This is a genomic window from Corynebacterium sp. UBA4397, from assembly GCF_002390965.1.
In the GTDB taxonomy this organism is placed as follows: Bacteria; Actinomycetota; Actinomycetes; order Mycobacteriales; family Mycobacteriaceae; genus Corynebacterium; species Corynebacterium flavescens.
This window is the reverse complement of record NZ_DGRD01000004.1, coordinates 1-51,755: the sequence shown is the minus strand read 5'-3', so window position 1 is coordinate 51,755 and position 51,755 is coordinate 1. Positions and strand designations below refer to the sequence as shown.

At 60.1% G+C, this 51,755-nt stretch carries 46 protein-coding genes, 1 tRNA gene, 1 other RNA gene and 1 pseudogene; 32 read left to right on the top strand and 17 right to left on the bottom strand.

Annotated elements, in window-relative coordinates; genetic code table 11:
- Window positions 1–280: 280 nt before the first annotated feature.
- Window positions 281–784, bottom strand: a complete 504-nt coding sequence (gene ybaK, locus B2696_RS01545) for a Cys-tRNA(Pro) deacylase (protein ID WP_286953606.1) — start codon at window positions 782–784, stop codon at window positions 281–283.
- A 28-nt stretch (window positions 785–812) separates the two neighbouring features.
- Here ybaK and B2696_RS01540 point away from each other — a divergent pair, with 28 nt between their 5' ends.
- Both B2696_RS01540 and rsrA read left to right on the top strand, forming a co-directional pair.
- A complete protein-coding gene (locus B2696_RS01540) occupies window positions 813–1,424 on the top strand; it encodes a sigma-70 family RNA polymerase sigma factor (protein ID WP_075729346.1) in 612 nt (203 codons plus the stop codon).
- Window positions 1,424–1,690, top strand: a complete 267-nt coding sequence (gene rsrA, locus B2696_RS01535) for a mycothiol system anti-sigma-R factor (RefSeq protein ID WP_075729347.1) — start codon at window positions 1,424–1,426, stop codon at window positions 1,688–1,690. The genes B2696_RS01540 and rsrA overlap by 1 nt, the downstream gene beginning before the upstream one ends.
- Before the next feature lie 82 nt (window positions 1,691–1,772).
- Here the strand turns inward: rsrA and B2696_RS11510 are convergent, their stop codons facing one another.
- Both B2696_RS11510 and B2696_RS01530 read right to left on the bottom strand, forming a co-directional pair.
- The gene (locus tag B2696_RS11510; protein ID WP_100227335.1) at window positions 1,773–1,847 is read right to left on the bottom strand and encodes a 50S ribosomal protein bL37; all 75 of its coding nucleotides are present in this window, start codon (window positions 1,845–1,847) and stop codon (window positions 1,773–1,775) included.
- 81 nt (window positions 1,848–1,928) lie between these two features.
- Window positions 1,929–2,189, bottom strand: a complete 261-nt coding sequence (locus B2696_RS01530; protein ID WP_276623094.1) for a WhiB family transcriptional regulator — start codon at window positions 2,187–2,189, stop codon at window positions 1,929–1,931.
- Between the two features lie 383 nt (window positions 2,190–2,572).
- Here B2696_RS01530 and B2696_RS01525 point away from each other — a divergent pair, with 383 nt between their 5' ends.
- Window positions 2,573–3,136: a hypothetical protein gene (locus B2696_RS01525; RefSeq protein WP_232315968.1), complete on the top strand. Its 564-nt coding sequence runs from the start codon at window positions 2,573–2,575 to the stop codon at window positions 3,134–3,136.
- Between the two features lie 37 nt (window positions 3,137–3,173).
- On the opposite strand, the gene B2696_RS01520 is transcribed toward B2696_RS01525, so the two are convergent.
- Window positions 3,174–4,412: a hypothetical protein gene (locus B2696_RS01520; RefSeq protein ID WP_286953597.1), complete on the bottom strand. Its 1,239-nt coding sequence runs from the start codon at window positions 4,410–4,412 to the stop codon at window positions 3,174–3,176.
- Window positions 4,409–5,728: a DEAD/DEAH box helicase gene (locus B2696_RS01515; protein ID WP_286953594.1), complete on the bottom strand. Its 1,320-nt coding sequence runs from the start codon at window positions 5,726–5,728 to the stop codon at window positions 4,409–4,411. The genes B2696_RS01520 and B2696_RS01515 overlap by 4 nt, the downstream gene beginning before the upstream one ends.
- A 72-nt stretch (window positions 5,729–5,800) precedes the next feature.
- Between B2696_RS01515 and B2696_RS01510 the strand changes: the two genes are divergently transcribed.
- From B2696_RS01510 to B2696_RS01475, 8 genes are all read left to right on the top strand, one after another.
- On the top strand, window positions 5,801–6,025 hold the full coding sequence (locus B2696_RS01510) for a DUF3107 domain-containing protein (RefSeq protein WP_276623089.1): 225 nt from the start codon (window positions 5,801–5,803) through the stop codon (window positions 6,023–6,025).
- A gap of 45 nt (window positions 6,026–6,070) precedes the next feature.
- Window positions 6,071–7,015 (top strand): DUF3152 domain-containing protein, encoded by a 945-nt coding sequence (locus tag B2696_RS01505; RefSeq protein ID WP_286953591.1) that lies wholly within the window; start codon window positions 6,071–6,073, stop codon window positions 7,013–7,015.
- 16 nt (window positions 7,016–7,031) lie between these two features.
- Window positions 7,032–7,805 carry a hypothetical protein gene (locus B2696_RS01500; RefSeq protein WP_286953589.1) on the top strand — a complete coding sequence of 258 codons (774 nt, stop codon included), beginning with the start codon at window positions 7,032–7,034 and terminating at the stop codon, window positions 7,803–7,805.
- Complete coding sequence (locus B2696_RS01495) at window positions 7,802–10,936, top strand: ATP-dependent DNA helicase (RefSeq protein WP_286953586.1); 3,135 nt, start codon at window positions 7,802–7,804, stop codon at window positions 10,934–10,936. The genes B2696_RS01500 and B2696_RS01495 overlap by 4 nt, the downstream gene beginning before the upstream one ends.
- A complete protein-coding gene (locus B2696_RS01490; protein ID WP_286953584.1) occupies window positions 10,923–14,138 on the top strand; it encodes an ATP-dependent helicase in 3,216 nt (1,071 codons plus the stop codon). The genes B2696_RS01495 and B2696_RS01490 overlap by 14 nt, the downstream gene beginning before the upstream one ends.
- Window positions 14,139–14,230: 92 nt before the next feature.
- Complete coding sequence (locus B2696_RS01485; RefSeq protein WP_286953582.1) at window positions 14,231–15,325, top strand: potassium channel family protein; 1,095 nt, start codon at window positions 14,231–14,233, stop codon at window positions 15,323–15,325.
- The gene (locus B2696_RS01480) at window positions 15,326–16,045 is read left to right on the top strand and encodes an NAD(+) diphosphatase (protein ID WP_286953581.1); all 720 of its coding nucleotides are present in this window, start codon (window positions 15,326–15,328) and stop codon (window positions 16,043–16,045) included.
- Entirely contained in the window at window positions 16,038–18,092 is a 2,055-nt protein-coding gene (locus tag B2696_RS01475; protein ID WP_276623078.1) for an ATP-dependent DNA helicase UvrD2, read from the top strand. The genes B2696_RS01480 and B2696_RS01475 overlap by 8 nt, the downstream gene beginning before the upstream one ends.
- Here B2696_RS01475 and B2696_RS01470 read toward each other — a convergent pair.
- Window positions 18,070–18,954 (bottom strand): TOMM precursor leader peptide-binding protein, encoded by an 885-nt coding sequence (locus B2696_RS01470; RefSeq protein WP_286953577.1) that lies wholly within the window; start codon window positions 18,952–18,954, stop codon window positions 18,070–18,072. The two genes, B2696_RS01475 and B2696_RS01470, sit on opposite strands and share 23 nt — an antisense overlap.
- A 111-nt stretch (window positions 18,955–19,065) precedes the next feature.
- On the opposite strand from B2696_RS01470, the gene B2696_RS01465 reads away from it, so the two are divergent.
- Window positions 19,066–19,581 (top strand): M48 family metallopeptidase, encoded by a 516-nt coding sequence (locus B2696_RS01465; RefSeq protein WP_075729359.1) that lies wholly within the window; start codon window positions 19,066–19,068, stop codon window positions 19,579–19,581.
- A gap of 16 nt (window positions 19,582–19,597) precedes the next feature.
- On the opposite strand, the gene B2696_RS01460 is transcribed toward B2696_RS01465, so the two are convergent.
- On the bottom strand, window positions 19,598–21,031 hold the full coding sequence (locus B2696_RS01460) for a zinc-dependent metalloprotease (protein ID WP_286953572.1): 1,434 nt from the start codon (window positions 21,029–21,031) through the stop codon (window positions 19,598–19,600).
- A gap of 102 nt (window positions 21,032–21,133) precedes the next feature.
- Here B2696_RS01460 and B2696_RS01455 point away from each other — a divergent pair, with 102 nt between their 5' ends.
- On the top strand, window positions 21,134–22,204 hold the full coding sequence (locus tag B2696_RS01455; protein WP_286953569.1) for a YlbL family protein: 1,071 nt from the start codon (window positions 21,134–21,136) through the stop codon (window positions 22,202–22,204).
- A 27-nt stretch (window positions 22,205–22,231) separates the two neighbouring features.
- Here B2696_RS01455 and B2696_RS01450 read toward each other — a convergent pair whose 3' ends face one another.
- Together B2696_RS01450 and B2696_RS01445 are read right to left on the bottom strand one after the other, a co-directional pair.
- A complete protein-coding gene (locus B2696_RS01450; RefSeq protein WP_286953565.1) occupies window positions 22,232–22,870 on the bottom strand; it encodes a beta-N-acetylglucosaminidase in 639 nt (212 codons plus the stop codon).
- A 77-nt stretch (window positions 22,871–22,947) separates the two neighbouring features.
- The gene (locus B2696_RS01445) at window positions 22,948–23,484 is read right to left on the bottom strand and encodes a PPA1309 family protein (RefSeq protein WP_075729363.1); all 537 of its coding nucleotides are present in this window, start codon (window positions 23,482–23,484) and stop codon (window positions 22,948–22,950) included.
- Between the two features lie 121 nt (window positions 23,485–23,605).
- Here B2696_RS01445 and B2696_RS01440 point away from each other — a divergent pair, with 121 nt between their 5' ends.
- The 5 genes from B2696_RS01440 (at window position 23,606) to B2696_RS01420 (ending at window position 30,955) form a co-directional block, all read left to right on the top strand.
- Window positions 23,606–26,551, top strand: a complete 2,946-nt coding sequence (locus B2696_RS01440) for a UPF0182 family protein (protein WP_075729364.1) — start codon at window positions 23,606–23,608, stop codon at window positions 26,549–26,551.
- A gap of 155 nt (window positions 26,552–26,706) precedes the next feature.
- Window positions 26,707–26,783, top strand: a tRNA-Met gene (locus B2696_RS01435).
- Between the two features lie 112 nt (window positions 26,784–26,895).
- On the top strand, window positions 26,896–27,516 hold the full coding sequence (locus B2696_RS01430; RefSeq protein ID WP_075729365.1) for a Type 1 glutamine amidotransferase-like domain-containing protein: 621 nt from the start codon (window positions 26,896–26,898) through the stop codon (window positions 27,514–27,516).
- A gap of 115 nt (window positions 27,517–27,631) precedes the next feature.
- A complete protein-coding gene (locus B2696_RS01425; RefSeq protein WP_286953561.1) occupies window positions 27,632–29,197 on the top strand; it encodes a lamin tail domain-containing protein in 1,566 nt (521 codons plus the stop codon).
- Window positions 29,198–29,476: 279 nt separating this feature from the next.
- Window positions 29,477–30,955, top strand: coding sequence for a DASS family sodium-coupled anion symporter (locus B2696_RS01420; RefSeq protein ID WP_075729368.1), 1,479 nt, complete (start codon window positions 29,477–29,479; stop codon window positions 30,953–30,955).
- Between the two features lie 34 nt (window positions 30,956–30,989).
- Here the strand turns inward: B2696_RS01420 and B2696_RS01415 are convergent, their stop codons facing one another.
- A complete protein-coding gene (locus B2696_RS01415; RefSeq protein ID WP_075729369.1) occupies window positions 30,990–31,943 on the bottom strand; it encodes an ornithine cyclodeaminase family protein in 954 nt (317 codons plus the stop codon).
- A 261-nt stretch (window positions 31,944–32,204) separates the two neighbouring features.
- On the opposite strand from B2696_RS01415, the gene B2696_RS01410 reads away from it, so the two are divergent.
- The 3 genes from B2696_RS01410 (at window position 32,205) to B2696_RS01400 (ending at window position 35,463) form a co-directional block, all read left to right on the top strand.
- The gene (locus B2696_RS01410) at window positions 32,205–33,359 is read left to right on the top strand and encodes an alkaline phosphatase D family protein (protein WP_286953556.1); all 1,155 of its coding nucleotides are present in this window, start codon (window positions 32,205–32,207) and stop codon (window positions 33,357–33,359) included.
- 103 nt (window positions 33,360–33,462) lie between these two features.
- Window positions 33,463–34,665, top strand: a complete 1,203-nt coding sequence (locus B2696_RS01405; RefSeq protein ID WP_286953554.1) for an IS1249 family transposase — start codon at window positions 33,463–33,465, stop codon at window positions 34,663–34,665.
- Window positions 34,666–34,755: 90 nt separating this feature from the next.
- The gene (locus B2696_RS01400) at window positions 34,756–35,463 is read left to right on the top strand and encodes an alkaline phosphatase D family protein (RefSeq protein ID WP_349679249.1); all 708 of its coding nucleotides are present in this window, start codon (window positions 34,756–34,758) and stop codon (window positions 35,461–35,463) included.
- Here the strand turns inward: B2696_RS01400 and B2696_RS01395 are convergent.
- The 4 genes from B2696_RS01395 to B2696_RS01380 form a co-directional block, all read right to left on the bottom strand.
- The gene (locus B2696_RS01395; protein WP_286953607.1) at window positions 35,460–36,710 is read right to left on the bottom strand and encodes an acid phosphatase; all 1,251 of its coding nucleotides are present in this window, start codon (window positions 36,708–36,710) and stop codon (window positions 35,460–35,462) included. The two genes, B2696_RS01400 and B2696_RS01395, sit on opposite strands and share 4 nt — an antisense overlap.
- A gap of 134 nt (window positions 36,711–36,844) precedes the next feature.
- On the bottom strand, window positions 36,845–37,303 hold the full coding sequence (locus tag B2696_RS01390) for a hypothetical protein (protein WP_075729371.1): 459 nt from the start codon (window positions 37,301–37,303) through the stop codon (window positions 36,845–36,847).
- Window positions 37,304–37,351: 48 nt separating this feature from the next.
- Window positions 37,352–39,190, bottom strand: a complete 1,839-nt coding sequence (locus B2696_RS01385) for a BCCT family transporter (RefSeq protein WP_084559126.1) — start codon at window positions 39,188–39,190, stop codon at window positions 37,352–37,354.
- Window positions 39,191–39,268: 78 nt separating this feature from the next.
- Window positions 39,269–40,333: a pirin family protein gene (locus tag B2696_RS01380; RefSeq protein WP_075729373.1), complete on the bottom strand. Its 1,065-nt coding sequence runs from the start codon at window positions 40,331–40,333 to the stop codon at window positions 39,269–39,271.
- A gap of 315 nt (window positions 40,334–40,648) precedes the next feature.
- Between B2696_RS01380 and B2696_RS01375 the strand changes: the two genes are divergently transcribed.
- From B2696_RS01375 to B2696_RS01365, 3 genes are read left to right on the top strand one after another with little or no spacing between them, the layout of a single operon-like run.
- Window positions 40,649–40,936, top strand: coding sequence for a FeoA family protein (locus B2696_RS01375; RefSeq protein WP_286953547.1), 288 nt, complete (start codon window positions 40,649–40,651; stop codon window positions 40,934–40,936).
- Entirely contained in the window at window positions 40,936–42,918 is a 1,983-nt protein-coding gene (gene feoB / locus B2696_RS01370) for a ferrous iron transport protein B (RefSeq protein ID WP_286953544.1), read from the top strand. Before B2696_RS01375 ends, feoB begins: the two co-directional genes overlap by 1 nt.
- 11 nt (window positions 42,919–42,929) lie before the next feature.
- On the top strand, window positions 42,930–43,229 hold the full coding sequence (locus tag B2696_RS01365; protein WP_075731026.1) for a hypothetical protein: 300 nt from the start codon (window positions 42,930–42,932) through the stop codon (window positions 43,227–43,229).
- A 33-nt stretch (window positions 43,230–43,262) separates the two neighbouring features.
- Here the strand turns inward: B2696_RS01365 and B2696_RS01360 are convergent, their stop codons facing one another.
- Window positions 43,263–43,661, bottom strand: a complete 399-nt coding sequence (locus B2696_RS01360; RefSeq protein ID WP_276623064.1) for an NUDIX hydrolase — start codon at window positions 43,659–43,661, stop codon at window positions 43,263–43,265.
- 197 nt (window positions 43,662–43,858) lie between these two features.
- On the opposite strand from B2696_RS01360, the gene B2696_RS01355 reads away from it, so the two are divergent.
- Together B2696_RS01355 and B2696_RS01350 are read left to right on the top strand one after the other, a co-directional pair.
- Window positions 43,859–44,926, top strand: coding sequence for a S1 family peptidase (locus B2696_RS01355; RefSeq protein ID WP_075729377.1), 1,068 nt, complete (start codon window positions 43,859–43,861; stop codon window positions 44,924–44,926).
- 78 nt (window positions 44,927–45,004) lie between these two features.
- Entirely contained in the window at window positions 45,005–45,736 is a 732-nt protein-coding gene (locus B2696_RS01350; protein WP_286953535.1) for a glutamine amidotransferase, read from the top strand.
- Window positions 45,737–45,782: 46 nt separating this feature from the next.
- Here B2696_RS01350 and hisN read toward each other — a convergent pair whose 3' ends face one another.
- Both hisN and B2696_RS01340 read right to left on the bottom strand, forming a co-directional pair.
- Window positions 45,783–46,577, bottom strand: coding sequence for a histidinol-phosphatase (gene hisN / locus B2696_RS01345; protein WP_286953532.1), 795 nt, complete (start codon window positions 46,575–46,577; stop codon window positions 45,783–45,785).
- Window positions 46,570–47,406 (bottom strand): inositol monophosphatase family protein, encoded by an 837-nt coding sequence (locus B2696_RS01340; protein ID WP_286953529.1) that lies wholly within the window; start codon window positions 47,404–47,406, stop codon window positions 46,570–46,572. The genes hisN and B2696_RS01340 overlap by 8 nt, the downstream gene beginning before the upstream one ends.
- 61 nt (window positions 47,407–47,467) lie before the next feature.
- Here B2696_RS01340 and prfB point away from each other — a divergent pair, with 61 nt between their 5' ends.
- From prfB to B2696_RS01310, 6 genes and pseudogenes are all read left to right on the top strand, one after another.
- Window positions 47,468–48,577: a peptide chain release factor 2 gene (gene prfB, locus B2696_RS01335; RefSeq protein ID WP_075729381.1), complete on the top strand. Its 1,110-nt coding sequence runs from the start codon at window positions 47,468–47,470 to the stop codon at window positions 48,575–48,577.
- A 54-nt stretch (window positions 48,578–48,631) separates the two neighbouring features.
- Entirely contained in the window at window positions 48,632–49,321 is a 690-nt protein-coding gene (gene ftsE, locus B2696_RS01330; protein ID WP_075729382.1) for a cell division ATP-binding protein FtsE, read from the top strand.
- Complete coding sequence (gene ftsX, locus B2696_RS01325; RefSeq protein WP_075729383.1) at window positions 49,321–50,223, top strand: permease-like cell division protein FtsX; 903 nt, start codon at window positions 49,321–49,323, stop codon at window positions 50,221–50,223. Before ftsE ends, ftsX begins: the two co-directional genes overlap by 1 nt.
- Window positions 50,224–50,283: 60 nt before the next feature.
- On the top strand, window positions 50,284–50,787 hold the full coding sequence (gene smpB, locus B2696_RS01320) for an SsrA-binding protein SmpB (RefSeq protein ID WP_075729384.1): 504 nt from the start codon (window positions 50,284–50,286) through the stop codon (window positions 50,785–50,787).
- Between the two features lie 83 nt (window positions 50,788–50,870).
- Window positions 50,871–51,252, top strand: a transfer-messenger RNA (tmRNA) gene (gene ssrA, locus B2696_RS01315).
- A gap of 169 nt (window positions 51,253–51,421) precedes the next feature.
- Window positions 51,422–51,755: pseudogene (locus B2696_RS01310) on the top strand (hypothetical protein); the annotation flags it as partial.

Below are 51,755 nucleotides of genomic sequence, written 5' to 3'. Positions count from 1 at the left end.
CCCGTAAGGGCGGGAAGATTATCTGGCAGCCACCGCACACGCACTAGCCGTTAGGGCCACACAGGAGCCCAACGGCGACTTCCCGCACCCCAAAACAAACCCCAGCGGGCAAGCGGGCAGGACTGTGACTGTGCGGTGGAGATGATCCCGGAAAATACCGGCAAGGGACTCGCTTTTTGCCTGCCACTCCCACCGTGGACTCTAGAAACCAAGAAGAGCTGCTTATCGGCTGGCGCCAGGCAGATACCAGGGGAGGAACGGAGGCCGGGGAGGAAAGAGTTTAATCCGCCACGATGTCGGCGAAGGTGGCGTCGATAAGCTTTGCCAGGTCTTCGGCATTCATAGCGATGTCCAGACCACGCCTGCCACCGGAAAAGTAGATGGTATCGAAGAGGATGGCGGTCTCATCAACGACAGTGGGCAGGGGGTGCTTTTGGCCTAGGGGAGAGATTCCCCCGGGGATATAGCCTGAGGATTTGGCGGCGTCGGCGGGATCGGCCATGGTGGCCTTGTGGGCGTTATGAGCTGCTGCAGCCTTCTTCAGGCTCAGCCGATGAGAGACAGGCAGGACGCATACCGCGAGCTGGCGACGTGGACCTTTCCCGGCGCTGAGATCCACCATGAGGGTCTTAAAGATGCGATCTGGGTCGACGTCGAGAGCAGAGGCCGCGTGCTCGCCAAAGTGATCTGTGCCGCCCTCAAAAGTGGACACCTCGTGGGCTACGCCTGCCTCCTCGAGAACCTTGAGCGCGGGAGTTGCTGCGTGCGGGGTTTTCTTAGCCATGGTGGGGATTGTAGTAGCGCACGATAGTATGGAAAACGTGGCTACTGAAACTTTAAGCGCAAAAGAGCTGCAGCGCCGCTTCGAGGAGCAGGCTCTGCCGCTTTTGGATCAGCTCTACGGGGGAGCTATGCGGATGACGCGAAACCCTCAGGATGCCGAGGATCTAGTCCAAGAAACGTATCTCAAGGCTTATAACTCCTTCGGCTCCTTCAAACAGGGGACTAACCTCAAGGCGTGGTTGTACCGCATCATGACCAATTCCTATATCAACTCCTACCGCAAGGCGAAGCGGCGCCCCACGGAATCTTCCGCGGATGAGTTGAGTGATTTCCAGCTCTATACCACCTCAGGGCATGACTCGACGGGGCTGGAGTCCGCCGAGGTAGAGGCGTTGAAAAGGATGCCGGATTCCGCAATTTCCCAGGCCATGAATGATCTCCCGGAGGACTATCGCATGGTGGTTTACTATGCGGATGTGGTTGGTCTGGCCTATAAGGAGATCGCCGAAGTGATGGGCACCCCACTGGGGACCGTAATGAGCAGGCTGCATCGTGGAAGAAAACTACTGCGCTCCGCGTTGAAGAATGTAGCGAAAGAACACGGCATCGGAAACGGCCACCCAGATACGGAAGAGAAATAATGAAACGCACGAAGGAAAACAACTGTGGTGCGTGCACTTCTCCCGAGGTGCAGGCTTTGTTTTGTGAGTTATTAGATAGCACCACGAGCTATGCCCGTGCGCTGGAAATCCGCGAGCACATCGCGCAGTGTGACACCTGCCAAGAGCGTCTAGAGAGCGAGGAGGTGGTACGCGCGCTAGTGCGCAAGTGCTGCCTAGAGGCAAAAGCCCCGCAGAATCTCCGGCAGCGCATCAGCGTGGAAATCACGCAGATTACTGTGCGCTAAAGACGGCAAAAGGCTCGTTCTCTGTATTTTCCTGCCTTGGGGCGGCGGGAAAGTACCTGAAAACGAGCCTTTTTTGCTGTGTTTATGCGTTAGGACGCTTGCCGCGGTTAGCGGACTTCTTACGGCGATCCTTGCGCTTACGACCACGCTTGCTCATCGTGTACTCCTTCGTTGAGGGTAAATGAACTTAGTCAACTCTAGCGGCAAGGAATGCCAGACAAGAAATTGGGGGTACTTCCTAGACGGTGACGCGTGCGCGGCCACGTCCGCGGTTGGCGCGACGCTTGAGTGCGCGACGCTCTTCCTCAGACATGCCGCCCCATACGCCGGCATCTTGGCCGGACTCGAGGGCCCACTTGAGACAGGCGGAGGCAACCGGGCAACGGTTGCAAACGAGCTTAGCTTTAGCGATCTGGGTGAGTGCAGGGCCGGAATTGCCGACGGGGAAGAAGAGCTCTGGGTCCTCATCGCGGCAAATAGCTTCGTGGCGCCAATCCATGATTGAAATCTCCTAACAAATTTTAGACAGCAGGGAACATCAGTGCCCCTTACTTCTGGCGAAGAAAGTTGCAACAAATGTCGTGGGGTGTGAGGCAAACTGGTCTGCTTGCAGTGGGGCCCAGGCTCGAAGCTGAGCCGCGTCGCCGCCGCCATGGTTTACTCTGCATTAACCCGAAAGGGCTTTCAGGTTAAGAACCGGTTAAACAGTTCGTTGTTTTTGCTACTTGAAAATAATGACATGTTTAAGTAATTCCCGCTAGGGGTAGACGTCAAAATGTGTCAAAGCTCACGGAGCCGATGGCTACTTAGGGCTGCCTAATAAGCGCTGCAGACCTGAACGCGAGCTGGGAGAAACGTTCTGAGCTGCGCAATGTTGCGCGGATGAGTGAGTTTAATGAGCGCAATCCCGTCAAATCTGTCGATCGACACGGTGCCCCCACCGCAGGTGTACCGCGGATCGCCCTCATGGGCACCAGTAGACTGTCCCGCGTGAATAGTCCCGCGAATGATCCCGTGAACAGTCCCGAGAAGAATGCTGAGCGTGCGCCGCAGCCCATCGTCATCGCCACGGCAATCTCCGTTGTCCAATCCTTGGCCGTCATCGCCTTTGGAATCTTCCTTATTGTTCGAGAGCTGATGGGGAAAGAAAACCCGTCGATGATCTCTGAATCATCAGCAGGAGGCTTCGTCGGAGTCGGAACCGCGCTGTTTATCTTCGTCGTATTCGGCTTTGTCATTGCCGGTTCTTGGGCTCTGCTCAAAGGCAAGCGCTGGGGCCGCGGCGCAATCGTCCTCGTGGAGTTCATTCTTGCCGCTAGCTCCTTCCAGATGCTCAGCGGCGGTGCGGTGGTCCTAGGCGCAGTAGTTCTCGTCAGCGCCGTGGCAGTGCTCGGGCTGCTGCTTTTCGTCCCCGCCTCGGCGCAGTGGTCGGCGCGCAACTTTTAGAGCTGGGGGAGAGGCCCACCTTAAACCGGGAGGTGCTCTAACGCGCAGAGAGGGCTACCGCCACGTCTCCGCGCTGCTCGATGATGCTCTCTCCGGCCAAAGAGAGATAGACAGCGCCGCGGTAGTCCCCGCGGTCCACGGGGATGGTATAGCGGGTACTGCCGTTGGATGCATCCACCACGGCGATGCCTTCTGGAACCGGGACGAGGAGCTCTGGACCCGCTGCCACTGGAGTGCCGATGGCCTCGCCGAGGACGCGGTCTACGTGCAGGTCGGAGGGGGTAAACAGATACAGACGTTCCCCATCGAACCAAGACATGTTGTGCGGGAGATCTGCGGTAGCCGGGGCGAAGGGGATAGAGGCGCCATCGTCAAGCGGGGCGGGCTGCGCTGCAGAGCGCGAGATTTCGTTGCCAGAGCGATCGTAGGCCACAATCTCTGGGCTCGGGCCGGGGATGAACACCGCCGCCGCCTTTTGGCCCACCGCCACAAGCTTTGCGCCGGGGTTATCTACTTCTATATTCGCCTCTACCTCGGGCTTGCGGGAGTCCTCGGGCGTGGTCTCTTGCAGGCGTAGCCAGGTAGAGTCTGGATCCGCAGGGCATGTTTCAGTCACGGCGAGTAATTCAGTACGCGTGAGCGCAGAAGTGATCGTGCAATCTGCATGTTCTTGCATATCGGATTCCTGTGGCGCCTCGACATCGCCATACTCCACGGAGCGAACAAGATCAGAGCGCCACAGCTCGGCGCGTTCGCTAGAAACCGTGCCGACTCGGTCATTCGAGGATAAGGACACCACGTCCGGAGAGTTGATGGCGCTGCGAGTGTCTGCATACTCGCCCGTGGCCGCAGAAATTGCTACCACGTCGCCACAACCCGCGCTCGTGCGATAGGTGGCTACGACCTTGTCCCAGGCGGTGGAAAGGGAACACAGTGTAACGTCGGTGCGCTCATAGGACCACGCGGTACGCCCACCCGCCGTGGTGGCGGTGATGGTAGAGCCTTCATGAGTAATGAGCAGGCCAGCCGCAGTCACAGCGCGGAAGTTTCCCGGGGTGAGTTGGTTGCTCAGGCGGAAGTCCTCACCGAGGCCGGCTGGCGCTGGGGAGAGCTCGCTTTCGGCAGGGGTACCAGGCGCGGCCTGCTGCGTGAGGTGGCTGTGGCGGATACTAGCGGTAGAAAAGGCTCCAACGACTGCTACGGCGCACACAATCACGATAATGAAGGCGGCCTTCCAGTCCCGGGGTGAGTCGCGGAGAATGGGGGCCGGGCTCATCGGCGCCGACTGTGGGAGCGGCGCTCCCGGGTGCTATTGCGGTGAGGAGAATTCTTCTGTGACAGGAAGCTGGCACCAATGACCTTGGTGGCCGGGCCGACGGTCTCTTCCACGTCTTCTGGAATATCCAGAGCCTCGGCGAGCTCGGGCGAAGTGCTAAACCACTTCGGGGGCTCCGGTTGCTCGAGTCCTAATTCATCATTGATGATCTGCCACTTCGGTAGCTCGTCATATCCAACCAATGTGATGGCGGTGCCGGTGTGGCCCGCGCGGCCGGTGCGCCCGATGCGGTGGACAAAGGTCATGGGGTCATCCGGAACTTGGTAGTTGATGACGTGGGTGACATCGTCCACATCGATGCCGCGGGCGGCGACATCGGTGGCAACGAGAATGTCCACCGTCCCATTGCGGAAGCTGTCGAGAGACTTTTCGCGCGCGGCCTGTCCCAGATCGCCATGAACCGCCGCCACCTTGAAGCCACGCTGGGCGAGCTCTTCAGCCACGGTGGCTGCGGAGCGCTTCGTGCGGGTGAAAATGATGGTGCGTCCGCGTCCGCGCGCCTGGAGGGCGTGGGCGAGGACGGATAGCTTGTCCATACGGTGGGCAAGGAAAGTGACCTTGCGCGTGGAGGCATGAGTCTGCGATTCCTCGCCGGCCTCAGCGCGAATGCGAAGGGGCTTATTCATGAACGTGCGCGACAGTGTGAGAATGGGTCCAGGCATGGTGGCGGAGAAGAGCATGGTCTGGTGCTTGTTCCCGTGCAGTGCCTTGAGGATCTTCTGGATGTCTGGCAAGAAGCCGAGATCGAGCATCTCATCTGCCTCATCGAGGACGAGGATTGCCACGTGATCGAGGACGAGGTGGCCTTGTTGCGAGAGGTCGAGGAGGCGACCGGGCGTGCCGATGATGACATCTACGCCCGTCTCGAGCTGCTTGATTTGCCCCTCATAGGGATGGCCGCCGCACAATGTGGCTAGGCGAAGCGGGAGCTGGGAGGCGGCAACCTTGAGGTCTTCACCGACCTGGACGGCCAGCTCACGGGTCGGCGCAATAATGAGGGCCCGCGGGGTGCCGTCGAGCTCCTCGATGGCGGCATCATCAAAGACGCGGTCTAAGACGGGAACGCCAAAGCCGTAGGTCTTGCCCATGCCCGTGCGTGCTTGCCCAATGAGATCATGGCCGGCGAGCGCAATCGGCAGAGTGAGCTCTTGGATGGCAAAGGTATGAGTAATGCCCCGCGCGGCAAGTGCATCGCAGATTTCGGCGGCGACACCGAGGGCCGCAAAGGTCGGGGACTGGGAATTTGAGGCGGACACACCTCGATAGTAGCGGGGATCGTTATAGTAGAGCCATTAGGAAGCAATCACACAAGGAGATTTAACACCCCCATGGATATTAAGTTCGGATTCGCCGATACCGCCCGCGAACTAGTCATCAGCGTCGATGGCCAGCAGGATGAGATTTCGCAGCAGATTAATTCCGCGCTGGCAGATAACTCGGCACTGGAGCTCGTGGACGAAAAAGGACGTAAGTACATCATCCGCACCGACCGCGTGGTTTATGTAGAGATCGGCGCCACTAAGCCGCACGCCGTGGGCTTTATGGGGGCATAAAAGCAATTCCACCTCTGGCCACCTCATTGGGTAACCTAATGCCCCATGGAGACTTCGGGCAGCAACCATAGGCGCCAGCACCGCAAACCAGCTCCACCGAACGTGGTGGAGCGTTTCGCACAGGAATATGGTTGGTGGCGTGTCGTGGCGATCCCGATCATGGTCATCATCACTGTGTGGGTGATCGTTGACATTGCCCGCGGTGGCTCGGTCACGGAATCTCCCTCGACTGCAACGTCGGTCGCCTCATCGGTTGCGCCGTCGGGTGCGGAGCACGTAGGTCCTGATCCCGCGGCTGTCGACGCCGCTCGCTTATCCATCGATGAACTACCGCCAGGCGGCCCCTTTACTGAGGCGGGAGACGGTACTTTCCGCGAGGTCGGCAGCCCAGGGGCCCACTTCGGGCAGGGCGGAAAGAAGCTGGTGCGTTATGCGCTGGAGGTGGAAAACGGCATTGATACCTCGACACTCGGTGGCGATGCTGCATTCGCCTCACTGGTTGACGCCACCTTGGGAGACCCTCGAGGCTGGACCGCCACGGGGGACTATGAGTTCATTCATGTCGCTGCCGCGGACAACCCAGATACCACCATCCGGCTGACCTCCGTTGCCACCACAGCCGAGCTCTGCGGCGCGCAGCTGCAGACCGAGACCTCTTGCCACACCACCATCACCGGAGACTCCACGGTTAACCTCAACGAGTCACGGTGGGTGCGCGGCTCAGCCACCTTTGAGGGCGATGTGGGAAACTACCGCCAGTACCTCATCAACCACGAGTTCGGGCACGCCATCGGCTATGCCTCACACCAGGCCTGCGGCGGACAGGGCAAATTGGCCCCCATCATGATGCAACAGACCCTGAGTCTTAATAACGCGGAGCTCTACGAGAAAGACTCCAAAGAGATCTACCCTAATGAGGACACCACCTGCGAACCTAACCCGTGGCCTTATCCCACCGCCGCCAGCCAGGATCCGCACAACCCCGAATAGGAGCTAAGTAGCCGCCATGCCCATTCCTCCAGAACATGTTCTCAGTGCTTTTCCCTCCGGTAGTTCCGCACGGACGTCGGCAGGCACCCAGCTCCGTTCGGCTTGGGATAACGGCATTCGCGTCGGTGATACGGTTTATGCCCAAGCCAGCGAATGGGCATCGTGGTCAGCCAAGGTGCGCGAGAAACTGGAGGTCGCCGGGGCCCGTATAGCCAGGCCAGTGCTTTCCAGCGACGGTCGTTATACCGCCGCAGGGTGGAAGGCCACGTCTTTCATCGAAGGCAGCCTGCAGGGACGCATCGATGAGACGGCTCAACTAGCGCTGCGTTTGGAAGATGCACTATCCACCGCACCGCTGCCCGGATTTGGCAAGCGAGATGACGTATTCGCCCGCGCCGAGCGTGCGGCCTGGGATGAGCAGGGGGAGGCCCTGCGCGTGTTGGATCATCCGCACGTGGTCATTGGGCACGCCGACCTGTTGGGAACCACCGTGTACTCCGGCAGCAACCCTCCGGCCGTCCTCGACATCGTTCCCACGGATTCGCCTCGCCCAGCCGGTTGGAGCGCGGCTATCGTGATCGTCGACGGACTCATTGCTGGCGCCGTTGATGAGGGGATCTGTCGGCGTTTTAGCCACGTGCCAGACATGGACCAGCTCCTGCTGCGGGCGGCGTCCTATCGCCGCCACGTCAACGATATTCACCCCCACTCTCAAGCGATCACTCGTTCGCACATAGAGGCGGTAGAGGAGATGCTCGTGTCCGCAGCGACGGGGACACTATCGCGGTGAGTTATAACCCCCATGCCGCCACCCGCGCCGGCGTGATCCTTCCGCCCTCGCCACAGGTGCGTCTCGTGGCTCGGCCCGCCACGCACCACGCACGGCAGTGGGACTTCGATCTCCCCGCGCAAGGTACGTGGCGGGTGCGTGGCGGAGCTGGCACCGGCGTATCGAGCCTGCTCATCGACACCGTCATCGCGCAGATCGAGGCGGGGGCGGATCCTTCCGGCATCCTCGTCGTAGCCGCATCCAAAGAATCGGGATCACTGCTGCGCCGCGAGTTGAGTGAGCGCCTGCACGATTACAGCGCGCAAGCCTCCATGGTGCGCTCCGTTCACTCTCTGGCCTTCGCGCTGCTGCGCCAAGCCAGCCCGGAGACTATCCGGCTTATCACCGGCGCGGAGCAAGATGCGGTCATTCGCGAGCTTCTGCAAGGCCACGTCGTGGATGGGCGCGGTTTATGGCCCTCCGAGATTCGCCCCGCCCTAGGCTACGTCGGCTTTGCCAGGCAGTTGCGGGATTTTCTCCTGCGGGCCATCGAACGCGGGCTGGCACCAGCTGATCTGGAGGGGCTGGGGTATGAGTATGCGCAGCCCATGTGGACCGCGGCGGGCGATTTCCTGCGGGAGTATGAGCGCACGCAGGCTCTGGCTGGTGCCAACTCCTATTCTGCGGCCGAGCTGCTCAACCAGGTGCTCCTGCGCCCGCAGCTGACCCGGAGCCATCCCTGGCACACCATCATCGTCGATGATGCGCAGCTGCTGGATCCTACCGCAGGTAGGCTCATCGAAGCTCTCGTTCCGGACGCGCGCCTCGTCGTTGTCGCGGGCGATCCGGATCAGGCGGTCTTTGCTTTTCGCGGCGCTAGTTCGCAGTTCCTGCAGGATTTCCGCGCCGAACACGAGCTGAATCTCACCCGCGCCTGGCGCACCCCGAGCCCGGCATGCGTGAGCATCGTGGATTCACGCGGCACCTTGCGCGATGTCGTGGCTGACACGGTGCGGCGCCGGCACCTGGAGGATGGCATCGCCTGGCACGAGATTGCTGTCATCGTGCGTTCCACCGGCGAACTTGCCGCAGTCAGGCGCAGCCTGTTGGCCAGTGGAGTGCCTGTTCACATCAGCCCCACCGACGTCGTGCTCTCCCAACAACGCCTGGTCAAGGCCATCCTCCTGGCCCTGCGCAGCCTGGAGGAGGAACTGAGCAATACCGAGCTGGAGGAGCTCATCACCGGTCCAGTCGGCGGCGCGGATCCCGTGACCCTGCGCCGACTCATTCGCGGTTTGCGGCGCTGGCGGCCCCAGGAGCGCGGAATCACCACCCTGCGCGAGGTTTTGCGCGGGCCTTTGCCGGACTTCAAAAACCTGCTTACCGAGCGTGAGCTGGCGATCCTCGGCCGCGTCCGGGGGGTTCTCGGCGCCGGGTTGGAGGCCATCGAGGCCGGCGCCAGCGTCGAGGAGATCCTGTGGGCGGTGTGGCAGGCCACGGGGCTGGATACGCGCCTGCAGGCCTCAGCCCTGCGGGGTGGGGCTACCGGCTCCCAGGCGGACCGTGACTTGGACGCCATCATGGCGCTTTTCGACGGCGCCGGAGACTTCGCCGAGCGCCGCCCGGGCGCCGAAATAGCATCCTTTGTCAGGCATATCAACGAGCAAGAACTTCCCACCGGCGTGCGCGATCGGCGCAGCGCCATACCGGAAGCGGTGGAAATACTCACCGCGCACGGCGCGGTCGGGCGCGAATGGGACACCGTGGTGGTCGCTGCCCCCCAAGAAGGCGCCTGGCCCTCGCTGGGGGAGACCGGATCGATCTTCGGCCAAGAGGATCTGATCGATCTGCTCGATTCCGGCATCATCCCCGGAACCCCTGTCAGCCACGGCGCCGTCCGCTTGGCCGAGGAGCGTCGCCTCTTTCACGTAGCCACCACGCGCCACCGCCGGCGGCTGCTTATCGCCGCGGTCGATTCCCCGGAGGGCGATGAGGTGGAAGAGCCCTCGCGCTTTATTGCGGAGTTTGCAGGAGCCGGCGTGGACGTTCCTGGCCAACAGGCGCGCCGGGCAGCCGCGCGTAAGCTGCGCCGCACGAGGCTATCGCGGGAGTTGGGACTGGACGTTGCTGAACCGGCCCCCATCGTCGCGCGCGAGGGCCTTGAGGTTGATCCTTTGTCGGTATCGGTGCTTTCCGTTCCCGCCTTTGTAGCGCAGTTGCGGCGCGTGGTGTGCAATCCACAGGCAGGGGAGAGTGAGAAGGCCCAGGCCGCGCGACAGTTGGCGCGCATGGCGCAGGCAGGAATACCGGGTGCGCACCCCCAGCAATGGGCCAATGCGCGTGCGGTGGCCTCGAACGTGGCGCTCAAGGACAAGGATTCGCTTTCGCCTTCGCGTGTAGAGGCGTTGGTGAACTGCCCTCTCAACGCCATGCTCGCTGGTGTCGCCGAGTCTGCGGATAATCCCATCCATCTAGTGCGCGGAACTTTGGCGCATGCCTTTTTTGAGGCCTTGGGGCGCGGCGTCGACAAGCGCGAGGCCTTCGAGCTCACGTTGGATGCTTACCTGTCTGTCGTGGAGTGCCCGCCATGGCAAAGGGCGTCCGAGGAAGAGGCCTTTGCCACCCTGCTGGACCGCATCGCAGTCTGGGCCAACGAGACTGCCGGTGTCCTAGAAACCCGTGGGGTCGAGGTACCCGTGTCTGTGCGCATCGGGGAGGAAGCGTCGATCCACGGCTACATTGACCGCCTGGTACAAGCCGGGGAAGACTTTGTGGTGGTGGATCTGAAAACGGGAAAGACTCCGCCGAGCCAGGCACAGGCACAGGACAACCTGCAGCTCAAGACCTACCAACTCGCGCTGGCCCATGGAAAATGGGAGGAAGGCGCCATTGTCACAGGGTCCGGCCTGCCACGTGGCGGCGGCATACTGGTCTATCCAGGAGCACACACCGTCAAAGTTCCCACTCGCGAGCAGGCGGCGGTGCCCCCCGAAGAGTTGGAGGAGTTTGCACAACAGCTACCACCGTTGCTCGCCCAGATGCGGGGGCCGCTGCTTCGCGCACGCGAGAATCCCACCTGCGAGCGCTGCCGCCTGCGTACTATCTGCCCGGTCCAAAAGGAAGGAAGGCTTGCCACCGATGCCCACGACTAACTCGGAAGACCTCCAGCAAGAATCGCGCTTCGACGCGGTGACCCTGGCAGGGGCCTTGGGCAAGAAGTTTCCGCCCACCGCCGAGCAAGCCCACGTCATCGAAAGCCCGCTGGGACCCAAGCTCGTCGTCGCCGGCGCGGGTGCGGGCAAGACGGAAACCATGGCCGCGCGAGTGGTCTACCTGGTTGCTAACGGGCTCGTGCGCCCAGAACAGGTCTTGGGATTGACCTTTACCCGCAAGGCGGCCCAGCAGCTGGAAAAACGCATTCGCACCCAATTGATGGCGCTGCGCGGATCGGGCCTCATCGTTCCGGGTTCAGACGTGGCGGAGGCATTGAGCAATATCGCCCCGGTTGTGTCCACCTATGATTCCTACGCTGGGGACTTGGTGCGTGAGTACGGGCTCTTGCTACCGGTGGAACCGAGTGCCCGGATCATCACCGAGGCCGAGCGCTTTGCCATCGCCCACGAGGTAGTGAGCAACTATGGCGGCAGGCTGTCTGCGGGCCAGTCTTTGTCCACGGTGACCCAAACGCTGCTGCGTTTGAGCGAGTCCATGGATAGCGAATTGGTCGATCCCGCAGCTCTGCGCGCGCACGCGGAGGTGTTCCAGTTAACCGCCGAGGATCTGGAGAAAACGAGCAAGAAAGGGCCGGAGTTTAGCAAGCAAGTCCAGAAGTATCTCGATACCCAAAAGCTGCGGCTGGAATATCTCCCGCTCGTTGAGGCTTTGCATGAAGAGCAGGCCGCGCGTGCTGTCATAACTTTTGGTGAGCAGATGTCCATCGCGGCCCGCCTGGCACGGACGCACCCACAGGTGGGGCAGCAGCAGAGCCAGCGCTACCGAGTCATCATGCTTGATGAGTACCAAGACACCTCCTATGCCCAGCGAATCCTGCTGCGCAGCCTTTTTGGCGGCGAGAGGCAGGGGCTGGCCGTTACCGCGGTGGGAGATCCCATGCAAGCCATCTATGGCTGGCGCGGGGCCACAGCGGAGAACCTTGCCGCCTTCGTCGAGGACTTTCCGCAGGCTGGGGGAGCGCCAGCGGGCAAGGATCAGCTCACCACCTCCTGGCGCAATCCGGTCCGGGTGCTGGCGCTGGCTAACGACGTCGCCACCTCAGTATTCGCCGGCGCGCCGCGGCCCGTGGACGAGCTCGAGGCCCGCGCCGGTGCCGCGCCGGGCGAGGTGAGCCTGGGTTATTTCGCCACGGGTGCGCAAGAACGCGAGTTTATTGCCCAGCACCTCCATAAGCTCTGGGAAAAGAGACCTGAGGAATCCGGTTTTAGCGCGGCAGTGTTGGTGCGTACGAACCGTCAGTCCGCATTGATTTCGCAGGCCCTCGATGAGGTTGGCGTGCCCAATGAGATTGTCGGGGTGGGCGGCCTCCTCTGGCAGCCGGAGGTCCAAGATCTCGTGGCCCTAGCAACGATGCTGGTGCGCCCCCAAGACAGCGAGGCGGCGTTGCGAGTGCTCAGCGGGCCTTTGTGTGGCCTGGGCGTGGCTGATATCCAGGCGCTGCATTCCCGCCAGCGCAATCTCATGGGCGCGGGGGATGCCCGCGTGCGCTGGGAGGAAGGCAGCGATGCTTTGGCCCATTTATCGGCGCAGCTAGAGCAGGCGGTGGCGGAGGGCCCGGACCAAGTCCTGGGGCTTGCCGACGCCCTCGCTGACTTAGGCGAGCGCGAGCGCTACACCCCGCAGGGGCTGGCGCGCATGGAAGAAGTAGGAGCTAAGCTGCGGCACCTGCGTACCTATGCCTTGTCTAAGCCACTCAGCGATCTTTTCGCCGACATCGAGGATCTCTTTTGCCTGCGCACCGAGGTCCTTACCCGCGGCGGCGCAGGCGCTACCACCCAGCTTGATAAGTTTGCAGAGGTGGTAGCCAGTTTCCACGGTGATTCTCTCTATGCTTTCCTCGATTTTGTCGAGCTTGCCCGCGAGCGTGAAAATGGCCTGGACTCCGGCGAGGTTCCCACCCGCGGGGACCGCGTGCAGATCATGACCGTGCACAAGGCCAAAGGCTTGGAGTGGGAGCATGTCTGCGTCGTCCACGCGGACTCCAGCAGCTATGGCGCTAAGGCAGAGACCTTCCTCACCAACGTCCATAAGGTCCCCGGGGATGAGGATGTCATTGAGGTCGACCCGGATGCCACGAAGCGCTCCGCCTTTGGCAAGGCCTGCGAGGAGTATAAGGCGCAGGTGCGCGAGCACGAGGCAGAGGAGGCCGCGCGCCTGTTCTATGTGGCGCTCACGCGCTCCGAAGCCACTCTCACCATCACGGGTTCCGGAACTAACCTCAAGACAGGGGCCAGCAAGAAGGGGCCCTACGCGTATTTGGCGCTCCTGCGGGCAAAGCACCCAGATCTCGTTGTCCACTGGGATGTGCCGGAAGACCCCGAAGCCCTCGAGGCAGCGCCGCCGCAGGAGGCAGACTTCCCGGCGCTGCACCCTGCACCGGAGGCGCTTGCCGGGGCCGAAGCAGTCTTGGCCGCCATGGAAGAACTTCCGGATTTAAGCGCGGGGGAAACCTACGAGCTCTGGGAGCAAGAAGCCGGTGCCTTGATCGAGGAGTATTCCTTGCTGCAAGCCCCGGTTGTCGAGGTAGAGATGCCTAGCGAGCTCACGGCCTCTGACATGGTGGCGTTGAGCACGGATCCCGTCCAATTCGCGCGCCGACAACGCCGACCCATTCCCTTCAAGCCCAATTCCTATGCCAAGCGCGGCACGGCTTTCCATGCCTGGTTGGAGGATTACTTCGCCATGCCCGCCTTGCTCGGCGAGGATGAGCTTCCCGGCGCAGAGGAGACGGAGCCTGGCGACGTCGAGAAGCTGCGCCAGGACTTCCTCGAATCGGAATGGGCCGACCGTGTGCCGGCGTTCGTGGAGGCGCCCTTCGAAATCACTATCGGTTCCAGCGTGGTGCGCGGAAGGATGGATGCGGTATTCTCACAGCCTGATGGCTCGTGGTTCATCGTGGATTGGAAGACGGGGCGCCCTCCTGCGGGCTCGGCCTTGCGCTCGGCGGAGGTGCAATTAGCGGTCTACGCCGAGGCGTGGCGGCGCATCCGTCGTGCAGACAATGTTCGTGCCGCGTTCTACTATGTGCGGGAGGGATACCTCTTCGAACCCCGTGATTTGCCGCGGGGCGATAAGCTTGCTGAGCTTTTGGAATCGGCGGTGACTCCGCCACAGGTTTAAGGTATAGGACAGTTCTCAGAAGAGAGTTTAAGTCCACTACAAGGTTTGATAGAGCGGAGAGATCACTGTTTGCCAGGAAACGCGCCAGTCGTATGAGCGCAAGGCTCAAGGAGCGCTTAAATCCGCAAGCGGAGCGCAGCACCGAGCCTGACTATGCCCTCATCGACATCATCAGGGTCCCACGGGATGAAAGCTCCAGTCCGTGGCGTCAGTTGGGCTATCGTGCGCTGTGGGCCTTCGGCCTCGTTGTCTTTGTTAGCTTCGTGGTCTACTTCGACGGCGAGGGATATAGCGAAGATATTTCCTTGCTCGATGCCGCATACTATGCCGCGGTTTCCCTGACCACGGTGGGCTACGGGGACATAGTGCCCGTCACCCCACAGGCTCGTTTCATCAACCTCATTATCATCACCCCGGCCCGCCTCGTCTTCTTGGTTTTGTTGGTCGGTGCCACCTTGTCAGTCCTGACCGATAAAGCGCGTAGGACCTTCGAGATCCAGAATTGGAGAAAGCAATTGCGTAACCATACCGTTGTCATCGGCTACGGCACCAAGGGCGCAGGGGCGGTCTCCGCGCTGCTGGCGGATGGTGTTGCAGCTTCGCAGATCGTGGTCATCGATTCCAACCGCGCTTCTCTCGCACATGCCGAGCACCACGGCCTCGTCACCATCTATGGCTCGGGCACCAAGCAGGACATCTTGAAAATCGCCGGCGTCGAGCATGCGCAGTCTATCGTGGTCACCCCGTCCACGGACGATACCGCCGTGCTGTGCACGCTCTCCGTGCGCGAGCTTAATCCCAAGGCCAAGATCGTCGCCTCCGTCCGTGAGTCCGAGAATCGCCACTTGCTGCGCCAATCGGGAGCGGATTCCGTGGTCACCTCCGCAGAGACTGCTGGGCGCATGCTGGGGCTGGCTACCGTTACGCCCACGGTGGTGGAAATGATGGAGGATCTCCTTTCCCCGAATGAGGGATTCTCCGTGGCCGAGCGCCCCGTCCGCGAGTTTGAGGTGGGCTCTAACCCGCGTCACCTCGCGGATATAGTCTTGGCTGTGTTGCGCAACAATGACCTCCACCGCGTCGATACCGCGGACGCCTCGGCGCTGAAGCCGGGGGACCGCCTGCTCTATATCAAGCACGATATGGAACGCCCCGTGGAGGTCACAGAAAAGGACGAGGAGGACTAGGTGTACTTGCCAGTAACCGCTACTGGGCGCGTGCCCGTTGACGGTACAGGTCTGCCGCTTTTTCTTCCCGCGCCCACGGGCCAGATTCAGGTCGCACTCCAGGGTTTCGTTGCTTTCTTGATCGAGGATTCCGCTGCGGCCCGGCTAGGCCAGCTACACGATGCACCTTATTTCGCAGCGAATCCGCAGATCCTGCGGGCCATTGCGCTCATCCGCAACCGTCGCGAGCAGCGCTTCGATCCACGCACTGGCAAGCCTCTCGAGTTCCCAGAACCGGGTATCGTAGGCCACGATGCTGATGACGCGAACCGGCAGGTCTTTCCACGGCTGGATCCAGCGGTCATTGGACTCATTACTCTGGCCGGCAGCGAGCGCATTCTTCTCGCCCGCAACCGTCAGCGCTCCGGTTTTTACTCCCTCATCGCTGGTTATGTTGAGTCCGGAGAAAGCCTAGAAGAGGCCTTTAGGCGCGAAGCTCTGGAGGAAACGGGGCGCCGAGTCGATGACGTCACCTATTGGGGCTCGCAGCCGTGGCCCCCAAGTAGCTCCATCATGCTCGGGTTTTCTGCGGTGACGGAGGATGTCCACGCCACCTGCGATACTGACGGGGAGTTGGAAGAGATTCGGTGGGTATCTCGCAGGGAGCTTCCCTCCCTGCCCATTGCCCGCCCGGGATCAATCGCACACAAAATGATCATGGAGTGGTATCACGGTGATTAAACCGGACTTGTCCCTATTAGATGAGGATCAACGGCGCGCGGCCGTCGCGCCTCGTGGCCCCGTCTGCATTCTGGCTGGCGCGGGTACGGGAAAGACCCGCACAATTACCTACCGCATCGCCAACTTGGTAGACCAAGGCTTCGTCAACCCGCAGCGCGTCCTCGCAGTGACTTTCACCGCGCGTGCCGCTGGAGAGATGCGGGATCGCCTTGCCGCCATGGGGGTCGGGGGAGTCCAAGCCCAGACTTTTCACGCCGCTGCGCGGCGTCAGCTGCGCTACTTCTGGCCACAGGTAGCCGGTGACCTGCCTTGGCAGCTCATAGACAATAAGTTCTCCTTGGTTGGCCGTGCGGTTCGTTCGCTGGGGGCAGATAACTCCAAGGATTCGATCAAGGACTTCCTTTCAGAAATCGAGTGGGCCAAGTCCTCGCTCATCAGCGCGGATTCCTACCCGGAGGTCATCGCCACCACGGCGCGGGAGGCGCCCACGGATCCGGCCAAGGTCGCTGAGGTCTATCGGCGCTACGAGCAACTCAAGTCCACGCCGGAACGCATGCTGTTGGACTTCGATGATCTCTTGATGCACATCGCCGGAGCGATTGAGAACGTCCCTGGCGTCGCCGAGGTATTCCGGGAGCAATACCGCACCTTCGTCGTGGATGAGTACCAGGACGTGACGCCCCTCCAGCAGCGCGTGCTCAACGCCTGGCTGGGGGATAGGGATGATCTGACCGTGGTGGGGGATGCCAATCAGACCATCTACTCCTTCAACGGGGCCTCGCCGGAGTACCTCTTGAACTTTTCGCGGACCTACCCAGAAGCCACCGTCGTCAAGCTTCAGCGGGACTACCGCTCCACCCCGCAGGTCACGGGACTGGCCAATACTGTCATTGGCAAGGCTACCGGGCGTGCTGCGGGCACCCGGCTGGAACTGCAGGGCATGCGTGAGCCCGGTCCGGAGCCTACTTTCCGTGCCTATGAATCGGAAGAAAATGAGGCCAAGGAGGTCGCGGGTCAGATCCTCACGTTGCTGGCGCAGGGCGTGCGCGCCTCCGAGATCGCTATCTTGTACCGCATTAACGCGCAATCCGAACCTTTCGAGCAGGCCTTGGCGGATGCCGGCATAATATACCAGGTGCGCGGAGGCGAGGGTTTCTTCCGGCGCCCCGAGATCCTCGAGGCCATCCGCGTACTCATCGCGGCCTCGCGCCGTGAAGATTTGCCTGATGATCCGGTAGCCATTGCCCGCGCGGCCTTCGTCGAGCTCGGTCTAAGCGCCACCGAGCCCCAAGGTGCGCAGGCCCGGGAGCGCTGGCAATCGCTCAATGCATTAGTTGATCTCATCGCCCAGATTGTGAGTGATAGCCCTGATTTTGATCTACCTGCGGTCTTGGGGGAGCTGAAGCGCAGGGCTGATGCCAAGCAGAACCCCACCATGGAGGGCGTCACCTTAGCTACTCTGCACGCGGCCAAAGGCCTGGAGTGGGATGCAGTATTCCTCGTTGGTTTGACGGAGAAGCTGCTGCCCATCAACCACGCCATCAAGGCCGGAGATGAGCAGATCGAAGAGGAACGCCGGCTGTTTTACGTGGGAATTACCCGGGCGAGAGTGCACCTGGCGTTGTCGTGGGCCCTGGCCAAGAGCACAGGCTCGCGGGCTTCACGTGAGCGCACCCGCTTTCTCGACGGGATTGTCCCTGAGGTGGCGCAATCACATACGGCAGGGCGCAAGTACCGCCCGCAGCGATGCCGGGTATGCCGCGGCGAGCTGCAAACGCCGGCCGAGAAAGTTCTGGGTCGGCACGAGGACTGTGAGTATCAGGGGGACGAGGAGGTATTCAGCGCCTTGCGTGCCTGGCGTTCGCGTGCGGCGCGGGACGCCAAGGTGCCGGCCTACGTAATCTTTTCGGATGCCACTTTGCGTGCACTCTCTGAGGATCTACCAGGCAGTGATGCGGAGATGCTCGATGTGGCTGGCGTCGGCCCCGCCAAGCTTGAGCGCTACGGCGCCGAGGTCCTCGAGGTTATTCGCGCAACAAGGGGCTAATGGCCTGCAAGGCCCCGCTAAAGCACACGGGGCAGCGGCGGTGCTCGTTGAGGAAGCGCTGCTGGTTGCGCCCGTAGACATCGACCTCGAGTACTTCTCCGTTAAGCATGGTGGCGCCGCTTGCGCCTGGCGGAAGGGGCCGGCCCGCTAGTTTGCGGATCTGGATGAGGGCCTGGGCGGCGACGGCCTGTATCGCTGCCGGGTCCGCAATTCCAGGGGTCTGCGCCAGCTGTTGGGAGACGTGGTGCCAGCGCGGATCTGCATCTACGCGGTGTAGGTGTGCACACAGCGGGCACGGGCCCTGCTCACCGCGGCGCAGCGGGCCGATGAATCCACGGGAGTCGAGCAAGGAGACCGGTAACCAGGTGAGTCCGTGGCCATCAAGCGCGTTGGCTGTGTCCACGGGATCCGCCAGGAAGTCCACGGCGACAACCGGAATATCCGAATCGAGGCTTGACGCATAGGAGCCCAGAGATTCCTCTCCCAACGGCGTGCGCAGCTCAAAGCCATCGGACTGCGCCATGGCGCGCAGTCGCCCTGCTAGGACGGAATCCCCGAGGATGGTGAGGTAGCTCGCCATCGCCGGGGGCCTGAGAATGCCATATCCCACCAGGTCCGCGACGAGGCTGGAAGAAGCCATGACCCCCAGGCCACAGTCCCGCAGGTCCTCGATGATGCGTGCGCGTGGGGCGGGCTCAGCCAGCGCGTTCAGGACGGCGGCAACCTCTGTGGCTCCTGTTACCTCGATGAGACCCATACGAGTTGCGTCTGCGCCAAATTGCACCACGCCCGGCTCGCGCACCACAGCTTGGCAGCCATATGTCAGCTGCAGTAGTTCTCCGCCTTGGTATTCGTCATACATTCGCGTTGAGTCTTTCTCCCCTTGGTGTTCTCGAGTTGGACTCCTCGAGACTGCGTGACACCCCCTGCCCCGCAGATAGGCACCATTGCACCACAGGTAGAATCTGCTGTCATGTCGAGTGCCCAGATTCCCGTGGACGTTATCCGTTCTGCCCGCCGCCGGCGCACGGTGCAAGCGCGCGTGACCGACGGAGTGCTGCAGGTGCGCATTCCGGCATGGATGTCGCGTGAAGAAGAGGCCCAGGCTGTCGCCGACATGCGCGCGCGGCTAGAACGCAAGCATAAAAGCCGGCACTCCTCTGATGAAGACTTGGCTCGCCGGGCACGGGAGCTCAATGAGCGCTACCTCGCTGGCCGCGCCACTTTTAGCTCCATCAGGTGGGTGAGTAATCAGAATTCGCGCTGGGGTAGTTGCACCACGGGAACAGGTGAGATTCGCATCAGCGACCGCCTGCGTGACGTGCCCGATTATGTGGTGGAAGCCGTGATCATTCATGAGCTCACGCATACCTTCATCCCCGGTCACGGAACCGAGTTCTGGGATTGGGCGGATAAAGCCCCGCAAGCCGAAAGGGCAAAAGGATACCTCGAGGCCTATCAGCGTTTTAGCGCCGAGGCCCCGAGGTAGTTAAAGCGGGACTTTCTTAGCCCTCGTTCTTTTCGCCGTTGTCCTTATCGCCCTTGTCGCTGTCGTCATCAGTGTTCTTATTTTCGGTGTCACCATCACTGGCGTTGCCTTCAGCGCCGCTGTCTTGCTCACGCAGCATCTGCTCAAGCTTGGCAAACTCCTGCTCGAAGCCCTCATCCGTGGAATCATCCAGGAGGGAATCGATGAATGCGGCGGGGTTATCGATGTTGTCTGCGGTGGGCAGGAAGTCCGGGTGATCCCACGTCTTATCACGCTGCTCAGGACCGACGGCCACGGTGGCGCGGTGCCACAACTCTGCTGCCTCGGACACCTTTGGTGCACTGAGTTCGATGCCCACGACCTTCGAAAGGGCTTGGTCGGCGGAGCCTCCGCTAACGCGGCGCCGTGCCCAAGCCTCGGTCAAGGCGGCGGTGGAGGGGATGCGCTCGCCCAAAGCCTCGGAGACAACGTGCTCGACCCAGCCCTCGACCAAGGCCAACAAAGTCTCTAGGCGCGCGGCGGCGGCCGCGTTACGAGAACTAATCTTGGGGGAAAGATCCATGCCCTGCAGCTTGCCAATGGCATCTTGGATGGCTTGGGGGTCTCCCGATTCTAGGTTGAGATCGCGCGCTGCTTCCTCGATGTGAGAAGTATCGATAACTAGGCCCATGGCGTATTCCTCGACGGAGGAAACGATGCGCTCCACTAACCAAGGAACGTGCTTGAACAGGCGCTGGCGAGCTGCCTCACGTGCAGCCACATAGACTAAGACCTCCTGGGCTGGAATGTCCAGGCCGGCGCTGGCTTTTTGGATATTCTGCGGCAACAACGCGGTCACTCCAGCAGGCGCGATGGGCAGCCCGAAGTCCGAGCCAGTCAAAGCCTGGGAGGCCAGATCCCCTAAAGCGTGCCCAAGTTGCATGCCGAAGTTCATGCCAGACATCTGGTTCATCATCTGCGAAAGAGGACCCATCATGTTCCGGGCTTCTTCAGGCATGGACTCCAGCTGAGCATCATTCATGTGCTTGGCCACGGGGGAGACCATGCGCTGCCACATGGGCAACGTAGCCTCGAGCCACTCCACGGAGTTCCATGCGCTCACTGTGCCAGAAGCGGTGGGTAACGTCGTGGCGTCATCGAGCCACAATTCCGCAAGGCGCACTGATTCCTCTACGGCGCGTGCGTCTTCCGGACTGACGGGCTTGCTAGCAGAGATCTCCTGCATGGCGATCCGCTTTGCCAGATCGTAATTAACCGGCCCAGCACCGCCCTCAGAGTTCATGGAGGAGCCCATGCCGGATAGCATCTGACCGAATTGGTTCAGCATGTCGCCGAGCCCGCCACCGCCGGCGCCGAAGTTAAAGCTCCCGAAGGGGTTGTGGTCGCGGCGGCCGTCGTTGTCATCGTCGTCATCACTATTGGGGAAGGAAAAACCGAATCCTTTGCTCATGCGTCCCAATGTACCGATACTCGCGCTCACTATTCTATGAAGCGCGCAACGCTGACAGCGAACACAGATAACTCCGAATAAAACGTTGTAGGCTAAGGCCTCGTGAAATCAGCAGCAAACCGTCGACGCCGCACCCTCGTCTTGGGTGCTATCCCCGTCGTGCTTACCGGAGCATTGGTGAGTATCGATCGTATTCCGGGAACAGACATCTCCCTGACTGTTCCCTACGCGGCCGAGGGGCCAGGGCCCACGGTGAATACGCTGGGGGATGTCGATGGAGTGCAGGTAGTCGCGGTTAAAGCCCCGCACGTCTATGACACAGACGGCAACCTAAATATGACCACCGTGTCCGTGCGTACCAATATGACTCTTGCACAGGCCTTTGGCCGCTGGTTGTTTACGGATGACACCATCGTGCCCATCGAGATCGTCATTCCGCAGAATATGACTGATGAGGAAGTAGAACAGTCCAACAAGCAGGCTTTTACCGAGTCTGAATCTGCCGCCACCGTAGCGGCTATGAATTATCTCGACCTTCCTCTAAAGATTAAGGTCGTCGACGTGCTTGATGGTTCCCCCGCGTCAGGCAAGATTCAAAAAGACGACGAAGTAACAGCCATCGATGGCGAGGAAGTGACCGAGCCCGGGCAGGTTCAAGATCGCATCCGCGCCAAACAGCCGGGCGACAGCGTAGAGGTGAGCGTTCTGCGGGGTGGGAAAGAGCTCACAAGTGCGGTGACCCTCGGTTCCTCGCCTGCTGATAAGAAGGTATCGTTCCTCGGCCTGAGCATGCTGTCTGAGCCTGCGGAGGACATCACCGTGGACTACAATCTCCAGGACATTGGCGGCCCCTCGGCGGGAATGATGTTCACCCTCGCGGTCATCGACAAGCTTTCCCCCGGGGATCTCAACGGCGGCAAGTTCGTGGCCGGAACTGGCACGATCGACGAAAGTGGCACCGTGGGGCCCATTGGAGGCATCGAACACAAGGTGCGGGCGGCCGAGGAAGCAGGGGCGCAGATCTTCTTAGCCCCGGCAGACAACTGCGCGGAGGCTACCAAGGGCGCAAACGGAGACATGGTGATAGCCAAGGTGAAAAGCCTGCAGGATGCGACCACCGCCATGGACAACTTCTCCCAAGGAAAACCTGTAGAGACCTGCCAGGCGGGGTAGAGGAAGTCCCCGGCGAAGGGACGAAGCCTAAGCGAGGCCTAGCTCTTTAATCCTGTCCTCGGGATCTTCCTGGTCGGTCGAAATCATCTGCTGCATCACCAGTCCTTCCTTATTATCTACGACGGTGATGACCGCGGTAGTGCCCAGAGTGGACCAACCCACGACGCGGTCGCCGTCATCTTCCACGACGCGAGAGCTGCGCAGCTCGGTGAGCACCTGCGTGGTCTGCGAGGCCTTGGATTGCGACTTAAAGAACTGGAATTGGCCAATTTCCGGGCCAGAGCAGTTATAGGAATCTTTGACCCCGGCTGGATCGCAGCGATCGAACTCGGCGAATACCGTATCCGGGGCAAGCGAGCCGAAGATCTTCTGTGCATCCGCCACCGACTTGACCTGCCGGGATTCCGAGCGCGTGGAGTCTGCAGGTTCGCTGCTTTGCGAAGCCGCCTCCTCGGAACGGTTTCCAGATTCAGAGGCGGAAGCCTCAGTGGATGAAGCGCTAGCGGAAGAGTCCTGTGCAGAGGTAGAGCTGGCCGTAGTCTCCGGGGTAGCGGAGTCGGATGCGGCGGGATCCTCGTCTCGGGTGGAGCAACCCGCCAGAAACAGCCCCAAGGAGAGGCCGAGCGCGGCGGCGCCGGTCAAGCGGTGGACAGCGAGGTTGCGCACGATAGGACTCCTTGCATACGTACTTAAGTGTTGGTGCCTTTTGCGAGGTCGCCGGAAAGGCAACCCGGTCTATTAGTCTAGTCGAGTTCTTCCGGTTCTTGTTCCAAACCGTATCGAAGGGCGGCGATGATCCCCGGCGCCACGTCCGGCCCGCCCCGCAACTGGATCTCGTCCTGCGCGAAGGGGCCTGCCTGCGCCAGATCTTCCTCGGTCGGGCGCAGCTGAAGCAGCGTCAACTCCACGCCTTCCTCACGGAGGACACCGGAGAACAGGCGGGCGGGACTCGGTTTCGCTGCGGGGTTCGATGTATCGCGAAAGACAATTTCCTGGGCGAGGATGACCCCCGCGACCTCGGGAGGCCAGGCCAAACGCGATACGTAGTCCGCAAGTTGCTCGGAACCAGGCTCGATGTTGTCGGGAAGAGAATCTTGGACCACGAGAGTCAGCGGTGAATCATCCGCCTCGTCCCATTGGCCTAGTTGCTCTGCCAGCAGCTCGGTCGGCACGAGGGCGAATAGGGAAGGCCGCGCGTCCCAGCCCTCGCCGTGGACAAATTCGACGGCTTCACGCATGGCCTTGTTGAGAGCGGGCTGGGAGATTCCGGGGGAACTCATAAACATCCTTATTCGTTATCTGTGTATTGCTTCCCTAAGCTGGAAGTCTATACCGGTAATATTCATACGATTTTGATTGGAGCTGGCGTTGGTCTCTGGACTATCCCAACCCGCGGCCCCTATGAAGCGACCCCCTCGTGCGCTCACGTGGGTCGTGGCTATCATAGCCATCCTATTGTTCGTCGGGCCTTTGGCCGTCGGCGTTTACACGGACTGGAGGTGGTTCGGGGCAATCGAGTATCGCAACGTCTTTACCAAGACAATTCTCGCGCGCATCGTCCTCTTCGCGGTCTTTGCGCTCGTCAGCGGCGCCGTCGTGTGGCTGGCCGGCTACCTAACCTGGCGTGGGCGCCCTGATGAGTTCGATATCGGGGATCTCAATTCTCCGGTGCATCAGTATCGCCGTTCCATTGAGAAGGGCATGCACCTTTTCTTCCGGGTGGTTCCCTTCATCGTTGGCATCGTCGCCGGCATCTTGGGCCAGTCCGCATGGCGCGACGTTTTGCTCTTCCTCAACCGTCACCCCTTCGGCGTTGAAGATCCGCAGTTCGGCAACGATCTGGGCTTCTATGCCTTTAGCTTGTCCATGTGGCAGCTGCTCGTCAGCACGCTGTCGGTGCTCACTGCAGTTGCTTTCCTTATCGCATTGTTTGGACACTACATCCTCGGCGGCATCCGCATTGGTAACCGTTCCGCAGGCATCACCGGTGCCATCTCCCGTCCTGCTCGCGTCCAGCTCGCGGTGACCGCAGGTATCTGGATGCTCCTGCAGGTAGCAAAATACTGGTTCGAGCGCTATGAGCTGCTTTACGCAGATCACGCACTTTTCACCGGTGCTTCTTATACGGACATCAACGCCTACCTGCCGGCGAAGATTATCTTGATGATCATCGCCGTATTCGTCGCAATCGCGTTGTTTATGGCCCTCGTAGTCAAGGACCTTCGCATCCCCGGACTTGCGGTTGTGTTGATGCTCCTTTCCTCGCTCATCATCGGTCAGGCATGGCCGCTGCTCATGGAGCAGTTCTCGGTGCAGCCTAACCGTCAGGCCAAGGAAGCGGAGTCCATCGGGCGCAACATTGAGTCCACGCGCTACGCCTATGGCCTCACCGATGAGGACGTGACCTACGAGCGCAACTGGGGCGCTAGCGAGGTCGCTGACTCTGAGGTAGCCTCCGAGTCCGCCACGATCTCCAACCTGCGCCTTCTTGATCCGGATGTTTTGCCTCCGACCTTTACTCAGATGCAGCAGCTGAAGAACTTCTACGGCTTCCCCAGCCCGCTGGCCATGGACCGCTATGAGGTCGATGGCGAGATGCGGGACTTCGTGGTCGCCGCGCGCGAGCTAGATCCCAATGAGCTGCGTGAGAACCAGTCGAACTGGATCAACCGCCACACTGTATATACCCACGGCAACGGCTTTGTCGCCGCACAAGCAAATACCGTCGATGAAGTAGCGCGTGACGCCGGATCTGCCCGCGGTGGTTTCCCCGTCTTTACAGTCTCCGATCTTCAGACCAAGGCCGGCAAGGCCCAAGGTGAGGGAGAGACCAAGGATGCTGAGGAATCCCTGGGCATCCACGTCGACCAGCCGCGCACTTACTTCGGTCCTGTCATCGCCTCGGCGCAGGATGGACTGGACTATGCCATCGTCGGACAGACGGGTGATGAACCGGTTGAGTATGACACCGATTCCTCCACTTACACCTATGACGGAACGGGCGGAGTCTCCATCGGAAACGTCTTTGACCGCGCCGCCTATGCGCTTAAGTACCAGGAGATGAACTTCCTGCTCTCGGATCGAGTGGGCGAGGATTCCAAGATCCTCTATGACCGTGACCCGCGTGAGCGCGTCGAGAAGGTTGCCCCCTGGCTGACCACGGACTCTTCCACCTATCCTGCCGTCATTGATGGCCGCATCAAGTGGATAGTTGATGGATACACCACCCTTGACGCCCTGCCTTATTCTCAGCGCACCTCGCTGACGGAAACTACGCAGGATGCTCAGAACCCGGACGGCACGAGCCAGCGCCTCATCAATGACAACGTTGGTTACATCAGGAACTCGGTCAAGGCTACGGTTGATGCCTACGACGGCACGGTAGACCTCTACGAGTTCGACACTGAAGACCCAGTCCTCAAGGCTTGGGAGGGCGTGTTCCCCAACGTGGTGAAGCCCAACTCTGATATCTCGGCTGAGCTGCGTGATCACTTCCGATACCCGGAGGATATGTTTAAGGTTCAGCGCACGCTTCTGGCCCGCTACCACGTTGATGACCCAGGGGTATTCTTCAACAACGACGCATTCTGGTCCGTTCCTGAAGATCCTACTGCCGGCGAAAATGAAGGCCTCAACCAGCCGCCGTACTACGTGATGGCCGCCGATCCCAAGACCGGCAAACCTAGCTTCCAGCTGATCACCTCTTATCGTGGACTTAACCGTCAGTTCCTCTCGGCACACATGGCTGTTTCCTCCGACCCGGAGACTTATGGCAAGTTCACCGTGCGTGTCCTTCCCACTAATACTCAGACCCAGGGTCCGAAGCAGGCGCAGGATGCCATGATGTCCTCGGACCAGGTCGCGCGTGACCGCACTCTGTGGGAGGGCTCCAACGACCTGCACAACGGCAATCTGCTGGCATTGCCGGTTGGTGGGGGAGAGATTCTCTACGTCGAGCCCATCTACTCGCAGCGCAAGGGCCAAGAGTCTGCGTTCCCGAAGCTGCTGCGCGTACTCGTCTCCTATAAGGGACGGGTTGGCTACGCACCGACCATCGCCGAGGCGCTGGAGCAGGTTGGCATCGATGCCAAGGCTGCCCAAAGCATCGAGGAGGTTAGCGGTGACGGCGGGGATGCCTCTGCTGCCAAGGAAGGGGATGAAAAGCCCGCGGATTCTGCTCAGCCGGCTACTGCTCCTTCTTCCTCCAGCGAGGGCGAGGCAATTTCCAAGATCAATGATGCTTTGAAGAAGGTCGAGTCCGCCCGCAATGGTTCCTTCGAGGAATACGGCAAGGCACTCGATGAGCTCGACAAGGCAGTTGACGCGTACCAGTCACTTTCCAAGTAGTGACTGATTGCTCAAAGAGTGAAAGCGGCACCTGACCGGCTGATTTGGGAGGGTGCCGCTTCCTTATGTATAGTTACAGAAGTCGCCAGCACAGAGGGCTTAACTTTAAAAGGTTAGTTACTCGGTGTAGCGCAGATGGATGGAAGTCATCTCATCGCGGGGTGGAGCAGCTCGGTAGCTCGCTGGGCTCATAACCCAGAGGTCGTAGGTTCGAATCCTGCCCCCGCTACCAACTTCCGATTATCCTCTCGTCACCTTCGGGTGGGGAGAGGATTTTCTCGTATTCGGGTACAGTATTGGCTCGCACTGCTGCTAGGTGAGTCCGGTAATGATAGCGTTCAGGCATGAATATGCTCCTGTTGTCCCTTAACGTGGGCGCAGTCCCAGCCTTTCTGGAGCAGTGCGTGGGTGGGCTCGCCCGGCCACTGCGCCTCGGATACATCACCGATGCAGCGGAGGGGATGCCTTTCGCGGCTGCGGAGCGCACCGGCGTTGCGGAATTGGGCTACGAGTTGGTAGATATTTCTGCCCGGAGGGAAACTGCCGCTTCCTTCGCCGAGGTGCTTGGCAGCCTCGATGCCGTGTATGTAGCAGGAGGGGAAACCTTTCTCTTGCTTGAGGCATTGCGTTCCAACGGCACGGGGGACGTCCTTGCAGAGCGCGTGCGAGCGGGATTGCCTTATATAGGGTGCAGTGCAGGATCGATCATTACGGGGCCGTCAGTGACCCCGGCGGAGTTGATGGACAGTCGTGACGTCGCGCCTGGGCTCAGCAGTGATAGGGGGCTCGGCCTCATTGACAAGGTCATCGTTCCTCACGCAGACGGAAAGCTTCCCCCGTATCCGGCCGAGTTGATTGCGCGCATCGTTGAGACTTACGGGGACAAATATCCGCTGTTGCTGCTGCGTGACGGTCAAGCGCTGCACGTCAGCGGCGCTGCGGCGGAAGTCATCCCTTCACTGTGACAGAAAGTGAGAGTTGATTCACCCAGTGTTTTCCTAGGGATCATTTCCTGATCATGGACCTCCGATACTTTGTTGAGGTTCGTGAAAAGTTACTCTCCCTGGAAAGTGGTCAATAGTGAAGAAGTTCAGTCTCCTCGCAGCCCCGGTGGTGGCGTCGGCAGTGTTGTGCAGCAGCGTCGTGGCGGCAGGTGCCACCGAGGTCACGAGCTCCCCAGTCGTGGTCAATGAAGTGGAGTCCAATGGAGACCCCATCGGTGATTTCGTTGAACTGGCCAATAAGGACACCAACAACTCGGTGGACATCTCCGGTTGGAGCTTGGTGGATGATAAGGGCAAGAATCCCATCGTCTTGCCAGAGGGCACCGAGATTGAATCCGGCGGCTACTACGTTATCTACACTGAGGCGAAGGATCATGCCTCGACGAGCAACACCTATGGCGGGGAAGATCACTTCGGCCTTGGCAAGGATGACTCGGTGACACTTAGTGATGCAACGGGTGCCGTGGTTGATTCCTACTCATGGAAAGAGCTGGGCAAGCACGCCGAGTACACCTATGGGCGCATTCCAGATATGGTGGGCCAGTTTGCGGAGACCGGCGCTTCAACCCCCGGAGCGCGCAACATTGCTGCCGCAGGCACTGAGGAGCCGGGGCTTGAGCCCGATGCACAGCTTCCTTTCCACGGCGTAGACATCAAGCCCTTGGATCTGGGTGGAGACTTCGCGGGCGAGGATATGTCCGGCGTCGACTTTGATGCGGAGGGCAACGCATGGATTGCCAACAATGACAAGGGTCATATCTACAAGCTCAATCATGACGCGGCTACGGACACCTACGCGCTCGCCGGACAGTGGGCTACGGGCTACCCAGAAGGCGGCGGCGCACCGGACGCGGAAGGCATAGTCGCCGCGCGCAATGGCGATATCTACCTGGCCACCGAGCGCAACAACGAAGATAAGAAGGCTTCCCGGCCCTCGATTCTTCGCTTTGCCAACCCCACTGGCAAGGAGGGCACGCAGAACGCACAGCAGGAGCGGAACCTCGCGAAGTTCACGGGAGATATTCAGCCTAATGGCGGCTTGGAGGCGCTCGCGCAGCTGGAGGATGACGTCTTCGCCGCCGGTGTCGAGGAGACCGGTGACGTCCTCGTTGTCGATCTCAGCCAGGGGGAGCCGAGGCTTATGCAGCGATATTCTTCGCCTTTCAAGGGAGTAATGGCACTTGATTACAGCGCGGCTTCCAAGCAGCTCAGTGTCCTCTGTGACGAGATATGCGGGGGCGCCTCCCAGGTGTTGAACTGGGACGGAAATAAGCTCAGTGAGTCAGATGGAAAGATCTACGAGCGTCCGGAGAAGATGGGCAACTTCGCAAACGAGGGTTTTGCCAGCCACACAGACCAAGTTGAGTGCGAAGCCGGCGGTACTGTTACCGTCACCAGCTTCCTCTGGGCGGATGATGCCGCGACTGACGGCGTATCCTTGCGTTCCGCGCAGGTGCGTCATGGTGATTGTGCGCCTAAGCAGCCGACCCCGCCTACGGAGTCATCTCTTGGTTCTTCTTCCACCGACTTTTCTGCCGGTAGCGTCGTGGGAGCCCTCGTCGCAGCCTTGGCGGGCGTTGGGCCTGGTCGGCGCGCTCGGTGCGATCCTCCCGCAGCTTCTGAAGGCATTCCCAGCCCTTAAGGCTTTCCTCCGCCTTTAGTGTGGCACCACTATGACTGAGTCCTAAAAGGCAATTTTCAACGCCCTCGCGCCCCATATGCGAGGGCGTTTATGCGCCTTCGGAGGCTGTGAGCAACCACATAGAAGGGCTGCAGGATGCCCGTTTATGTGGGAAAATGCAACAAAAATTGTGCGGTGGGGGACTGTGAGGACTAATGGGATTTTCGTACGGTTTCTTAGCAACGACCTGCGGAGTACCGTAGAAGTCGTGCAGAAAACTCCGAGGAAATGGATACTTTCATGACCGCCCCCACTAAGGCACCAAAAGCCACACCGGTGCCCGAAACAACAGCAAAGCTGTATTTCAATTGGAAGAAGCTCCTCATCCCCCTCGTGGTCGGAGGAGCCATCGCGCTCATTCCGATTCCTGGTGACCTGGAGCCCCGCGCCTGGTACATGTTGGCACTCTTCGTAGCCACTATTGTGGCGATCATCGCCAAGGTTATGCCCATGGGTGCGGTGTGTTTGGTGGCGCTGACCCTCTCCGGTCTGCTGGGGCTGACCCCCATCAAGGCCGAGCAGGGCGATGTCGGAATGCTCTCGGGATTCGCCAATTCCACCATCTGGCTCATCGGCATCGCGATGTTCCTCTCTCGGGCCGTCATCAAGACTGGGCTTGGCCGGCGCATCGCGCTCTTCTTCGTTTCGGTATTCGGCAAGAAGATGATCGGCGTGGCCTATGGTTTCGCGCTTGCCGACGTCGTTATTGGCCCCGGCGTTCCCTCTGCCTCCGCGCGTGGTGGCGGAATCATGTACCCGATCATGCAATCGGTCGCCTCGGCCTATGGCTCTGAGGCCGGCCCCACAGCGCGCAAGGCAGGTGCCTTCCTGGCCATTGCCATCTCGCAGATTGACGCCATTGTCTGTGCAATGTTCTTGACCGCCATGGCTGGCAACCCCATCATGCAGTCCATGGCCGCCGACTACGGCGTGCATATCACCTGGACCTCATGGTTTGTGGGCGCTGTTGTCCCCGGCATCGTGGCGCTCATCGCCATTCCTTTCTTCCTCTACAAGGTCTATCCGCCAGAGATCAAGGATTCTCCTGAGATCGCCCAGTTTGCCAAGAAAGAACTCAAGGAAATGGGCCCCATGTCGCGGGCTGAGGCCATCTTGGCCGCGGACTTCGTGCTGCTGCTCTTCCTGTGGGTCGTAGGGGATATGGTCTTCGGCATCAACGCCACCGTCTCCGCTTTCATTGGCCTGGTTATCCTCATGCTGGCCTCCATCATGACCTGGGATGACATCATCAAAGAAAAGGGCGCGTGGAACACCATCTTCTGGTTCGCCGTGCTGGTCATGATGGCTGGAGCTCTGAACACTTATGGTGTGGTCGATTGGATCGCAAGCTCCATCGCTGGCTCCATCGGCGGGCTGTCCTGGCAGCTCGGACTGTTCATCTTGATTCTGGTCTTCTTCTACACCCGCTATCTCTTTGCCTCTGCCACTGCGCACATTGCCGCGATGTACTCGGCTTTCCTTGCCACGGCAATTGCCCTGGGCGCTCCTCCCACCTTGGCGGCCATGGCACTGGCCTACACGGCCTTGCTCAACATGGGCCTGACCCAGTACTCGGGTGGCCCCGGCCCGGCTCTGTTCGGCTCCGGCTATAACTCGACCGGCCAGTGGTGGGGGTACAGCTTCTTGTGCTCGATTCCTTCCCTCGTCATCTGGTTCGTCGTCGGCGGCCTATGGTTCAAGGTGCTCGGCTGGTGGTAATGCTTTCGCTGCTTTAGCAGCCCACGTAGCTGGCCTAAGACCCCTCCGGTTCTTCCGGTGGGGTCTTTTCTGCTGCAGCAGCAATGGCTTGGGCCAGGACCAGATCTTGCCAGCCCATACCGGAGGTCTTGAATACCACGGGGCTCTCGCGGTTGAGGCTATGCCGGCCGGTGACGATGTCCTTGAATTCGATGAGCGAGCCGGCCTCGAGGCTGCCTTCTTCGATGGCCAGGATGACGTCTCCGCATTCGCGCAAAGCATTAGCCGTGTCCTCGACGATGACCTGTGCGCTGCCCATGACATCGGAGCCGAGCTCGCGTTTATGGGGCTCATGGGAGCCCATTGCCACGATGATCGAGTCCTGGCGTGCTTCCGGGAGGCTAAAGAGTGGCTCAGCGGAGGTGGTACAGCACATCACGAGCTCTGCCTGCGCGAGTGCGGTCCGAGCCTTATCACTTCCCGCCTTCTGCCAATTGTCTAGGTCGGCGGCGGGAGATCGGCTGATAAAGGTGATGTCGATGTCGCGGCGGCCATTGATAAAGCTGCTCAAGGCCTCGGCGTGCCCCCGGGCTTGAGGCCCAGTGCCGAAGATGACGGTGGGCAGCGCAGTATCCTCTTCCTCGAGCAGCTGGCTGATCCCGGCCAGGGACAGTGCGGGGGTGCGCAACGTGGTCAGGGCGGCGCCGTCGATAATAGCGCGTGGGGAAAGCGTCGCTCCGTCGAAAAGCAGGTACTGCCCTTGGATGCGCGGAATGCCTTCGCCGAGGCTTTGTTCAGCGATTGTAAGCACCTTGATGCCGGCGCCGGTGTCCGTGGAGGAGGGCATGGTCAGCAGCTGGCCATGCGGAATGGGCACTGCTTGGCGGGGAGGGTTGGTGGAGGGCTCATAGCCCGTGGCGAGCGTGCGGCGGATGATCTCCACAGCAGTAGCGGGGGAGAGCCTGGCAAATACCTGTGCGGCGGAAATGAAGGGGATGTTGCGGCTCATAGGAAGAGTTTCTCCTTAGAATCTAGGAACTTTGGTTTATGGGCACCGGAATCCGTAGCCAATGGAGTGCCCCACCCTACCCAAGAAGGGCTGAACACTTTGTTGCCCGGACTGCGGGGCAGGCGGTCGTGTCTGGCGCCTTAATGTCTTATGAACCGAGTATGTCCCCGGTTATGTCTTGGGTAAAACTTGTGGAAAATCTAGTTGACCTGCCCGTTCCCGGTCAGCATTGTGTGAGTGGGCGGGGTACTCTCCCCGAACGTGACCACGTCTTGGCAGAGATCTCAGACCGCCCCAACTCGTAGCGTTTCCCGGCGCTCCTTCCTCGGCGCAGGCGCGGCGACAGGTGCCGCTGGGATCTTCGGCGCTAGGGCGCGAACTGCCCTAGCTGCGGAGGCGAGCCCGGTATTCGCGCATTCGGTGGCCTCGGGAGATCCCTACCCGGACAGCGTGGTGTTGTGGACTCGGGTGACACCCACCCCGGAGGCTCACCCGGGTTCCGGATTAGGGCCGTCCACTCGTGTGCGCTGGGAATTAAGCTCTGATCCGGGCTTTGGAATCCTCGTGGCCTTCGGGGAAACCTTCAGTGATGCGGGCAGCGACCACACCATCAAGGTGGTGGCCAGAGGGCTCGCTCCCGCCACCACATATTTCTTTCGCTTTAGCGTGCTGGATGGTCCCGCCAGCGGCGCAGTGTCGCGGACGGGACGCACCCGCACGGCCCCTGCGGTGGATGCACAGCTTCTGCGGCTGCGCTTCGGGGTATGTTCTTGCTCGAATTATGAGGCTGGGTACTTCCGCGCCTACCGCGATATGGCGGACCGAGACGATCTCGAGTTCACGCTGCACCTGGGAGATTTCACCTATGAGTACGCCAGCGGGGAGTACGGTGCGGCTCATAAGACCACGGTGCGCCGTGTAGAGCCCGCGCAGCGCACCACCACTTTGACCGATTACCGCATCCGGCAGGGCCACTATCACACGGATCCGGACCTGGCAGACTTGCTGGCAGCCAAGCCGCTTATCGCCATCTGGGATGATCACGAGTTCGCGGATAACTCTTGGCGTGAAGGCGCCACGGGCAACTCCATCGACATTCATGATGACTTTCCTGCCATGAAAGCCCAGGCCACCCAGGCCTACTTCGAGTGGATGCCGGTGCGCGCCGGGGAGGGGTTTGGCACGGCCGATGACCGTCACCTCTACCGCCACCTGCGCTACGGTGACCTAGCGGAGCTCATCATCCCGGATCTGCGCAGCTTCCGGGATTATCAGGTGCTGATGACTCCCTCCAATTCGGGGCTGGCCGCAGACCCTGATTATCTCCGGGCGGTTGGCGCCCCAGATCGCAGCATGCGGGTTAAGGGACATAAAACGTGTGTGAATCATGGTTTTTCTTGCGCTGGCCTGGGTTAAACCCTCAATATGCCTCTCCGCGGTAGAGGCACTTGCTCGATAGGGCCGGAAATACCAGTTCCTTCAGAATCTTATGGTAGGCCGTGCGGAAAAATTATCCGCCATGGCAAACCAATACAACACATGCAGCCTCTGCGGCGGCGAAATGATTAGAAATGGCTTTAATTCCTCCGGACGCTCCCGGCTGCGCTGTAAAAGGTGCGGCACCAGCACCACTGCGACCAATGACAGTGCCGTGCAAACTGCACGATTCAAGATCTTCACCGACTGGATCCTCTCATCCAACTCGCTAACCACCATCGCAGCCGACAACAAGAAGAGCAGACGCCAAATCACCCGCTGGTTTGAATCGTTTTGGCTCGTACACGTGCCGAACAATATCGACCCCAATCGGGTCTTTGACCAAGTATTTATCGACGGCACCTACTTCGGGCACAACAATTGCCTCCTGGTGGCATCATCTAAAACCCACGTCATTGCTTGGCGCTGGTGCCAGCGGGAATCCACCGCAAACTACCGGCGCCTACTCGACCAAATCCCCCACCCACCGCTAGTGGCCACCATCGATGGCCACCATGGACTGCTCAAAGCGCTCAAAGACCACTGGCCAACCACCAAAGTCCAACGCTGCCTGGTCCACATCAAACGCAATATCCAGCAAGAAGTAGGACTATATCCCAGGCACACGACCGGAAAAATACTGCGTGAACTCTCCCTATCACTGCTGAAAGTCAGCACCACCGAAGAAGCTGCGCAATGGTCAGCCAGGCTGCAAGAATTTAGCCAACTCTACGGACGCTATCTCAACGAACGAACCTTTATCAAAGACATCCAGCCTGCCGATATCCCCCAACGATTCCGCAGGAACAAAAAATGGTTCTACACGCACTACCGGCACAGATCAGCCTGGAAAAATCTCACCGACCGCTACGAAGAACAAACACTATTTACGTTCCTCACCAGCCAGGACAATGCACGTACCGTCCAGCTATCTAGGGAAACAAACAGTCTCGAAGGCGGAGTCAACGCCATGGTCAAAGACCTCGCCCGTCATCACCGCGGCATGACACGAGAACACCAACGCACAGCCATCGACTGGTGGTGCTACATGCACACCCAGTCCCCACGACCCCCACACGAGATTGCCAAAGAACAAAAGTGGGGACGCAACGCACTCGCCAAAGTAAAAGCTGCGTCCACCACCAACACGGCCAACGACCTAGATGGCGCACCAGCACAGTACGACACCGGGATCGAAAGCACGCACACCAACGATATCGGGATACGCAAAGGAAAGATGCACTAGCCAGCAAAACCCAAGCTCACACAGTACAAATCACGGAATCCACACACGCAAAATGTCACACCCCTCAACACGCCACTAGAAACACGTTTTATGGCGCTTAACCCTAGCATGCTGGGAGGCACACAATTTCAGTGGTTCGCGGATGCGTTGGCCACCTCTGGCACGCGTTGGCAGCTCATTGGTAACGAGGTGATGTTTGCCCCGCTGACCCTTCCTCCAACTTTAGATCCCCACATCCATGAGTGGCTGGTTCACCAGATAGGCCTGCCTGCAGAGGGAATTGCGTTGAACGCGGATCAGTGGGATGGCTACATGGCCGAGCGTTCAAGGATTGTTGAGCTCATCGCGGCTGAGAAAAAGCCGGGAGTGGTCTTTCTCACTGGTGACATTCATTCGTCTTGGGCCGCTGATATTCCCGCCAATGCGGGACAGTTTCGCCTTGGGCAGGATAACCGCGTGGTGGCCACGGAGTTCATTACGCCCTCGGTCACCGCCGGCAGCGCCTTTGATTCCTTGGCATCCAATCCGGCGCTGGATGTCCCAGTACGCGAACTTTTGAGAGTAGGCCAAGACCTCATTCGCAGCGTCGATACTTGGTACCGCTATATCGATCTCACTTCGCACGGTTACATGGCTGTGGAGGCCACCGCCGAGCGCGTCCAAGTGGATTGGCTGCATGGAGACGTGCTGGAGCCCAGCGCCGGTGTGTCCCACAGTGCTAGTTACCAGGCGCTTTATGGCGCGCCGGGAGCACGCTCGGTGGGAGAAGAGTTAGACCGCTCCGCTGCGATCTACTAGACTGGGGAGCCGTTGACGCTGAGCTCGCCGTTGGGGCCGACGGTGACCTCGGCGGCGAACGCTGCTGCGAGGTTGACGCGTTGCCACGAACCCGCGGCGCCGTTGTCTTGTTTATCCAGAGGAGAGCCCGAGGGGAGCGCGGTGGCAGCGATGACGCGCGCTCGTTGTTCCCAGGACAGCTCCGGGAAACGGTTGTGGAGCAAGACCGGAGCCCCCTGCGGAACATTCATGGGGCGATCCGTGGCATAGACGGGGGTTAGTCCATACGTTGCTTGGTTGGCATATATGGTCGCTGCCTGGGCATTGCTGGCATAGGCGCGGCCGGCTGCCTGCTCGGCGGCGATGGTCTCTGTGAGGGGCTTGCCGGTCCGCCACGTCAGTTCGGTACGAATCTCTTGGCCTACCTGGTTGAGAGCGTCTCGCATTTTTGGATCATTGAAACGATCCGCTGCTGCAGCGGTGCCGGTCATGCGCCCGCCGATGACGTCGAGTGGGTAATGCACTCCCATGACCACCCGGCTCTCCCCAGCCTCGGAACCGCGGGCGAGAAGCTGAGGGCCCAGCTCGGGCAGAGCTGCGGCGAGCAGCGTGGTGATAAGAACCGCCTGATTGGTGTGCCCGGAAGGAAAGGAGGCGGAGCCATTCAGGGCATAGTAGTCCTCGCGGCCATCGTTGTTCTTGTTGATGAGTTCTGGGGCCACCTCGAAGGGGCGGGGATAGTTAAAGATCTCTTTCTCCACCAGCGTGGAAGCTGCAATGCCCTGGGCGCGGGAGACATAGCCGGAATCGAGGAAGGCCCGTGTCTTGGGCAGCCGGTTTTCCGCGATGGCGGCGCGTAGTTGCTCGCCGAGGGTGGGACCGAAGGCGTCGGAAAGCGTGCCAAGTAGCCCACCGCTGTCGGCGCGAGCATCCGCCTGGGCGCGCGTGATCCGCTCGGGAGAGGCGGAGTTATTGATGCTCAGCGTGATATTCAGATTCTCGGCGAGGGTATCTGGGTGGTTGGCGCGCAGGTCAGCGAAGCCGTCGATCACAGAGTAATACGTGCCGCCGGGATAAGAGCTGATGTCAGAGATGTACCCAAAGTAGGCATCCGGACCGAAGGTTTGCGGTTGGGGCGCTCCTGATTCCGCTGGATAGGTGGTGGCAGGCAGAGAGCTAGGAGCGTATTGCTCCTGCAGTTCTTGCAGCTGCTGAGGGGGAGCTAGAGGCAGTGTGGCCGCAGAAGCCGGCACGACTACTGCTTGCATGGCTACGGCGCCAGTGATGAGAAGCGCTGAGAGGCGAGGGAGAACTATGTTGCGTCGATGATTCACACAGGCACACAGTATTGACCTTGTTTTTCCTCTCGGGAACGCCTAGATGTCGAAGCGGTGAATTGTGGCTAACGCAGGCGCGCTGATTCGATGCGCCGCGGGGCTATGTAGGCAGTAGAGCCCGCGCAGATGACGGCGACGAGGGTGAGGATGGTCTCCCAGTCGCCGTCGAGAAGCCCGCCGAAAAGAACCCAGACGATGATTGCTGCGGCGGTGAGCGCAAGGATGGCCACGCCAAAGAGGTTCTCGTTGCCCGTGCCGACAACGGGGATATACAGCAGGCCTGCGCACACGCCAACTAGGCCTGCGACTATTGCGACCAAGATGGCCATGGCGGGGCCCTGTTCGGCCCAACCGGAGATGGTGGAGACGATGAGATCGGTGACGATGACGACCGCGAAGGTGATAACGGCGCAAAGAACGCCCAGGATCGTCAAGTTGATAGCTAGTTTCTTGGTATCAAACTTTCCCTGTGGCTGTGGAGAATAGTAGCGCGATTCATCATCATAGGGCTGTTGATATGTCATGGCTCTAATTCTCGCATGCGCGGGCAAGCCGAGGAAAGACGCGGGCCCTTACTTCGGCTTGCGCACGATGGTGACATCTTCCTCTGGGTCGTCGGCGACGGCATCGGTGTACCACTCTGTCAGGGCGGGATCGTTGGTCTCGAAGTCGGCGCCGGCGCCTTGATCAGAGGGAACCTTGGTGACTCCAAAGACGAAGTCATCGCCGTGATCGTCGATTCCCTGCGCAACCCCCTTGCGGATCGCAGCGAGGGCGAAGCGGCGCCGGATCATAACGGGGTCATTGCGTAGATCGATGGCCCAGGAGACCATAACTCCCACGAGGATGATGGCGAAGGGAAGTGCGCAGGTAACCATGATGGACTGGAGCCCGGACAGGGCATTTTGTCCGCCGGCGAGCAGGAGCGACAGCGCCACTAGGCCGAGCGCGGCGCCCCAGATGATGGTGACTGGTTTGGAAGGCACCGCGCGTGCAGACTGGGACATCGAACCCATGACATTGGTGGCAGAATCCGCGGCAGTGGTGAAGAAGATGAGGATGGCGACCAAGACGATCACGTTGGTGATGGAGCTGAAAGGAAGGTTCCCCATGAGATCGAACATGACGTTCTCCCCGGAGTCCTTGACCTCCATGTCGCCACCGTTGAGGCGTTGCCAGATGGTGGAACCGCCAAAAATGATGAACCAGAGCATGGATATTCCTGCTGGAACGATGACGACGACGGTGACAAACTCGCGGATGGTGCGTCCGCGCGAGATCTTGGCAATGAACATGCCAACGAACGGGGACCACGAAATCCACCAAGCCCAGAGCAGCGTAGTCCATCCGAGGAGGAAGGCGCTTTGGGTGTCACCTTCGCTGGCATAGACCGAGAGCATGGCTGGTACCTGGTTGAAGAAGGTGATGACGGTTGAGGGGATGAGATCAAGCAAGAATACGGTGGGGCCGGTTAGAAGCGCGAAGATAGTAAGACCCAGCACGAGGAACATGTTGGCGTTTGATAGCAACCGGATGCCTTTCTTGACGCCGGAGACTGCTGAGATGACGAAGATAACCGTGAGTATAGTGATGGCAATGACGAGGAAGATGTCGCCGCCCAGTTCCTTACCGGTGACTATGGAGGTACCGGTTTGGATCTGCAAGGCACCAATGCCTAGTGAGGTGGCGGTGCCAAAGAGGGTCACCAGCACCGCGAGGATATCGATGATCTTGCCCAGGATGCGATTGTTGCCATCGGGGAAAATCGGCTCGAAGAGGGAAGAAATCAGCGGTAGCCGTCCGCGCCGGAAGGAGGCGTAGGCAATTGCGCCGCCCACCAGGGCGTAGACGCCCCAGGCTAGAGATGCTTGGTGCAAGATGCCTTGGGAGATGGCAAAGGTGACTAGTTCGGGAGATTCCGCGGGTAGATCCGTGCCCGGTGGTGGGGTAATGAAGTGGATGAGTGGTTCCATCGGGCCGTAGAAGATGAGCCCGATTCCAAGACCCGCGGCAAAAAGCATGGAGATCCACGACAGCGTTGAATAATCGGGCTCGCTATCGTCGGAGCCGAGTCGGATTTGGCCGGTTGGTGCTAGGCCGATGACGATCATGAAGATCAAGATGATGATCATCAAGGCGGTGAAGAACCAGCCGAAGTTGGTGACGACCCAGCTTTGCATGGTCATGCCTACTTCGTTGAGGCCGGTCGGCGAGATGAGTGCCCAGACAAAAACTGCGGTCGACACGAGAAGTGCAACCGCGAAAACAACCTTATTGGTGGGGAAAGTCGAATTGGTATCATCGACGTCGATTCCGGGAACGAGTGCCGGGTGAATCGAGCGATTTCCCGAAGAGGCCTGTTTGACCGCCGATTTCACCCGGTTTCTTGCTTTTTTCTTTTCTTCAGACATAGAGAGTCCATTCGATTGGTCTAAAAGCTTGCTGGGGTGATCTTAGCGGGGAGGGTGCTAAGGAGTTTCTATAACCCCCTAGAAAATGGTCTCATTCTTTTCATTGGTGGCGCCGGACTGCGTCGGTGGACGATAGGGATCTTGGCCCGGCCGGGCCACTGGCGCTGGGTTCTTGCGCTGCCGTAACTGCACCGGAGGAATAGGGGGCGCAGGCAGTCGGCGCGGGGAGTCAGGACTGTGGCCTATATAGCCTTCGACCTGCCCGAAGCGCTCACTGCCGGCCTCCCATTCCGCGCGGTAGTGACGGATCTCGGCATCATCGCGGCCGATGAAGTTCCACCACATCACCAAAGACTCGGGGAAGGGTTCCCCGCCCAGCAGGATCAAACGGGCGCTCTCACTTCCAGTATTGCTGATGCATAAGGTGTTTGCCCCGGTTCCGGCGTAGGCGAGTTCGGTCCGGTTGACGGTGACGCCTTCTAGCGAGATGCGGCCCGTGTCTACCAAGATGCCGTGCTCGAACTCGGCATTCACCGGTAGATCGAGCGTGGCGCCAGGTTCAAGGTTCAGCTCCGCGCCGAGCAGGGGACTGAAGGTGGTCACGGGCGAAGTAGAACCGAGCGCCGACCCGAGAAATACCAGCGCGCTTCCGCCTGGAAATTCGACAGGTTGGGGAACGTAGTGGTCAAAGCGGCGCTCGCCGTGCCGTGCGCTTTCCGGCAGCGCCGTCCAGAGCTGCACCCCGTGGAGGATTTCCGTGTCCTCGGTTGAGACCTCAGAATGGCAGATTCCGCCGCCGGCAGTCATGAGGTTGACCTCGCCGGGGCGCACGATCTCGTGAATACCTGCGGAATCATCGTGGCGAATAGTGCCGGAGAAGAGCCACGACACCGTCTGGAGTCCTGTGTGGGGGTGGGGAGCTACATCCATACCGCCGGATTCGCCGACTGGGTCTGGCCCGTAATGATCGCAGAAACACCAGGCGCCAATGAGGCTGCGGCGGCGCTGGGGGATGGTGCGGTGTACGGTCATGCCGCGTGGCCCTCCCAAGGGGACATCGCGCGCGGTGATGATTTCGATGTCGACGCGGGTGTCACCGGCGCTGCACACAACTTCGGCCGGATGGGGATCAGCATTGGACATGGCGACGGCTCCTCGCTTGACTGGGAAATTTTCAGACGTGTCCTACATCATAGCTTTTATGTTCGGCGCTCCGACGCGGGTTGTCAGGCTGGGCTGTGCTTATAAAAAGCTAAGTTAAAACCTATCCTGTGGTGCAAAAGACAAGGCTGTGGAAAAAACCTCCTGGCCAGCAGTTTCGGGCACTTTCGGGATGGTGGGGAACCGTTATAGCCTCTAGAATATTCGACAAAATTCACTGAGCAGTTGTTTAATCTAATTAGCCAAGACAAACCTTATAACTACGTCTCCCCTTGGCTTATGAGAAAAGAGCATGTCATGTCGTTCCTGCGTCGTGCCGCCAGTGGTGACACCCCAGCACAGCCCCTGCTGTCCTTGTTTTCTATCCCCGTCGGTCACAGCTGTGTCCTGCAGCACGTAGGGGAGGAGTTCCTCAGCCGGCCAATGCGCCAGCGGATGGCAGAACTAGGCTTGCGCGCGGGCACTCACATCGCCATCTGCCAGAAAACGGCCGGTGGTGGACGAGTACTGCGGATCGGCAACACTCGTTACGCGGTGGACAAGGAAACCTCGAAGCAACTCATGGTCGCGGCGGGTGAGAACTAATGGCTCCTAAGACTGCCCCTACCACCTGCCATTGCGAGTCCCACGGCGGACCCGTCGCCCCGGCAGGAACTCCAGTCATCGCCCTCGTCGGCGCGCCCAATGCTGGAAAGTCCACGCTCTTTAATGCTCTTACCGGCGCTAAGGCACGCATGGGTAACTGGCCAGGCACCACTGTTGAGGTTAGCCGTGGGGCATGGAAGGCGCACGCGGGCCACGAGGGTGCAGATGCACGGGTTTTTGACGTGATCGACTTCCCCGGCGCCTATTCTCTCGACCCCATGAGCCCCGACGAGCAGCTCACGCGCGATCTCGTGATCGATTGCGTCGAAGAGGAGCTGCCGGACCTCGTACTCGTGGCCGTTGACGCCTCCAGCCTCTCGCGCAGCCTCTACATGGTGGCGCAATTAGCCGAGGAAGCCGCGCGCATCGTGGTCGTAGTAACGAAGAGCGATATTGCGGCGGAAAACGGGGAGGTCTTCGACCTCGACGCAATCTCGAAGCAGATACAGGCCCCCGTCGTGGCCATTGACCCGCGCCACCGTGTCAACCTGGAAGGCTTGGCAGAGGTCATTGAGGCGGAGTTGGCGCGCCCGCGCCGGGTTCGTCGTCAAGCGGAGGCGTCCACGGATGCCTTTGCGCTTGCCGACGGCCGCTTTTCCTGGATCGAGCACATCGTGGCTGAGGCCAGCACGGAAAAGCATCACGCCAGCGCCAGCCGCAGTGAACGCATCGACCGCGTGGCGTTGCATCCGTTAGCCGGCCCACTGCTCTTCCTGGCCGTCATGTGGGCGGTGTTCCAGATTACGACCACCGTTGCTGCGCCTTTCCAGGATTGGCTGGACGGATTCTTTAGCGGCCCCGTCAGCGACGGTGCCACCGCGCTGCTCGAGACCCTAGGTCTGACGCACCCGGTGTTCTCCGGACTCATTGTCAACGGCCTCATTGGGGGCGTGGGCATGGTGCTTACCTTCGCACCGCTCATGGCCTTGATGTTCCTGTGCCTAGCAGTACTCGAAGATTCCGGATACATGGCGCGTGCGGCGGTAGTGACGGATCGCGTGATGAAGGCCATTGGCCTGCCGGGCAAGGCTTTCATCCCCCTGATCGTCGGCTTTGGCTGCAATGTGCCTGCCATCTCTGCGACCCGGGTACTTGGACAGCGCCGCCAGCGGGTACTGACCGCGCTGCTCATTCCCTTTACCTCTTGCTCGGCGCGGCTGACCGTGTACCTCATGCTGGCGGCTACCTTCTTTCCTGATCATGCCGGTTCCGTCTTGTTCGCGATGTATCTCATCTCCATTGGCCTCGTCGTCGCGGTAGGCCTGCTGATGAAGAACACCCTGTGGCGCAGGATGGGCTCCGAGCCCTTGGTCATCGACCTTCCCGTCTACCAGCTCCCCGGCGCGCGACTGGCGCTTTCTGTGACCTGGATTCGCCTGCGTGGATTCTTGCACACTGCTGGTGGAATCATCGTCGCCACCGTGGCTGTGGTCTTCGTGCTGCAGTCGACTCCGGTCACCGGTGGTTACGGCTTCGCCGACGAGGATATGCCTTTCGACGACACCGCTTATGGCCGCATGTCCAACGCGGTGGCCCCCGTATTCGAGCCGGCCGGATTCGGTTCCGGCGCCATTGCCGGCACTTTGGTGACTGGGTTCGTGGCCAAGGAAGCTGTTATTTCGACGTGGGCGCAGACTTACAGTCTTGATGATGTCAGCGATGAGGATCCGGATGATCAGGGTCAGTCCGCTCTGGCGGAGGCAGTCCGCGTGGACTTCTCGCAGGCCTCCGGCGGTCACACCGTGGCCGCGGTCTGGGCGTTCATGCTATTCCTCTTGGCCTACACGCCCTGCGTAGCTACCCTGGCAGCACAACGCCGCGAGATCGGCACCAAGTGGATGCTTTTCGGCGTGGGGATTCAGCTGGCCACGGCATGGTTGCTGGCGGTCGTAGTATTCAACTTTCTAAAGATCTGGTTCTAATGACAGCGCAAATGACACAACAACCTTCGACGCGCAGTGAGCAGGCTGGGCCGCTTTCCAAAGTGGCTGCCGCCGTGCGCGAGGGAGCCACCACAGCTGCGGAGATCTCTCGGGCGACGGGTCTATCGGCCTCGACGGTGTCTGCGGCCTTGGACTACCTCACGCGTGTTGGCATGATGCGTTCCTCGCAAGAGTCGAGCGTATGCACGGAATGCGGCCTGCGCAGCTCCTGCACAACAGGCCCCAGCTCTTGCGGCTCTCAACGCGGCGGACTGGTCACCTTAACCCTCCTAGACACACCTCCGCGCTAAAAAGTGCCCGCAGGAACTGTGTGTTCCTGCGGCTTAGTAATCTTTGAGAAGATGCGCAAAGACCTGTTCGCGCAACAAAGGCGCCAATGGCACTCCCGGGGCAGCGGGGTTTACCCAGGCAAGTTCACTGATTTCCGTTGAGGGGTGCGCCACGGCAATGGACTCGGGGTAGGCAAAGACATGCGCGCGGATGGTGTCATCTTCCTCATTGGCGGAAGGGCTGACAAAGACCCCAACGGGAAGAAGCCTATCTGTATTGATGGTGGCGCGAATGGTCTCAAAAGTCACCCGGCACGCGGCGGTGGCGGGGGACTCACCCCTGGAAATGTCTCCATTGGGCAGCATGAAGTGCGGCGTGTCCGTCTTGCGGATGCTCAGGATACGCCCGTGAATGTCATGGAAGACAACGGCGGAAACCTCGCGGGTGCTCATGGTTTAACAGCTTAGTCCGCTGAAAGGATTTTTCCTGTTAAGTAGATCCCTCGGGCTTAGTGACATCGATCCGCGCGTTCAAGATAACGGCTTGGACACAGTCCCGGCGAGTGTCTTTGGAAGCCCCACATCCGTGACACCATAGGTTAAAGCAACTACTGCAGCGCCTAGACCTTATAAAAGGAAGTCCTTTAATCATGTTTCCGATACCGTATCTGAAGACAACTCTCGTGGCCTCGGCCTTTGCCGGTGCTTTCTTCTTGGGTTCGCCATTGGCCGGTGCTGCGGAGGCGCCGGCGGGCTACTTTGAACAAGCTCGCACGGAGTTGGAGAGCGCGGGAGTCGCTGTACCTGCAGTGGACCCAGCAGTGACTAAGGCTATCGATAGCGGGTTGGGGTCCCTTCTCAACACCGAGCAAGCGCGCGCAGTGCAGGAAAAGTACGCGCAGCCAGCAACCAATCCGAACCCTCTGGGGCTGGTAGAGGAGGCTACACAGCCTGAGTTTCGTCCCCAAGGCACGGATCCAAATTACAGCTGGAAGAATGACGCCTTTTCCAAGGTAGCAGCCGGGAAACCGGGCGCAGATTTTGTCCTCCACCGAGTTCCCGGCTCCTATTTCGACGCTCCGCGCATTCCGGAGGAGTCCAACACGGCCATGACCCAGGGGCAATCCCTGTATGGCCCAGGCACTCCTCTCTATGTCAACGACAATACGATGTGCACACTCGCCGTTGCGGGTGAGGACGGCGAGGGAAGAAAGGTGGGGATTACTGCCGGGCACTGCGGAAACATCGGCGATGATGTCGCCTCCGCAGACTCCTGGCACGTGGGGCCGACCGGCACTATCGCCGCCAAAAACGAGTACTTGGACTATTCCGTCGTCGAGTTTGGTTCCCAGGCTAAGGTCAGCCGCAGTTACAACGGCCTTGAAGTAAATAGCTTTGGCGGGCAGGTGAATCCGGGTGAGGTGGCCTGCAAGAATGGCGTGGCAACCGGTACCACCTGCGGGGTGACCTATGCGGAGAACTCCGAGATTCAGATCAACCAAGTCTGCGCCATGGGTGGGGATTCAGGCGCCCCGCTCTATTCCAACGGCCGGGTAGTAGGTTTCATCACGGGCGGAATCATCAACAACTTTGATTGCCGCACGCCGTGGCAGGGAGCTATTCACAGCCCCACCACCGCCACGCGCGCGGACGCCGTCCTTGCCGATCTCAACGCGCGAGGCGGAGTGGGAGCCGGATTCCGGTTGCCGGAGGATTAAATCCGCACTTCCTGCGGGATTAAGAGCATAATTCTCCTTATCGAAGGAAAACACCTACGATGAGGAGAAGAGAAGATCATGACTGATGCCCGCAAAAACGCCTATGTACTGCAACAGCTGGCATTCGAGGACTTGGGTATTCTAGAGCCGCTTTTGAGAGAACGTGGCTACTCAATCCGTACCTGGGAGGCGGGAGAAGTCCCTGAGCTTCCCTCCCAACTCGGGCCTGCGGATCTATTAATCGTTCTCGGCGGGCCGATTGGCGTCTACGAAGAGGAGGCCTATCCATTCCTGCGGGAGGAAAAGCTCCTCGTGCGTCAGTGGTTGGACAAAGACTTAGCGATTCTCGGCATCTGCCTAGGCGCGCAACTCATAGCTGAGGCTCTAGGAGCGCCGGTAACACCCACAGGCCGCAAGGAAATTGGATACGCGCCGCTGACTCTGACTCCGGCGGGAGCATCTAGCGTCCTTGCAGCGCTGGCCGGTGAGCAGGGCGAACCGGTGCCCGTGCTGCATTGGCACGGGGATGAGTTCGCCATTCCTGCCGGGGCGAAGCGCCTTGCGGAAACGGCAGGTTTTCCCAACCAGGCATTTAGCGTGGGCGAGAAGGTGCTCGCGCTCCAATTCCACCTCGAGGCGGATTACCAGCGCATTGAACGCTGGTTGGTCGGTCACTCAGGCGAGCTTTCTGCCGCCGGAATCGATCCCACCACCATCCGCGAGGACGCGCGCCGCTATGGACCTCGCCTGGCCGTGGCTGCAGGAGCTGTTTTCAACGGCTGGCTCGACGGCGTAGCACTTGGTGACTAATCGGCGGAATACTTGGTGACTAATCGGCGGAACTCTTGGTGACTAATTAGTCACCAAGTGGGGGATGCAGGCTATTGAGAACTTGGTCGTGGAGGAGTCCGTTCGAGGCGAGGGCGGAACCGCCATGGGGGCCGGCAACACCTTCGAGAGTGGTGAACGTGCCGCCAGCCTCCGTCACCAAGAGGGAAGGGGCAGCTAGATCCCAGAGCGAAACCTCGGGTTCGGCCGCGATGTCAACTGCGCCTTCCGCAACGAGGCAGTAGTTCCAGAAGTCGCCGTAGCCGCGCAGGCGCCAGACTTTATCCGTCAACGCGATGAACTCTTCGCGCAAGCCGTGCTCTTTCCAGCCACTCAGGGAGCTCATAGACAAGGAGGCATGCTGGAAGTCACTGACGCGGGACACCTGGAGACGCTTGGGCTCGCCACCGAAGACGCGGTAGGCGCCGGCGCCCTTCGCTGCATACCAACGCCGCCGCAGTGCAGGGGCAGAAACAACGCTGACCACCGGCTCGCCATCTTCCAGAAGGGAGATGAGTGTGGCCCATACGGGGACGCCACGCACGAAGTTCTTGGTGCCATCGATGGGATCAATGACCCACTGGCGGCCGCTAAAGCAGGCCTCGCCACCAAATTCCTCGCCCAAGACCTCGTCACGAGGACGGGTGCGCTTGAGCTCGCTGCGGATGAGTTTTTCGCAGTCGAGGTCGGCATCAGAAACCGGGGTCATATCCGGCTTGTCTTTCACCGAAAGATCAGCTGCCTCGAAACGGTCCATGGTCACCACGTCTGCGTGACCCGCCATCTCGAGAGCCAAGCCGAGATCCTCTTTGTACTTACCCACGAAGCAACTCCTCCATTTGTTTAACTACCTGCTTGTTTCCAGCCAGGCTCCATTCCACTCCGCCGGCATTGACCTTGATGGCGGCGCCACCGGCGGCCTCGACGAGGGCCTTGCCCGGGAACCAATCCCAGTCAGCCACGGAATGCTGCATCCATGCGCCCCACGTGCCTTCGGCAACGGAGGCTAAGTCTACCGAGCCGGCGCCCAGCATCCGAACCGTGGCGAATTGGCTAGCTACTTTCTGCCAGGTGGCGTGAATAGCCGGATCTTGCAGGGAGGAGGGGTGGAGGTAGGTAGCGAGGCAGACCTTTTCAATGGGGACATCACCGAGCGGGGCGACGTCTTGTCCGTCGCGGGAGGTGGGAAAGCCGTGCCCACCAAACCAGGTGTATCCCATGGCGGGACGGTGGACGGCGCCGAGGATGACATCTTCGCCGGCGACGAGAGCGAGGGCGGAGCACCAGTAATCAGAACCGGAGGTAAAGTTGTAGGTTCCATCGACGGGGTCAATGACCCAAGTGCGGCCTGAGGTGCTGTGCGCTGCCGCGCCCTCCTCGCCGAGGATCCCATCCTCAGGGCGCAAGGCAGTGATGACGCCTGCCACGAAGCGCTCGGCGGCGCGGTCGGCATCGGTAACGACATCGGAGATGGAGGTCTTGTAATCTACGGAGAGTCCTTGCTCGCGCATGCGCCAGGCAAGACGGCCTGCGTTGTAGACCAAAGCCTGCGCCAAGTGGGCGTCGGAATCCTGCGCGTGAGCAACGTTGAAGGTCTTGATGAGAGCGTCAATCATCTCATTCAAGCTGGGCGGTTGAGTCATGGACACCATTGTCGCGCTTAACGCCACCGATCGCTAATTGAACGCGGTCTCACGGGTAGACTAGGCGGCTATGCGCCAGGAAGTATCAGCACGAATCTCAGAATTGAACGCCACTTACGGGAGCATCGAAAAGGTTTCGGATCCGGAGGCTTTGGCCGAGAGCATTCGAGAGCTAGAGGCCCAAGCGGGAGATCCCTCCTTGTGGGATGATCCTTCCCACGCCCAGAAAGTCACCTCTGCGTTGTCGGCGGCCCAGGCGAAGCTGCGCAAGCTTGAATCCCTGCGCGGGCGCCTCGACGATCTGCCCGTGATGTATGAGCTGGCGGAGGAAGAGGGAGACGCGTCGATCGCAGACTCAGAGCTGGAGGATCTCGCAGCCGCTATTGATGCGCTCGAGGTCACCACGATGCTCTCTGGCCCTTATGACGAGCGCGAGGCTGTGCTTAATATTCGTTCCGGTGCCGGCGGCGTGGATGCGGCCGATTGGGCGGAGATGCTCATGCGCATGTACACCCGCTGGGCGGAAAAGCACGGCCACAAGGTAGATGTCTACGACATTTCCTATGCCGAGGAGGCGGGCATTAAATCGGCCACCTTCGTTGTGCACGGTGAGTATATGTACGGACAGCTTTCCGTTGAGCAGGGGGCGCACCGCCTCGTGCGCATTTCTCCCTTTGATAACCAGGCCCGGCGCCAGACTTCCTTTGCAGAAGTTGAGGTGTTGCCTGTGGTTGAACAGACGGATTCCATCGAGGTCCCTGACTCCGAGATTCGCGTTGACGTCTACCGCTCCTCGGGCCCGGGTGGCCAGTCCGTCAACACCACTGACTCCGCGGTACGCCTGACCCACATTCCGACTGGGATTGTTGTGACCTGTCAGAATGAGAAGTCACAGATTCAAAATAAGGCCTCGGCGATGCGTGTGCTGCAGGCCAAGTTGCTCGATCGCAAGCGGCAGGAAGAGCGCGCCGAACTCGATGCCTTGGGCGCGGGTGGTAACGCCTCCTGGGGAAATCAGATGCGCTCCTATGTTTTGCACCCTTATCAAATGGTCAAGGATCTGCGCACCAACTACGAGGTGGGGGATCCCTCGAAGGTGCTCGACGGTGACATTGATGGCTTCCTGGAGGCGGGGATTCGCTGGCGTATGGCCGAAGGCGGCGCTAATACAGGAGCCTAAAGAGCGCCGCGTTTGAGGTTCCCAATGCCAAGCCATGTTGCTAAAGTGGCGCAAGTGATCACCTTCGAAAAAGTATCCAAGATCTACCCGACCTCCACGCGGCCAGCGTTGGATGAGGTCTCTTTCGAGATCGATGACGGGGAATTTGTGTTCCTCATCGGGCCTTCCGGATCCGGCAAGTCGACATTTCTGCAGCTCATGGTGCGCGAGACTAACGTGACCTCCGGTGATATCCACTTTGATAAGTTCCACGTCAATAGGCTCAAGGGCCGCGAGATTAATCATTTGCGCCAATCCATTGGTTACGTGTTCCAGGATTTCCGCCTCCTTCCCAAGCTCGATGTCTACCACAACGTGGCTTTCGCGCTGGAGGTCATCGGGAAGAAGAAGTCGCGCATCGACAAGGCTGTGCCAGAGGTACTGGAGATGGTGGGCTTGGGCTCCAAGCAGCACCGCATGCCCCATGAGCTCTCAGGTGGTGAGCAGCAGCGCGTGGCCATTGCCCGCGCCTTCGTCAATCGACCCACACTAGTGCTTGCCGACGAACCTACCGGCAACCTCGATCCAGCTACCGCGTCGGAGATTATGGGGTTGTTGACCACCATTAATCGCCGCGGAACAACGGTCGTTATGTCGACGCACAACGCGCGCGCCGTGAATGAGGCGCGCCAGCGCGTCCTCGAGCTTTCTAATGGCAAGCTCGTCCGCGACGAAATTAATGCACTCTATGGGGAGGCGCTCTAATGCACTTGGGATACGTGCTGCGCGAGGCTTTCAAGGGCCTCGGACGAAATCTGACGATGACCATCGCCATGATCATCACCACGGCGATTTCGGTAGGCCTTGTTGTCGCCGGTATTCTCGTGACAGACATGACCAAAAACACCAAGGAGATCTACCTTGAGCGGGTCGAGGTTATGGTGCAGCTCGATGAGGACATCTCCGCCAATGATCCGGAGTGCACCACGCCTGCCTGCGCGGATTTGAAGGAGGAGCTGGAGACAAACAGCGAGATCGACTCGGTAGAGTACCGTAACCGCCAGGCCTCCTACGATCGCTTCGTGGAGCTTTTTGAAGACACCGACCCTGTGATGGTGCAAGAAACCTCACCGGATGCGCTGCCTGCGGCTTTCCACGTGCGCCTCAAGGATCCGACCAATACTGAGGCGCTCGCGGCCATTGCCGATGATCCCGCCGTTTCCGAGATCGTCGACCAACAGGAAGAGGTTCGCGGCGCGGCCAGCAACCTCGACTCTATTCGCAACGCCACCTTCATTCTGGCGGCAATAATGGCGATAGCCGCGGTGTTCCTCATCGCCAACATGGTGCAGATTGCGGCGTTTAACCGCGCTCGAGAGACCTCCATCATGCGCATGGTCGGCGCTTCGCGGTGGTTTACCCAGGCTCCCTTCGTTCTTGAGGCCGTCCTCGGTGCCTTCATTGGCGTGGTGCTCGCCGGGGCGGGTGTGCTGGTGGGCAAGAAGACCGTGCTGGATCCCTCGCTAGAGAATCTCTACCAATCTCAGCTGCTTGCGCCTATCAATACAGGGGATATTTGGGTGGCTTTGCCCATCGTCGGACTCATCGCTCTCATTTTTGCCGGGCTTACCGCGCTGGTAACAATGCGGGCTTATGTGCGCAAGTAGGACGCGGCTTCGACAAGCGGCTTGATAGGTGGCTGGCGTGGCCGCTACAGTGAAGTAGTTATGGCTAAGAAGGGCAAGAAAGACAAGAAGGCGGCTTCCGGCGAGGCAACGCTGGCGACAAACCGCCGCGCCCGGCACGACTACAAGATCCTCGAGGAATATGAGTGCGGAATCGTGCTCCTCGGCACGGAAATCAAGTCCCTGCGCGAGGGGAAGATCTCCCTCAACGATGCCTTCGCCACCATCGACAACGGTGAGGTCTACCTGCGTAACCTCCATATTCCGGAGTACTCCATGGGGTCGTGGACAAATCATAGCCCCAAGCGCACCCGTAAGCTGCTGCTGCATCGTCGTGAGATAGATAAGCTCTTTGGTCAGGTACGCAACGGTAATAAGACGCTTATCCCGCTCAAGGTCTACCTCAAAAATGGCTATGCCAAGCTCTTGCTTGGGCTGGCTGAGGGTAAGCAAGACTACGACAAGCGCGAGGACATTAAGCGCCGGGACCAAGACCGAGACATCTCCCGTGAGTTGGGGCGCCGAGTTAAAGGCATCAACGTCTAAACCATCCGCCTTGAAGGAATAGAGTGCCGTGGGGTAGCGTTGTAGCCAACATAAGGAAGATGCACATCCCGCCTTATGAATATGGGGTTGATTTGGTTTCGACTTCGTACATTGCGCCAGGGGAAGCGTGCCGGTGCAGGCTAGAGACCACCGTATAAGCGTCGTAGCAACCAATAAGCGCAGAGAAGAACTCTCAGCGTGACTACGCCCTCGCTGCCTAATTACAGCGACGCGTGTCTGTCAGCCTAGGTTTTGTTCCTGACCTAGATCCTGGCATCGACTAGGGAACTTGCCGTCTGGTTGTGCCAACAGGGCCAGATGGGACTCTCACTGATGGCTGGGCTCATCATCCGGAACGTGTTCGTCCGAGCCGGAGAGCCGAGCAGAGATCCCGCGCGAACTGCGCACGGAGAAGCCCTGGCAAAATGACGAAGGACCCGGGTTCAAGTCCCGGCAGCTCCACCAAAGGCAAAACCCCTGGTCATCACTGGCCAGGGGTTTTGTCGTATTTATGCTGGTAAGCGGCGTGTTATGATGTGGCCAGGAGTGGCCAGGAGTGGCCAAGAATGTAACCACTTACGGGAAAGATACGGGAAGGTTTTCCCGCTCTCGTACAGGAGGAAAGGCAACCCCCATGGCTGGCAAGAGACGAACCCGGCGCGCCTTCGGTACTGTCCGCACCAAAAGCAAGCGCTTGTACGCCGAGTACACCGGACCCGATGGAAAACAGCACACCCCTGGATTCTCGTTTGCTAACCGCACCGATGCAGATGGATGGCTGGCGACGGAGCGTCGGTTGATCGATCTGGAGACCTGGACTCCTCCAGCGCAGCGTAAGGAGCAAGAGAAGCAGGACTCGACGACCGTGGGGGAGTGGGTGCGCACCATGTTCCAGTCGATCTTCGACCAGGAAACCCCTGACCGGGTATGGGCCCAGGCCAAGGCGGTGGTCGACATGCTCGATGACA

Bases quoted from the DNA above. Each gene is read 5' to 3' on its own strand.
- B2696_RS01505 (WP_286953591.1), top strand. From the start codon at position 6,071: ATGGAGACTTCGGGCAGCAACCATAGGCGCCAGCACCGCAAACCAGCT.
- B2696_RS01445 (WP_075729363.1), bottom strand. From the start codon at position 23,484: ATGAGTTCCCCCGGAATCTCCCAGCCCGCTCTCAACAAGGCCATGCGT.
- B2696_RS01525 (WP_232315968.1), top strand. From the start codon at position 2,573: ATGAGTGAGTTTAATGAGCGCAATCCCGTCAAATCTGTCGATCGACAC.
- B2696_RS01440 (WP_075729364.1), top strand. From the start codon at position 23,606: ATGAAGCGACCCCCTCGTGCGCTCACGTGGGTCGTGGCTATCATAGCC.
- B2696_RS01530 (WP_276623094.1), bottom strand. From the start codon at position 2,189: ATGGATTGGCGCCACGAAGCTATTTGCCGCGATGAGGACCCAGAGCTC.
- B2696_RS01500 (WP_286953589.1), top strand. From the start codon at position 7,032: ATGCCCATTCCTCCAGAACATGTTCTCAGTGCTTTTCCCTCCGGTAGT.
- B2696_RS01385 (WP_084559126.1), bottom strand. From the start codon at position 39,190: ATGTCTGAAGAAAAGAAAAAAGCAAGAAACCGGGTGAAATCGGCGGTC.
- B2696_RS01430 (WP_075729365.1), top strand. From the start codon at position 26,896: ATGAATATGCTCCTGTTGTCCCTTAACGTGGGCGCAGTCCCAGCCTTT.
- B2696_RS01380 (WP_075729373.1), bottom strand. From the start codon at position 40,333: ATGTCCAATGCTGATCCCCATCCGGCCGAAGTTGTGTGCAGCGCCGGT.
- B2696_RS01420 (WP_075729368.1), top strand. From the start codon at position 29,477: ATGACCGCCCCCACTAAGGCACCAAAAGCCACACCGGTGCCCGAAACA.
- B2696_RS01375 (WP_286953547.1), top strand. From the start codon at position 40,649: ATGTCGTTCCTGCGTCGTGCCGCCAGTGGTGACACCCCAGCACAGCCC.
- B2696_RS01460 (WP_286953572.1), bottom strand. From the start codon at position 21,031: ATGAGCAAAGGATTCGGTTTTTCCTTCCCCAATAGTGATGACGACGAT.
- B2696_RS01540 (WP_075729346.1), top strand. From the start codon at position 813: ATGGAAAACGTGGCTACTGAAACTTTAAGCGCAAAAGAGCTGCAGCGC.
- B2696_RS01490 (WP_286953584.1), top strand. From the start codon at position 10,923: ATGCCCACGACTAACTCGGAAGACCTCCAGCAAGAATCGCGCTTCGAC.
- feoB (WP_286953544.1), top strand. From the start codon at position 40,936: ATGGCTCCTAAGACTGCCCCTACCACCTGCCATTGCGAGTCCCACGGC.
- B2696_RS01360 (WP_276623064.1), bottom strand. From the start codon at position 43,661: ATGAGCACCCGCGAGGTTTCCGCCGTTGTCTTCCATGACATTCACGGG.
- rsrA (WP_075729347.1), top strand. From the start codon at position 1,424: ATGAAACGCACGAAGGAAAACAACTGTGGTGCGTGCACTTCTCCCGAG.
- B2696_RS01415 (WP_075729369.1), bottom strand. From the start codon at position 31,943: ATGAGCCGCAACATCCCCTTCATTTCCGCCGCACAGGTATTTGCCAGG.
- B2696_RS01510 (WP_276623089.1), top strand. From the start codon at position 5,801: ATGGATATTAAGTTCGGATTCGCCGATACCGCCCGCGAACTAGTCATC.
- B2696_RS01340 (WP_286953529.1), bottom strand. From the start codon at position 47,406: ATGGTGTCCATGACTCAACCGCCCAGCTTGAATGAGATGATTGACGCT.
- ftsX (WP_075729383.1), top strand. From the start codon at position 49,321: ATGCACTTGGGATACGTGCTGCGCGAGGCTTTCAAGGGCCTCGGACGA.
- smpB (WP_075729384.1), top strand. From the start codon at position 50,284: ATGGCTAAGAAGGGCAAGAAAGACAAGAAGGCGGCTTCCGGCGAGGCA.
- B2696_RS01470 (WP_286953577.1), bottom strand. From the start codon at position 18,954: ATGTATGACGAATACCAAGGCGGAGAACTACTGCAGCTGACATATGGC.
- B2696_RS01355 (WP_075729377.1), top strand. From the start codon at position 43,859: ATGTTTCCGATACCGTATCTGAAGACAACTCTCGTGGCCTCGGCCTTT.
- B2696_RS01400 (WP_349679249.1), top strand. From the start codon at position 34,756: ATGGCGCTTAACCCTAGCATGCTGGGAGGCACACAATTTCAGTGGTTC.
- B2696_RS01350 (WP_286953535.1), top strand. From the start codon at position 45,005: ATGACTGATGCCCGCAAAAACGCCTATGTACTGCAACAGCTGGCATTC.
- B2696_RS01520 (WP_286953597.1), bottom strand. From the start codon at position 4,412: ATGAGCCCGGCCCCCATTCTCCGCGACTCACCCCGGGACTGGAAGGCC.
- B2696_RS01405 (WP_286953554.1), top strand. From the start codon at position 33,463: ATGGCAAACCAATACAACACATGCAGCCTCTGCGGCGGCGAAATGATT.
- B2696_RS01390 (WP_075729371.1), bottom strand. From the start codon at position 37,303: ATGACATATCAACAGCCCTATGATGATGAATCGCGCTACTATTCTCCA.
- B2696_RS01485 (WP_286953582.1), top strand. From the start codon at position 14,231: ATGAGCGCAAGGCTCAAGGAGCGCTTAAATCCGCAAGCGGAGCGCAGC.
- ybaK (WP_286953606.1), bottom strand. From the start codon at position 784: ATGGCTAAGAAAACCCCGCACGCAGCAACTCCCGCGCTCAAGGTTCTC.
- B2696_RS01365 (WP_075731026.1), top strand. From the start codon at position 42,930: ATGACACAACAACCTTCGACGCGCAGTGAGCAGGCTGGGCCGCTTTCC.
- B2696_RS01395 (WP_286953607.1), bottom strand. From the start codon at position 36,710: ATGCAAGCAGTAGTCGTGCCGGCTTCTGCGGCCACACTGCCTCTAGCT.
- B2696_RS01465 (WP_075729359.1), top strand. From the start codon at position 19,066: ATGTCGAGTGCCCAGATTCCCGTGGACGTTATCCGTTCTGCCCGCCGC.
- prfB (WP_075729381.1), top strand. From the start codon at position 47,468: ATGCGCCAGGAAGTATCAGCACGAATCTCAGAATTGAACGCCACTTAC.